72 protein-coding genes and 1 pseudogene are annotated in these 51,751 nt (G+C 69.7%); 9 read left to right on the forward strand and 64 right to left on the reverse strand.

Features of this window, described 5'->3' with window-relative positions; translation table 11 throughout:
• Positions 1-267 precede the first annotated feature (267 nt).
• Genes ABZX10_RS21830 through ABZX10_RS21840 form a run of 3 tightly spaced genes read right to left on the reverse strand, consistent with a single transcriptional unit; the run spans position 268 to position 2,917 of the window.
• Positions 268-1,554 (reverse strand): aspartate aminotransferase family protein, encoded by a 1,287-nt coding sequence (locus ABZX10_RS21830; RefSeq protein WP_355545083.1) that lies wholly within the window; start codon positions 1,552-1,554, stop codon positions 268-270.
• Between the two features lie 5 nt (positions 1,555-1,559).
• Positions 1,560-2,489, reverse strand: coding sequence for a phosphotransferase (locus tag ABZX10_RS21835; RefSeq protein ID WP_355545086.1), 930 nt, complete (start codon positions 2,487-2,489; stop codon positions 1,560-1,562).
• Positions 2,486-2,917 carry an Lrp/AsnC family transcriptional regulator gene (locus tag ABZX10_RS21840; RefSeq protein WP_068574881.1) on the reverse strand — a complete coding sequence of 144 codons (432 nt, stop codon included), beginning with the start codon at positions 2,915-2,917 and terminating at the stop codon, positions 2,486-2,488. Before ABZX10_RS21840 ends, ABZX10_RS21835 begins: the two co-directional genes overlap by 4 nt.
• 81 nt (positions 2,918-2,998) lie before the next feature.
• Between ABZX10_RS21840 and ABZX10_RS21845 the strand changes: the two genes are divergently transcribed.
• On the forward strand, positions 2,999-3,658 hold the full coding sequence (locus ABZX10_RS21845) for an AzlC family ABC transporter permease (protein ID WP_355545090.1): 660 nt from the start codon (positions 2,999-3,001) through the stop codon (positions 3,656-3,658).
• On the forward strand, positions 3,651-3,977 hold the full coding sequence (locus ABZX10_RS21850) for an AzlD domain-containing protein (RefSeq protein ID WP_355545093.1): 327 nt from the start codon (positions 3,651-3,653) through the stop codon (positions 3,975-3,977). The genes ABZX10_RS21845 and ABZX10_RS21850 overlap by 8 nt, the downstream gene beginning before the upstream one ends.
• A 238-nt stretch (positions 3,978-4,215) precedes the next feature.
• Here the strand turns inward: ABZX10_RS21850 and ABZX10_RS21855 are convergent, their stop codons facing one another.
• From ABZX10_RS21855 to ABZX10_RS21870, 4 genes are all read right to left on the reverse strand, one after another.
• Complete coding sequence (locus ABZX10_RS21855; protein WP_355545096.1) at positions 4,216-5,208, reverse strand: hypothetical protein; 993 nt, start codon at positions 5,206-5,208, stop codon at positions 4,216-4,218.
• 73 nt (positions 5,209-5,281) lie between these two features.
• Positions 5,282-6,043, reverse strand: a complete 762-nt coding sequence (locus tag ABZX10_RS21860) for a lysophospholipid acyltransferase family protein (protein WP_355545099.1) — start codon at positions 6,041-6,043, stop codon at positions 5,282-5,284.
• 63 nt (positions 6,044-6,106) lie between these two features.
• The gene (locus tag ABZX10_RS21865; protein ID WP_355545102.1) at positions 6,107-6,748 is read right to left on the reverse strand and encodes an NAD(P)H-binding protein; all 642 of its coding nucleotides are present in this window, start codon (positions 6,746-6,748) and stop codon (positions 6,107-6,109) included.
• Positions 6,745-7,176, reverse strand: a complete 432-nt coding sequence (locus tag ABZX10_RS21870) for a DoxX family protein (protein ID WP_355545105.1) — start codon at positions 7,174-7,176, stop codon at positions 6,745-6,747. Before ABZX10_RS21870 ends, ABZX10_RS21865 begins: the two co-directional genes overlap by 4 nt.
• A gap of 103 nt (positions 7,177-7,279) precedes the next feature.
• On the opposite strand from ABZX10_RS21870, the gene ABZX10_RS21875 reads away from it, so the two are divergent.
• Positions 7,280-7,618 (forward strand): helix-turn-helix domain-containing protein, encoded by a 339-nt coding sequence (locus ABZX10_RS21875; RefSeq protein ID WP_082778204.1) that lies wholly within the window; start codon positions 7,280-7,282, stop codon positions 7,616-7,618.
• Between the two features lie 19 nt (positions 7,619-7,637).
• Here the strand turns inward: ABZX10_RS21875 and ABZX10_RS21880 are convergent, their stop codons facing one another.
• Positions 7,638-7,814, reverse strand: a complete 177-nt coding sequence (locus ABZX10_RS21880) for a hypothetical protein (protein WP_355545109.1) — start codon at positions 7,812-7,814, stop codon at positions 7,638-7,640.
• A gap of 250 nt (positions 7,815-8,064) precedes the next feature.
• Between ABZX10_RS21880 and ABZX10_RS21885 the strand changes: the two genes are divergently transcribed.
• The 4 genes and pseudogenes from ABZX10_RS21885 to ABZX10_RS21900 form a co-directional block, all read left to right on the forward strand.
• Positions 8,065-8,811, forward strand: coding sequence for a hypothetical protein (locus tag ABZX10_RS21885; RefSeq protein ID WP_355545112.1), 747 nt, complete (start codon positions 8,065-8,067; stop codon positions 8,809-8,811).
• The gene (locus tag ABZX10_RS21890) at positions 8,805-9,398 is read left to right on the forward strand and encodes a hypothetical protein (RefSeq protein ID WP_355545115.1); all 594 of its coding nucleotides are present in this window, start codon (positions 8,805-8,807) and stop codon (positions 9,396-9,398) included. The genes ABZX10_RS21885 and ABZX10_RS21890 overlap by 7 nt, the downstream gene beginning before the upstream one ends.
• Before the next feature lie 209 nt (positions 9,399-9,607).
• Positions 9,608-9,841, forward strand: coding sequence for a DUF433 domain-containing protein (locus ABZX10_RS21895; RefSeq protein ID WP_355545118.1), 234 nt, complete (start codon positions 9,608-9,610; stop codon positions 9,839-9,841).
• A gap of 28 nt (positions 9,842-9,869) precedes the next feature.
• Positions 9,870-10,205 (forward strand): annotated as a pseudogene (locus ABZX10_RS21900) (DUF5615 family PIN-like protein); the annotation flags it as partial.
• 324 nt (positions 10,206-10,529) lie between these two features.
• Here ABZX10_RS21900 and ABZX10_RS21905 read toward each other — a convergent pair.
• From ABZX10_RS21905 to ABZX10_RS21945, 9 genes are all read right to left on the reverse strand, one after another.
• Positions 10,530-10,901: a DUF2746 domain-containing protein gene (locus tag ABZX10_RS21905; RefSeq protein ID WP_355545121.1), complete on the reverse strand. Its 372-nt coding sequence runs from the start codon at positions 10,899-10,901 to the stop codon at positions 10,530-10,532.
• Positions 10,898-11,128, reverse strand: a complete 231-nt coding sequence (locus ABZX10_RS21910; RefSeq protein ID WP_355545124.1) for a hypothetical protein — start codon at positions 11,126-11,128, stop codon at positions 10,898-10,900. The genes ABZX10_RS21905 and ABZX10_RS21910 overlap by 4 nt, the downstream gene beginning before the upstream one ends.
• A gap of 2 nt (positions 11,129-11,130) precedes the next feature.
• Entirely contained in the window at positions 11,131-11,880 is a 750-nt protein-coding gene (locus ABZX10_RS21915; protein WP_355545127.1) for an N-acetylmuramoyl-L-alanine amidase, read from the reverse strand.
• Positions 11,873-12,679, reverse strand: a complete 807-nt coding sequence (locus tag ABZX10_RS21920) for a hypothetical protein (RefSeq protein ID WP_355545130.1) — start codon at positions 12,677-12,679, stop codon at positions 11,873-11,875. The genes ABZX10_RS21915 and ABZX10_RS21920 overlap by 8 nt, the downstream gene beginning before the upstream one ends.
• A 71-nt stretch (positions 12,680-12,750) precedes the next feature.
• Entirely contained in the window at positions 12,751-13,032 is a 282-nt protein-coding gene (locus ABZX10_RS21925; protein WP_355545133.1) for a hypothetical protein, read from the reverse strand.
• A gap of 11 nt (positions 13,033-13,043) precedes the next feature.
• Positions 13,044-13,421 carry a hypothetical protein gene (locus ABZX10_RS21930; protein ID WP_355545136.1) on the reverse strand — a complete coding sequence of 126 codons (378 nt, stop codon included), beginning with the start codon at positions 13,419-13,421 and terminating at the stop codon, positions 13,044-13,046.
• A gap of 13 nt (positions 13,422-13,434) precedes the next feature.
• Positions 13,435-14,358, reverse strand: a complete 924-nt coding sequence (locus ABZX10_RS21935; protein ID WP_355545139.1) for a hypothetical protein — start codon at positions 14,356-14,358, stop codon at positions 13,435-13,437.
• The gene (locus ABZX10_RS21940) at positions 14,355-16,913 is read right to left on the reverse strand and encodes a hypothetical protein (RefSeq protein ID WP_355545142.1); all 2,559 of its coding nucleotides are present in this window, start codon (positions 16,911-16,913) and stop codon (positions 14,355-14,357) included. Before ABZX10_RS21940 ends, ABZX10_RS21935 begins: the two co-directional genes overlap by 4 nt.
• Complete coding sequence (locus ABZX10_RS21945) at positions 16,910-17,329, reverse strand: DUF2744 domain-containing protein (protein ID WP_355545145.1); 420 nt, start codon at positions 17,327-17,329, stop codon at positions 16,910-16,912. Before ABZX10_RS21945 ends, ABZX10_RS21940 begins: the two co-directional genes overlap by 4 nt.
• 65 nt (positions 17,330-17,394) lie before the next feature.
• On the opposite strand from ABZX10_RS21945, the gene ABZX10_RS21950 reads away from it, so the two are divergent.
• Positions 17,395-17,922 carry an NUMOD4 motif-containing HNH endonuclease gene (locus ABZX10_RS21950; RefSeq protein WP_355545148.1) on the forward strand — a complete coding sequence of 176 codons (528 nt, stop codon included), beginning with the start codon at positions 17,395-17,397 and terminating at the stop codon, positions 17,920-17,922.
• Here the strand turns inward: ABZX10_RS21950 and ABZX10_RS21955 are convergent.
• From ABZX10_RS21955 to ABZX10_RS22185, 47 genes are all read right to left on the reverse strand, one after another.
• Positions 17,880-19,553, reverse strand: a complete 1,674-nt coding sequence (locus tag ABZX10_RS21955) for a phage tail protein (RefSeq protein ID WP_355545151.1) — start codon at positions 19,551-19,553, stop codon at positions 17,880-17,882. The two genes, ABZX10_RS21950 and ABZX10_RS21955, sit on opposite strands and share 43 nt — an antisense overlap.
• Positions 19,550-20,983, reverse strand: a complete 1,434-nt coding sequence (locus ABZX10_RS21960) for a hypothetical protein (protein ID WP_355545154.1) — start codon at positions 20,981-20,983, stop codon at positions 19,550-19,552. Before ABZX10_RS21960 ends, ABZX10_RS21955 begins: the two co-directional genes overlap by 4 nt.
• Entirely contained in the window at positions 20,983-25,827 is a 4,845-nt protein-coding gene (locus ABZX10_RS21965) for a phage tail tape measure protein (protein ID WP_355545157.1), read from the reverse strand. Before ABZX10_RS21965 ends, ABZX10_RS21960 begins: the two co-directional genes overlap by 1 nt.
• Before the next feature lie 3 nt (positions 25,828-25,830).
• A complete protein-coding gene (locus tag ABZX10_RS21970) occupies positions 25,831-26,262 on the reverse strand; it encodes a hypothetical protein (protein ID WP_355545160.1) in 432 nt (143 codons plus the stop codon).
• A complete protein-coding gene (locus tag ABZX10_RS21975) occupies positions 26,249-26,929 on the reverse strand; it encodes a hypothetical protein (RefSeq protein WP_355545163.1) in 681 nt (226 codons plus the stop codon). The genes ABZX10_RS21970 and ABZX10_RS21975 overlap by 14 nt, the downstream gene beginning before the upstream one ends.
• Before the next feature lie 6 nt (positions 26,930-26,935).
• Positions 26,936-27,691, reverse strand: a complete 756-nt coding sequence (locus ABZX10_RS21980) for a hypothetical protein (protein WP_355545166.1) — start codon at positions 27,689-27,691, stop codon at positions 26,936-26,938.
• 10 nt (positions 27,692-27,701) lie between these two features.
• Positions 27,702-28,142, reverse strand: a complete 441-nt coding sequence (locus ABZX10_RS21985) for a minor capsid protein (RefSeq protein WP_355545169.1) — start codon at positions 28,140-28,142, stop codon at positions 27,702-27,704.
• The gene (locus ABZX10_RS21990) at positions 28,139-28,492 is read right to left on the reverse strand and encodes a hypothetical protein (RefSeq protein ID WP_355545172.1); all 354 of its coding nucleotides are present in this window, start codon (positions 28,490-28,492) and stop codon (positions 28,139-28,141) included. The genes ABZX10_RS21985 and ABZX10_RS21990 overlap by 4 nt, the downstream gene beginning before the upstream one ends.
• A complete protein-coding gene (locus ABZX10_RS21995) occupies positions 28,485-28,682 on the reverse strand; it encodes a hypothetical protein (RefSeq protein WP_355545175.1) in 198 nt (65 codons plus the stop codon). The genes ABZX10_RS21990 and ABZX10_RS21995 overlap by 8 nt, the downstream gene beginning before the upstream one ends.
• An 11-nt stretch (positions 28,683-28,693) precedes the next feature.
• Positions 28,694-29,026, reverse strand: coding sequence for a hypothetical protein (locus ABZX10_RS22000; RefSeq protein WP_355545178.1), 333 nt, complete (start codon positions 29,024-29,026; stop codon positions 28,694-28,696).
• Positions 29,023-29,436: a hypothetical protein gene (locus ABZX10_RS22005; protein ID WP_355545181.1), complete on the reverse strand. Its 414-nt coding sequence runs from the start codon at positions 29,434-29,436 to the stop codon at positions 29,023-29,025. Before ABZX10_RS22005 ends, ABZX10_RS22000 begins: the two co-directional genes overlap by 4 nt.
• A 13-nt stretch (positions 29,437-29,449) precedes the next feature.
• A complete protein-coding gene (locus ABZX10_RS22010) occupies positions 29,450-30,676 on the reverse strand; it encodes a DUF5309 family protein (RefSeq protein WP_355545183.1) in 1,227 nt (408 codons plus the stop codon).
• 16 nt (positions 30,677-30,692) lie between these two features.
• On the reverse strand, positions 30,693-31,418 hold the full coding sequence (locus ABZX10_RS22015; RefSeq protein ID WP_355545187.1) for a hypothetical protein: 726 nt from the start codon (positions 31,416-31,418) through the stop codon (positions 30,693-30,695).
• A 137-nt stretch (positions 31,419-31,555) separates the two neighbouring features.
• Complete coding sequence (locus ABZX10_RS22020; RefSeq protein WP_355545190.1) at positions 31,556-31,702, reverse strand: hypothetical protein; 147 nt, start codon at positions 31,700-31,702, stop codon at positions 31,556-31,558.
• Entirely contained in the window at positions 31,699-33,438 is a 1,740-nt protein-coding gene (locus ABZX10_RS22025; protein WP_355545193.1) for a phage minor capsid protein, read from the reverse strand. Before ABZX10_RS22025 ends, ABZX10_RS22020 begins: the two co-directional genes overlap by 4 nt.
• 9 nt (positions 33,439-33,447) lie before the next feature.
• Complete coding sequence (locus ABZX10_RS22030; protein WP_355545197.1) at positions 33,448-35,037, reverse strand: phage portal protein; 1,590 nt, start codon at positions 35,035-35,037, stop codon at positions 33,448-33,450.
• A complete protein-coding gene (locus ABZX10_RS22035; protein WP_355545200.1) occupies positions 35,038-36,324 on the reverse strand; it encodes a PBSX family phage terminase large subunit in 1,287 nt (428 codons plus the stop codon).
• Positions 36,321-36,839, reverse strand: a complete 519-nt coding sequence (locus ABZX10_RS22040) for a hypothetical protein (protein ID WP_355545203.1) — start codon at positions 36,837-36,839, stop codon at positions 36,321-36,323. Before ABZX10_RS22040 ends, ABZX10_RS22035 begins: the two co-directional genes overlap by 4 nt.
• 273 nt (positions 36,840-37,112) lie before the next feature.
• Complete coding sequence (locus ABZX10_RS22045) at positions 37,113-37,826, reverse strand: hypothetical protein (protein ID WP_355545206.1); 714 nt, start codon at positions 37,824-37,826, stop codon at positions 37,113-37,115.
• Between the two features lie 92 nt (positions 37,827-37,918).
• Positions 37,919-38,155, reverse strand: a complete 237-nt coding sequence (locus tag ABZX10_RS22050) for a hypothetical protein (protein WP_355545209.1) — start codon at positions 38,153-38,155, stop codon at positions 37,919-37,921.
• Positions 38,156-38,158: 3 nt separating this feature from the next.
• The gene (locus ABZX10_RS22055; RefSeq protein ID WP_355545212.1) at positions 38,159-38,875 is read right to left on the reverse strand and encodes a hypothetical protein; all 717 of its coding nucleotides are present in this window, start codon (positions 38,873-38,875) and stop codon (positions 38,159-38,161) included.
• Positions 38,872-39,330 carry a hypothetical protein gene (locus ABZX10_RS22060; protein WP_355545215.1) on the reverse strand — a complete coding sequence of 153 codons (459 nt, stop codon included), beginning with the start codon at positions 39,328-39,330 and terminating at the stop codon, positions 38,872-38,874. The genes ABZX10_RS22055 and ABZX10_RS22060 overlap by 4 nt, the downstream gene beginning before the upstream one ends.
• Positions 39,327-39,719 carry a hypothetical protein gene (locus ABZX10_RS22065; RefSeq protein WP_355545218.1) on the reverse strand — a complete coding sequence of 131 codons (393 nt, stop codon included), beginning with the start codon at positions 39,717-39,719 and terminating at the stop codon, positions 39,327-39,329. Before ABZX10_RS22065 ends, ABZX10_RS22060 begins: the two co-directional genes overlap by 4 nt.
• The gene (locus tag ABZX10_RS22070; protein WP_355545221.1) at positions 39,712-40,476 is read right to left on the reverse strand and encodes a site-specific DNA-methyltransferase; all 765 of its coding nucleotides are present in this window, start codon (positions 40,474-40,476) and stop codon (positions 39,712-39,714) included. Before ABZX10_RS22070 ends, ABZX10_RS22065 begins: the two co-directional genes overlap by 8 nt.
• 64 nt (positions 40,477-40,540) lie before the next feature.
• Complete coding sequence (locus ABZX10_RS22075; RefSeq protein ID WP_355545224.1) at positions 40,541-40,672, reverse strand: hypothetical protein; 132 nt, start codon at positions 40,670-40,672, stop codon at positions 40,541-40,543.
• Between the two features lie 5 nt (positions 40,673-40,677).
• The gene (locus tag ABZX10_RS22080) at positions 40,678-40,878 is read right to left on the reverse strand and encodes a hypothetical protein (protein WP_355545227.1); all 201 of its coding nucleotides are present in this window, start codon (positions 40,876-40,878) and stop codon (positions 40,678-40,680) included.
• Entirely contained in the window at positions 40,875-41,309 is a 435-nt protein-coding gene (locus tag ABZX10_RS22085; protein ID WP_355545230.1) for a hypothetical protein, read from the reverse strand. The genes ABZX10_RS22080 and ABZX10_RS22085 overlap by 4 nt, the downstream gene beginning before the upstream one ends.
• Positions 41,306-41,485: a hypothetical protein gene (locus ABZX10_RS22090; protein ID WP_355545233.1), complete on the reverse strand. Its 180-nt coding sequence runs from the start codon at positions 41,483-41,485 to the stop codon at positions 41,306-41,308. The genes ABZX10_RS22085 and ABZX10_RS22090 overlap by 4 nt, the downstream gene beginning before the upstream one ends.
• A complete protein-coding gene (locus tag ABZX10_RS22095; RefSeq protein ID WP_355545236.1) occupies positions 41,482-42,006 on the reverse strand; it encodes a hypothetical protein in 525 nt (174 codons plus the stop codon). Before ABZX10_RS22095 ends, ABZX10_RS22090 begins: the two co-directional genes overlap by 4 nt.
• A 1-nt stretch (position 42,007) precedes the next feature.
• Positions 42,008-42,319 (reverse strand): hypothetical protein, encoded by a 312-nt coding sequence (locus ABZX10_RS22100; protein WP_355545239.1) that lies wholly within the window; start codon positions 42,317-42,319, stop codon positions 42,008-42,010.
• A gap of 94 nt (positions 42,320-42,413) precedes the next feature.
• Positions 42,414-43,025, reverse strand: a complete 612-nt coding sequence (locus ABZX10_RS22105) for a hypothetical protein (protein ID WP_355545242.1) — start codon at positions 43,023-43,025, stop codon at positions 42,414-42,416.
• Positions 43,026-43,133: 108 nt separating this feature from the next.
• Positions 43,134-43,604, reverse strand: coding sequence for a hypothetical protein (locus ABZX10_RS22110; protein ID WP_355545245.1), 471 nt, complete (start codon positions 43,602-43,604; stop codon positions 43,134-43,136).
• Positions 43,601-44,554 carry a hypothetical protein gene (locus ABZX10_RS22115; protein WP_355545248.1) on the reverse strand — a complete coding sequence of 318 codons (954 nt, stop codon included), beginning with the start codon at positions 44,552-44,554 and terminating at the stop codon, positions 43,601-43,603. The genes ABZX10_RS22110 and ABZX10_RS22115 overlap by 4 nt, the downstream gene beginning before the upstream one ends.
• Positions 44,554-44,955, reverse strand: coding sequence for a hypothetical protein (locus ABZX10_RS22120; RefSeq protein ID WP_355545251.1), 402 nt, complete (start codon positions 44,953-44,955; stop codon positions 44,554-44,556). Before ABZX10_RS22120 ends, ABZX10_RS22115 begins: the two co-directional genes overlap by 1 nt.
• Positions 44,952-45,482: a hypothetical protein gene (locus ABZX10_RS22125; protein WP_355545254.1), complete on the reverse strand. Its 531-nt coding sequence runs from the start codon at positions 45,480-45,482 to the stop codon at positions 44,952-44,954. The genes ABZX10_RS22120 and ABZX10_RS22125 overlap by 4 nt, the downstream gene beginning before the upstream one ends.
• Positions 45,479-46,312, reverse strand: coding sequence for a hypothetical protein (locus tag ABZX10_RS22130; protein ID WP_355545257.1), 834 nt, complete (start codon positions 46,310-46,312; stop codon positions 45,479-45,481). Before ABZX10_RS22130 ends, ABZX10_RS22125 begins: the two co-directional genes overlap by 4 nt.
• Positions 46,309-46,575 (reverse strand): hypothetical protein, encoded by a 267-nt coding sequence (locus tag ABZX10_RS22135; protein WP_355545260.1) that lies wholly within the window; start codon positions 46,573-46,575, stop codon positions 46,309-46,311. Before ABZX10_RS22135 ends, ABZX10_RS22130 begins: the two co-directional genes overlap by 4 nt.
• Positions 46,572-46,910, reverse strand: a complete 339-nt coding sequence (locus tag ABZX10_RS22140) for a hypothetical protein (RefSeq protein ID WP_355545263.1) — start codon at positions 46,908-46,910, stop codon at positions 46,572-46,574. The genes ABZX10_RS22135 and ABZX10_RS22140 overlap by 4 nt, the downstream gene beginning before the upstream one ends.
• On the reverse strand, positions 46,907-47,122 hold the full coding sequence (locus ABZX10_RS22145) for a hypothetical protein (protein WP_355545266.1): 216 nt from the start codon (positions 47,120-47,122) through the stop codon (positions 46,907-46,909). Before ABZX10_RS22145 ends, ABZX10_RS22140 begins: the two co-directional genes overlap by 4 nt.
• A 68-nt stretch (positions 47,123-47,190) precedes the next feature.
• The gene (bet, locus tag ABZX10_RS22150; RefSeq protein ID WP_355545269.1) at positions 47,191-48,093 is read right to left on the reverse strand and encodes a phage recombination protein Bet; all 903 of its coding nucleotides are present in this window, start codon (positions 48,091-48,093) and stop codon (positions 47,191-47,193) included.
• A 2-nt stretch (positions 48,094-48,095) separates the two neighbouring features.
• Positions 48,096-49,040, reverse strand: a complete 945-nt coding sequence (locus tag ABZX10_RS22155; RefSeq protein WP_355545272.1) for a YqaJ viral recombinase family protein — start codon at positions 49,038-49,040, stop codon at positions 48,096-48,098.
• Positions 49,037-49,438 carry a helix-turn-helix transcriptional regulator gene (locus ABZX10_RS22160; RefSeq protein WP_355545275.1) on the reverse strand — a complete coding sequence of 134 codons (402 nt, stop codon included), beginning with the start codon at positions 49,436-49,438 and terminating at the stop codon, positions 49,037-49,039. The genes ABZX10_RS22155 and ABZX10_RS22160 overlap by 4 nt, the downstream gene beginning before the upstream one ends.
• Positions 49,425-49,706 carry a hypothetical protein gene (locus ABZX10_RS22165; protein ID WP_355545278.1) on the reverse strand — a complete coding sequence of 94 codons (282 nt, stop codon included), beginning with the start codon at positions 49,704-49,706 and terminating at the stop codon, positions 49,425-49,427. Before ABZX10_RS22165 ends, ABZX10_RS22160 begins: the two co-directional genes overlap by 14 nt.
• Positions 49,703-49,924 (reverse strand): hypothetical protein, encoded by a 222-nt coding sequence (locus ABZX10_RS22170; RefSeq protein WP_355545281.1) that lies wholly within the window; start codon positions 49,922-49,924, stop codon positions 49,703-49,705. Before ABZX10_RS22170 ends, ABZX10_RS22165 begins: the two co-directional genes overlap by 4 nt.
• Before the next feature lie 121 nt (positions 49,925-50,045).
• Positions 50,046-50,303 (reverse strand): hypothetical protein, encoded by a 258-nt coding sequence (locus ABZX10_RS22175; protein ID WP_355545284.1) that lies wholly within the window; start codon positions 50,301-50,303, stop codon positions 50,046-50,048.
• Positions 50,300-50,572 carry a hypothetical protein gene (locus ABZX10_RS22180; RefSeq protein ID WP_355545287.1) on the reverse strand — a complete coding sequence of 91 codons (273 nt, stop codon included), beginning with the start codon at positions 50,570-50,572 and terminating at the stop codon, positions 50,300-50,302. Before ABZX10_RS22180 ends, ABZX10_RS22175 begins: the two co-directional genes overlap by 4 nt.
• A 76-nt stretch (positions 50,573-50,648) precedes the next feature.
• Complete coding sequence (locus tag ABZX10_RS22185; RefSeq protein ID WP_355545290.1) at positions 50,649-50,858, reverse strand: helix-turn-helix transcriptional regulator; 210 nt, start codon at positions 50,856-50,858, stop codon at positions 50,649-50,651.
• 245 nt (positions 50,859-51,103) lie between these two features.
• Here ABZX10_RS22185 and ABZX10_RS22190 point away from each other — a divergent pair, with 245 nt between their 5' ends.
• Complete coding sequence (locus ABZX10_RS22190) at positions 51,104-51,676, forward strand: helix-turn-helix transcriptional regulator (protein WP_355545293.1); 573 nt, start codon at positions 51,104-51,106, stop codon at positions 51,674-51,676.
• Positions 51,677-51,751 lie beyond the last annotated feature (75 nt).

The following is a 51,751-nucleotide window of genomic DNA, read 5'->3' on the forward strand; positions in this document are numbered from 1 at the left end:
GGCGCATCATCTGGCCACTGACTGATCGCAAGACGGATCCGGGCATCAACAGGCTCATTCCTCGGCACCGATCAATGCGACCACCCCGAGCGCCGTTGCCGGAGCGAGAAGTGTCACCACCAACCACCCCACACTGTCACCGATGTCCTGATGCAGAACCGTCACCGATGTCGTGCGACATAACAGTCGCCGGAAAGTCCTTACTCGCCTCCGGAGAGCACGGCCCTACAGCGCCGCCACCATCGCCGGCCCGAGGACCTCGGTGGGCTACCCGGTCAGGGCACCGTCGAGGATGGCGAGGCCCTCGTCGATCTCGGCGTCGGACGCGGTCAGCGGCGGAGCGATGCGGAAGATCGAACCCATGCCCGGCAGCTGCACCACGTTCATGTGCAGGCCGCGCTCGTAGCAGCGCTCCGTCACCAGCCGCCCCAGCTCGTTCGCGGGCTCCTTGGTCTCGCGGTCGACGACCAGCTCGATGCCCTGCATCAGCCCGCGGCCGCGCACGTCGCCGATCGCCTCGTGTCGCGCGGCCAGCGCGTCCAGGCCCGCGCGCAGCCGGGCACCGCGGGAGGCGACCTGCCCGGCGACGCCGTCGGGCCCACCGTCGCCCAGCACGTCCAGTACCGTCGTGGCCACGGCCGCCACCATCGGGTCGCTGACGTGCGTGGTGAAGAACAGGAATCCGCGCTCGTGGCAGACTCCCTCGATCTCAGCGGAGGTCACGACCGCGGCGATCGGCAGGCCCGCGCCGAGCGTCTTCGAGAGCGTCAGGATGTCCGGCACGATCCCGTCGCGCTCGAAGGCGTAGGCGGCGCCCGTGCGCCAGAGGCCGGTCTGCGCCTCGTCGACGATGAGCAGCATCCCGCGCTCCTCGCACTTGCGCTTGAGGGCGGCGAGGTACCCGATGGGCACGTCGATGATCCCGCCGGAGCTGAGGATCGGCTCCACCAGGCACGCCGCGAGCGAGCCCGTGGACTGCGCGTCGATGAGCTCGAAACCGAGGTCCAGCTCCGACTGCCAGTCGTACTTCCCGGCGGCGTCCACGAACCGGGAGCGGTAGGCGTTCGGCGTGGGCAGCGCGAAATTGCCCGGCGCCGTGGGCCCGTAGCCCTTGTGCCCCGACGAGTAGGTGGCCGCCGCGGCGCCCGCCGTCATCCCGTGCCAGGACTTGGAGAAGCTGACGACCTCGTGTTTCCCGGTGTACAGCTTGGCCATCCGCAGTGCGGCCTCGTTGGACTCCGCGCCGGTGGTCAGCTGCAGGACATGGCTCAGCGGCTCAGGTAGTGTGCCCGCGAGCCGCTCCGCCAGCGTCAGCACCTGCGGGGAGAGCATCCCCGAGAACAGGTGGTCGAGCGTCGCGATCTGCCGCTGCACCGTCTCCACGATCGCCGGATGACTATGCCCCAGAATGGCACTCATCTGCCCCGAGGTGAAGTCGAGCCAGCGCCGCTCGCCGCTGTAGACGTACGTGCCCGCGGCGCGGTCGACGGGCAGGGACGCGAAGGTGCCGCCGTATCGCACGACGTGCGCGGGAGACGATTCCGAGAAGCTCACCCCGCTCACAGTAGTCGTCCGGCCAAGTACCGGGCGGCCACTTCGACGGTGCCGTCCGCGAACGCCGGGTCCGCCTCCAGGGCGTGCCCGTGGGTGCCCAGCCAGCCGAGCAACTGCAGTCGGCGCAGCAGCACGAAGTCCGGCAAGAGCGCCGCGTGCGCGTCCGGCAGGTCCCGACGGTGCCGGTACGCCGCGGTCCACGCCGCCGCCCACTCCGGCAGCCGCAGGTCCGTCTCGACGAACGAGGCCGCGGCCGCGAATTCGAAGAGATGCCAGCCGAATCCGGAGTCGTCGAAGTCGATCACCGTGAACCCGCCGCCGGGCCGCGCGATCAGGTTGGCCGCCCGCAGGTCGCCGTGGATCAGCCCGAACCGGTCGGCCGTGCGGCCGAAGGCCTCGATCCGCCGCGCCGCCCGCTCGGCCGCCGGCGCCAACGCCCGACGGTGCGCCTCAACCACCCCGAGTCCCGCGCGCCAGGAACCCCAGCGCGGGCGCGCGCCGATCGTGTCGTCGAGGTCCCAGCGGAACCGCATGAAACCGGCGGGGCGGGGCCAGGTCTCGGCGTGGTCGTGGAACGCCCCGGCGATCTCGCCGAGGGCCGCGAAGTGCGCCGCGTCGAGCGCCGCGTCGGGCACGGGACCGCCCGGCAGCTCGGCGAACAGGACCGCGCGGCGCCCCGTCGGGCCGTCCACCAGCACCCCACTGAGCGGCTCGACCACCGGGACCGCGGTGTCGCCGCGCAGCGCGGCGATCCACGCCAGCTCGGACTCGATCGCCGCGTCGTCCTGGTAGCCCGGACGATGCACCCGCAGCACCGCCGGTCGCGGTCCGCCGCGCACCCGGAAGGTCGCGTTCTCGCTGACCAGCAACGGCTCGACGCGAGCGCCGGGGAGGGCACCGTCGGCGATGCGCTGCGCGACGGCCAGATCACTCACTTGACCACCTTCATCGTCATCCGGGAATCGACGCGCACGATGGCCGGATCGCCCATCAGGTGCGTGGTGACCCACCGTTCGTAGGCGTCGAGGTCGGCGACGCGGACGCGGATCACGTAGTCGGGCAGGCCGAACATGCGCCGCACCTCGATCACCTCGTCGAAGGAGGCGATGCGCGCCTCGAAGGCCTCGACGGAGGCGCGGTCGTTCGCGGAGAGATCCGCGTGGATGAGCACCTCGAAGCCGCGGCCGAGTGCGGCCGGGTCGAGCACGGCGGTGTAACCGGTGATCACGCCGTCGGCCTCGAGCCGACGCACGCGGCGCAGGCACGGGGCGGGGGTGAGCCCCACGCGCTGGGCGAGTTCCTGGTTGGTGAGACGCCCATCCCGCACCAACTCATCGATGATTGCTCGATCGAGTGCATCCACCTCTCAAGTATTGCTGTGCAGAGGTGCCATATCAAACTTTTCGCAAGCACATTGCGCGGATGACGAAATAGAATTGTCCCCATGGGAGTTCCGTCAAAAGTCGCCGTGGTCCAGCTGGGCCTGTTCGTCCTCGGGCTCGGCCTCGGCGTCGTGGTCACCGGGAACGGCCTGCCGTGGTGGATCGCCCCGGTGCTGTCGATGGCGGTGTACGCGGGCTCGGTCGAGTTCCTGCTCGCCGGCCTCCTCGCGGCATCGACGCCGCTCGCCGCGATCGCGGCCACCACGTTCCTGGTCAACTCGCGACACCTGTTCTACGGCCTGACCTTCCCACTGGCGCGGATCCGCAGCCGGCTCGGCCGGGCGTACGGCGTCTACGCCCTCACGGACGAGGCCTACGCACTGGTGAGCACGGCACTGTCGGCCACGATGACGGGGCCGATGATCCTGCGCACCCAGATGGGCCTGCACGTGGCGTGGGTGAGCGGCTCACTGGTGGGCGGGCTCGCGGGCGGCGCCTTCCTGCGCGACGTGCCGGGTGTCGACTTCGTCCTCACCGCCCTGTTCATCGTGCTGGCCCTCGACGCCCACCCCGACCGCACCACCGCGGCCCTCGCGCTGGGCGCGTGCGCCGTCGCGCTCATCGCGGCGCCGGGCGCGATGTTGCTGGTGGCGATGGGCGGATTCGCGGGCGTGCTCGTGCTGCGGCACGCACTGGCCCGGCGGGAGGCGGCGCATGCCTAGCACCGGATACTTGCTGGCGGGCATCGCCATCGCCGCGGCGGTCACCGTCGCGCTGCGTCTCGCGCCCTTCGGGCTGGCGACGGTGCTGCGCGACTCGCCGCTGCTCGCCGACTTCGGGAAGTGGATGCCCGCGGGGGCGGTGGTGGTGCTGGCCGTGTACTGCATGGCGCAGGTGGACTATTCGGCGCCGGCGCACGGCCTGCCGCAGATCGCGGGCGTCGCGGCGACGGTGCTCACCCACCTCTGGCGCCGCAATGCGGTGCTCAGCATCGTGGCGGGCACCGCGGTGTGCGTGGCGCTGAGCTACGCGCTGGGCTGAGCACGCCGGGCCGCGAGGCGCGGTCGAGGGCGCGGTCCTCGACGTCCTGCGTTAGGTCGCGGGCAGGCCGAGACTGCCGCGGGACTCTCGGATTCTGGCCGGTTCGGACAGCGGGTCCGGAACGGACACAATCCGAGTGCGAACCGGCGGTGACGTCACGCCGCAGCCGCTCGACCGAGACGGCGACGCCCGCCCCACCGTGCGGCGGAGCGGGCGTCGAGGTACGCGTGGCGCGGTGCTACGGGGTGAGCGGAGAAACCTGGCCGCCGGACAGACGACGGTAGGCGTAGACGTTCACGAGGGCGCCGAGCGGGCCCGTGACGAGCATGCCCACGTAGCAGACGATCGCGCCGGCACCGGCCACCAGCCCGGCGAGCAGCGTGGTGAGGATCGACGGCCCGGCGTTGTTCTTGACCGTCTCGAAGCTCGCCTTGAGCGCATCGACGCCGGAGACGTTCTTGTCGACCGCGAAGTACACCGAGTACGCGAGCAGGAACGCCGCGACGATGCCGGGGACGATGCACAGCACGTAGCCGACGCCCACCGCGAGGGAGACGAGGATGGCCGTCACCGCGGCGCCACCGAGGTTGCGCGGCTGGAAGAACGAGCCGATCGCGACCTCCCGGCCGTCGGCGATGTCCAGCAGGCCCGACGAGTACGAGGCCTGGATCACCAGGCCCAAGAACACGAAGACGACGAGACCGATGACGGCCACGACCCAGGTCATCGCCGTGGCGCTGGCGGTCGTCTGGGTCGACGCCCCGTAGGGACCACTACTCGTGACGGTGTCGACGTTCTCGAACGTGCCCGTCAGGAGGAAGCCGAAGAGGCCGCCGAGGACACCCATGACGAGCGCGTAGACGAGCATCGGAACGATCAGCGCGACGGCGTTCTTGCTGAACTTGTTCCACGCCCAGGAGAACGCGTCACCGATATTGAAGGGCTGCTGACCGCCGGGCTGCGGCGCACCGAAACCGCCGGGGGGAGGCGGGAATCCGCCCTGCGGCGGGGGCGGGAAGCCGCCCTGGCCGTAGCCGCCCTGCGGCGGCGGGAAGCCCTGGCCGCCCTGCCCGTACCCCGGGTCCTGCGGCGGCGGGAAACCGCCGGGGGGCGGGGGCGGGTAGCCGCCCTGGCCGTAGCCGGGCTGCGGCTGCTGCGGGTATCCACCCTGGTTCGGGTCCTGCGGGTAACCACCCTGGTTGTCGCCAGGGTTGTTCGGCGGTTGCGTCATGGTTTCCTCCGGTCGCTGACGAACGATCCCGGCAAACCTACCAACCCGGCAGTGCCGGCACCACCGATCGCGTTCAGTCGCCGCGGGCGTCGCGTTTGGCCCTCCGCAGCGCGAACTCCTCCTGCTCGAGGCGCAGCGCCTCGTCGGGCGCGGGCGCCCCGCCGCCGAGGCGGGCCGGAACCCAGTCTTCGCCTGCGGGAGCGGGGAATCCGCGCTGCGCGCGCTCGAGCGCCGCACCCATGGCGGACCGCAGGCGGGCGGTGAGAACGTCGGGGGCGTCACCGTCGGGCAGGACGGGCGCGCCGACCTCCACGACGACCGGGAAGCGGTGGCGGCCGATGCGGCGCTGCGTGCCCTTGGACCAGATGCGCTGCGTGCCCCACACGGCGACCGGGATGATGGGCACGCCGGCCTCGAGGGACATGCGCGCGGCGCCGGACTTGAACTCCTTGAGCTCGAAGCTGCGGCTGATGGTGGCCTCGGGGTAGAGCAGCACGAGCTCGCCGCGTTCGAGCGCGGCCTCGGCCTCGTGGTAACTCTCCGCCCCGTGCTCGCGGTCGACGCCGATCGCGCCGCAGTGCTTGATGATGAAGGCCATGATCTTCACCTTGCGGAGCTCGGCCTTGACCATGTACCGCGGCCAGCGCCCGGCCTTCTTGACGGCGAGCCCGGCCTCCAGGAAGTCGACGTAGGAGGTGTGGTTCACGGCGATCAGTCCACCGCCGGTCCGCGGGATGTGCTCCAGCCCGCGATAATCCACGCGGAGCCCCTGCGCACCGACGATGCTCTTCGCGAGCAGGAAGACCACTTGATACACGGGTTCGCGCCGCGCCATCACACCCCCTGAAGTCGACTCCTTGAGCCGAGGATACGACGACGCGGCGCGAGCCGCCGGGAATCAGTACGCGACCGAGAACCGCTCGCGGTGATGCTCCGGGTTGACGATCTCGTCGACGAAGGCCGTCGCGTAATCGACGCCCGAGATCTCGGAGTTCCCCTCGGCATCGGTGAGCAGCAGGTCGCCGCTCGTGCGGTAGGCGCCGCGCCGCTCCCCCGGGTTGAACGAGCCGTAGCTCGCGGCGGGGCTCAGGTAGAACCAGTCCACGTCCTCGACGGTCCGGAGGTAGTCCAGCGCACGGTCGTGCTCCTGCGCGATGGGCTTCACGGCATCGGGAAACGACGGGGTGTCCACCAGCTTCGGGCCGCCGTCGGCGACCAGCAGGCTGCCCGCGCCGCCCACGACGCCCAGGCGCGCGCCGGACCGCCGCGCCCCCTCGACCAGCTCCTCGAGGGAGGCCGGCAGGTCCACGCCCTCGCCCGACGGTGCCGCGGTCGGCAGGGCCGAGACGATCACGTCCGCGCCCTCGACGGTGCGCGCGACGAACGCCGCGTCGGTGACATCACCTGCGACGGCGGTCGCGCCCGCGGGGATCTTCGCGGTGTCGCGGGCGACGCCGACGACCTCGATGCCGCGGGTCAGCAGGTCGGAGACGATGTTGGAGCCGGAGTACCCGGACGCTCCGAAGACGACGACGTTCATGCGTTCACCTTCGATCGGCTCTTGAGGAGGTGGGTGTCGGCGGCCAGCGGGCCGTGCGAGGCGATGCCCACGGCGATCAGGCCCGCGATGAGGGCCAGCGGCAGCTCGTAGCCGCCACCGGTCGCGAAGAAGCCGTTGTCCCAATGCACGAAGATGATCGCGCCGAGCATGTCGATGATGCCGAGCACCGCGACGATCGGCACGGCGAGACCGATGATGAGGGCGGCGCCCCCGACCAGCTCGACGATGCCGGCGAACCACGCGGACAGGGTGGGCGCGGGAACACCCATGCCGTCGAAGGCCTTGGCGGTGGCGTCCATGCCGTTCGTGACGAACTTCTGCCACCCGTGGGCGAAGAAGATGCCGCCGAGGATCACCCGGGCGATCGTGGAGGCGAGGCCCTGGCCCCGCTCGAGCTGTGCGGTCATGTGGACCACTCCGTTCTGATTGTTGAAGCTTCAAGCTTGCGCTACCATGGAAGCACAGACGATTCGTAAGCGCAATACTTCCGTGAGTGTTAGGTTCCACGACATGCCCGACTTCGACGTTTTCGCGAAGGACTGCCCCTCGCGCGACGTGTTCGCCCACGTCACCGGCCGGTGGGGCGCGCTCGTCCTGGGGCGCCTGCGCCCGGAGCCGCAGCGTTTCGGCGAGATCCGCCGTCAGGTCGAGGGCATCAGCGATCGCATGCTCACCCAGACGCTGCGGACGCTCGTCGACGACGGCCTGGTCAGCCGCTACTCCGCGGGCACGAATCCCCCGCACACCGAGTACCGGCTCACCGAGGTCGGCGCGTCGATCGCGGACGCCGTGCTGCGGCTCGCCGACGCCGTCCAGACCGCGATGCCGCGGGTCGCGCCGGGCGCGTGAGACCCGGACCCGGCCGAGGTCAGCCGGTGACGTCGAGGTGCGCCAGGAGGGCCGGATCGCCGGACTCGAGACGGTCGACGATCTCGCCACCGTCGCACCGCACCAGCGCGACGACGGCACCGTCGCACGACCGGTGCAGCACCGTCCAGGTGCCGCCCGAGTCCTCCCAGCGCTGCAACTGCTCGAGCGGGGTCATGGCCCCGATGATAAGCGGCCCCATCCGGCGCGGCGGGCGTCATCCGAACGGATGAGGTCTGCCGGTTTCGGCCCCGAACACATCCGATTCCGGCGTAGTGTGCTGTTCTCACAGTGGAGTTCACGGTGTAGTCATATCGCCGTGTCAGGGAGGGAACCCGAGCATGCAGCCGCATGGACCAGCACAGAATTACGCAGGAGCGCCCGGCGGGCCACCGCTCGGGAGCCAACCGCCGGGAATGCCCGGCGGAATGCCCTTCGGGCCGCCGTCCGGATCCGGCCCTCGTCCCGCGTTCCCGATCGCTCGCATCGGCGCGGCGGTGACGCTGGCGGCGGGCCTGATCGTGCTGTTCTGTTCGCTTCTCAACCTCTACACGGTCACCGTCACGCCCAGCGCGGCCGACACGTCGAACTACAACGACATCCCCAGCGGCACCGTCGACGTGGGGATCGGCTTCTACAACGTGGCCCCGCTCCCCGCACCGGTGACCGCGCTGGCGATCCCGCTCCTGATGCTCGTCGCGGCGCTCACCGCGCTGCCCGGCGTCCTGGGCCGCGGCGCCCAGGGCGCGCTCGTGTCCGCGGTCGCGGCGATCGCCTCGACGCTGCTCTCGCTCGTGCTGATGATCGCGAACCCGCTGCCCAGCGTCGAGCTGTCCGGCAAGCTCGCCACCGACTTCTCCAAGGAGACGAACTTCTCCTCGATCGACGACCTGGTCTCTCGCGTCGTCGACGTCGGCCCCGGCGCGGGCCTCATCATCGCGCTGATCGTCGGGCTGCTCGCTTCCGTGGGCGCCGTGTTGTCCTACCTCCAGATCGGGACCCGTAAGCCCGACGGTGCGCCCGGCCCCGTCGGGCCCGTACCGCCGGCGCCCGGGGCACCCTACGGTCAGCCCGGCATGGGGTTCACGGGGCAGATGCCGCGCATCGTCGACGGTCCGCTGCAGCCCGGGCAGCCTGGCCCGGGCGGGCCCGGCAACCAGCCGGGGGCGTGGTGAATCCCGCGCGGATCCTGGCGGCCATCACCGGCGTGCTCGGCATCGCCGGGCTCGGACTGACGATGCTGCCACTGCTGACCATCAAGGCGACCGATGTGCAGCTGCAGTTCGTCAATCCCGGGATCGGGCCGTGGAGCTTCTACGGCGGGTACGGCGGCGGCACCGACATGACCAGGTACTGCACCAAGTACCCGGACGAGTGCGTCGTGCGGGGAGCCGCCACCGCCCACATCGGCTTCCTCGACATCGGTCCGATGAGCGTCGCGATGGTCGCGATCATCCCCATCGTGCTGGGACTGGTCGGCGCACTGGGCGCGCTGCAGGCCGTACGAGGCATGCATCCCGGCGGCGCGGCGGGCACGGCCCTGCTCGCCCTCGGCGCGCTCGTCGTCGCGGTGTTCACATGGATCTCGCCCGGCATCGCCGTCAGCGGGACCGGCGAGTTCGCCACCGCCAAGTCGTCCGGATACGACACCGGGATGTCCGTCTCCCCCGGCGCGGGCCTGATCTGCGCCGCGATCGCACTGATCGCGATCCTGGCCGTCGGCGGCTACCAGGCGATCACGGAGATGCTCGCGCGCCGCTGACCCGTTCGCCCGAAGACCTGTGCACCGTTGATCAACTGTCCGTTGATCAACGGTGCACACGTCTTCGGTGCCAGCTCCGCGCCGATCGGGGCAGGGATCAGGCGACGGCCGTGGCGACCAGCTCCGCGATCTCGGCATACGGCGCGGGCACCGTCCGCCCGATCACGGCAAACATCGCAGCCCAATGGGAACGGACCTACACTGAAGACATGGCTGACCAGGAACGGATCGTCGCTGACCACCGGATCATGGGTGGTGTGCCGTGTATCCGCGGCACGCGAATCCCGGCGGCCACTGTAGTGGGACTCATCGCGCAAGGCGCGACCGTCGACGACGTCGTCGCAGACTTCCCCCAGCTCACCGTCGACGACGTGCGTGCCGCACTGGCCTTCGCCGCTTCCGCGATCACTGAGCGTCAGCTGCCTCTCCGAGTCCCTGCGTGAGATTCCTCCTCGATGAGAGTGCCTAAGTGAACGCCTTGCCGACCTCCTTGATCGAGCCGGCCACGATGTCGCGCATGTGAGGAACCTGGGGCTCCTCGGACATGTGGACGACGACGTTCTTGAGGAAGCGCGCCGCTCGAGCCGCATCCTGGTTTCTGCTGACACGGATTTCGGCGAGCTACTCGCGCGATCGGACGCAGTACTCCCGAGCCTGATTCTCTTTCGTCAGACCGATCACAGGGCGCAACACCAAGCCGACACCCTCATCGCCCACCTCCCGGACATCGCGAGCGACGTCGACGTCGGGGCCATCGTGGTCTTCACCGACGATCGATTGCGTATCCGGCGCCTGCCTGTGCGGTGACGGAACAGCTGCCTAGAACGCCCGCCGGGTCGCACCCATGTCGTACCGGAGGCCTCGTAACGACAAATCAGGCCGGGCTCCGATTGCTCGGAAACCCGGCCTGACCTGGTTGTTCTCACGGGTGGAGCTAAGGGGAATCGAACCCCTGAATTTCGAGGTCATTTTTGCTGGTCTACCTGCGCTTTCTCATTCTGGCACTCGTGTTGACGGTAGACCGTTTCCCCAGGTCGGCGTGTCGCCTCGTTGACCGGGTCAACACGGGGTTGAGGCTTCCGGGTGCCGCGCCGGTGCCGCGCAATATGGGCGGCACCGGCACGACTGGGGTCATCGCTCGCCGGGGTGGTGCTGGTCGGCGATACGCTCTTGGGTCTGGATGCGACGCACAAGATCGCGCCGGACCGCTCGGTCCTCTTTGATGTAGCCGCGGAGCTCCTCGGCGAGATCGTCGACCTTGGCGGATACCTCGGCCACGTCGTCCTTATCGGCCTTGCCATCAAGGTCGGCGCGGAGGTTCGTGCTGTGGGTGTTCGCGACGTGGTCCTTGACTTCGGTCACGTCCGCCGCAACTGCCCGCTGCGCCACCGCGTTCTTCTTCGCGACGCGGAGCGCGCCGAGGCTCGCGACGAGCGCGGGTACGCCCACGATGGCGTACGCCGCCACGTCCATCCAGGAGTCGGCGTTGATGGGCCCGGTCACTCGCCGCGGGCCTTCGGGGTGTGCGCGAGCGCGAGCACGCCGGTGCCGCCGAGGAGCGCGGCCTCGGCCACGCTGAGCCAGGCGTCGGCCTCCTCGCGGGAGAGGATGCCGCGGAGCACGAGCACGGCGCCCAGGGCCACGATCACGGCGTAGGCGCGGCGACGGCGTACGGGCGTGAGCCAGGCGAGCGGTTGCGGGGTCCGGTCGGGTGCGCTGTGGTCGCCCATGGTCAGGCCCCCTTGAAGCCGGGGATGCCGAGCTTCTCGCCGATGGCGCCGAGGGCCTCAACGACGGTGCGGCCGCCGAGCTGCGGCCAGCCGGGGAAGTCGGCGCCGCGGGCGGTGCCGGGTCCGGCGAGCTGGTCGAGGGCGAGGCCGGCTGCGGTCTGGGCGTCGAGCGGGGTGTTGGGTGCGGGCATGGTGCCTCCCTTGAGTCGGGTCTGCTCCCGCGCCACGTCAGCGCGGAAGGTGTTCATGTCGATGGCGCCCGGGTCCCACTTCCCCTGAGCCGCGCCGGCCCATTCCTTGTGGCCGATGGCGTGGGAGGCGGGCTGGCCGAGCTTGTTGAGGATCGCGGCCACGCCGGTGACGTACGCCTGGTACTGGGCGTCGGGCCACGAGGATCGGTGCGGGCGGCCCGGGGTGCCGCCGCCGTCGTTGGCCGCCTCGATGCCGATGGTCACGACGTTGGCGTTGTTGGTCTGGATGCCGGGGTAGCTGCCCTGGCCCGCGTGCCAGGCGATTCCGACGCCGCAGAGGGTGAATACGCCGTCGCGCGAGAGGTGGAGTTGGGAGGCGAGGCCGAGGTCGGGGTGCTGGGCGATGCCGCCGGGGCCTGCGTTGTTGCTGCCGGTGTGGTGGCAGACGACGCCCCAGATGCCGCCGAAGTCGCCATGACCGCGGTCCATGGCGCCGGGGTAGATGTCGCATCGGAGCCCGGCGGCGCGCAGCACGTCGGGGAGCCAGGTTGGATCAGACATGGGAGTCTCCTATCGGGTTGATCTGCTTGACGCAGTCGGCGAGCAGGTCGATGGCCGAGCGCGGCTCGCCGCGGTAGTTCCGCCAGTGCGATTCGCTGTAGCGCGTGGTGTGCGCGCCGCCGAACGCGTAGGCCTGCATCTGGTCTGCGGCCGTCTTGAAGCGCAGCCACCAGGTGGGGTCGAGGGCGCGCCACGGGCCGCCAGCCAGCTCGCGGGTGCGGATCGCGGGGAGCTTGCCGAGCACGTCCAACGCCCACTTGGAGGGATTCGCCAGGCTCATCCACTGGATCAAGTCGGAGCCGGAGCGCAGCGGCGAGTCAGCGGGCATCGCGCAGATGGGGTCGCTCTCGTGCGCGAACTCGGCCCAGCCGATGCGGTGGCGCTGGTCGGCGGCGAAGATCCCCTCGCCGACGACGGTGCGCCCGTACGACCGTCCGCGGGCACGGCGCGGATTCGCGAGGAACCCGGCCAGCCGGACCTTCGCGTACAGGTCGGGTCGGGCGCGTTGCCGGGTGTTCAGCCACTCGGTCAGCGCGACGCCGCCGAGCGAGTATGCGAGGAGCACGACGTCGCCGCCGGCCGCCGCGATCAGCTCGTCGAGGAGTTCGCAGCCGACGCGCACGGACTCCATCTCGGACGGCAGGAACGGTGCACCGCCGGCGGGCCCGAGTGATGCGGGGTAGGCGACCTCGACGTGCCGGAAGCGGTCGGCGGGGAGCTGCCGGATCACGCCGGTCAGCATGTTGGTGTGCGTGTTCTCGGCGTTACCGCGGAGTGTGAGCACGGTGATCTGGGGCATGGGTAGACCTCCGGGTACGCGAGAGCCCCGCGCCGTGGTGCACTGCGCGGGGCTCGAAGGGGGTAACGGTTCTAGGTCTGCGCGAGCACGTAGACGCGGGTGCCGTAGTAGCTCGCCTCGTGCAACAGGTACGCGCACGTCGAACCGCTGTCGGTCCAACGCGTCACGAGCCCACCAGGGACGCGCTGCACGTCCATCGGGTGCGGCATGTTCGGCACCGCCTCCCACTCGGCGCCGACGCTGTCGGCCCACGTGGCATCGCACATGAACGCCGCCGGCCACGGCTCGGCGGGGTCGACGGGAATCTGATCCACGCGCCCGAACTCGGCGGTGCCGATGAAGATTTCGATCACGAGACTGCTCCTCAGCTCTGGGTGTAGCTCACGCCGGACAGGGTGCCGACGCCGCCCTGCGGGCCCACGGGGATCGGGTCGTCGAGGTACTCCCAGTCGACGACCGTCGCCCCGGATGCGCTGCTGCACAGCAGCAAAACCGTCACCGAGTAGGCGGTGCCGGTGGCGGGCAGGTGCAGGGTGCCGTTGGCCCAGTTCCGCACGCCGCCCGTCCCGGCCGTGCTGGACACGGCGACGCGGGCGTACGTGCCTTCGGGGCCGGCGCCGGTGAGCTCGTTGCCGTTCGCGGGGCTCGTGCCGGGCGCGCCGGTGGCGAGCCCGAAGTGAGTGATGTCGGACGCGTAGTTGTTCGCGAGCGACTGCCGCTTCGCGGGGTTCTTGATCGCCACGGGGGCCTCCTGCTTAGTTCTGTCGGAATCGGATCCACGAGTACGCGGCGGCGCCGGGGCGGCCAGCTTTCGCGGCGGGGATCGGGAAGTAGCCGCCGGAGCCACCGCCGCCACCACCGCCGTTTGGGGCGCCATTGGTGTCCTTGTCGACGTCCCCGCCGCCGGGGTGGGTGACCCCGAACGCGTCGTAGTTGCCGGGGCCGGTGCCGCGGTAGTCGGTGCCGAAGGCCGGGTTGACGCCGGTTCCGCCCGGGCCGCCCGCAGCTGACCGGTTCCCGAAGGGGCTGGTGAGGGTGGTCGCGGTGCCGGTGCCGCCGTTCTGGTTGCTGATCGCGCCGCCCGGGCCGGGTGTGCCGTGGGCGACGGTGACGGTTCCGGCGGTCCAGGTGGCGCCGAGGTCGATGGTTCCGGAGATCCACGTGCCCGGCCCGCCGCCTCGGCCGTCGCCACCGATCGACGAGCGGCCGCCCGCGCCGCCGCCACCGGGGCCGAGGAGTGTGTAGTCGAGCCAGCGAGCCCACCACGGCCGCGCCCACGCACCGGGCCCGGTGTAGATCTGCGGGCCGCGGACGGCGACCGCCCCGGTGGCCGCGAGATGGCCCGCGCCGAGGGTGTCGCTGTCGCCGTAGATCTCGGCCCACCCGCCCGGCACCGTCGCGGCGCCCACACCGCTCAGGTGCCCGGCACCGTGGACCCGCCCGTACCCGTCCACCGCGGTGAGCGCGCCCGCACCGGCGAGCTGCGCGGCGGCGTGCACATCCGCCCAACCACGGGCGACGAGCAGCCCCTCTCCGGCGAGGGCGAGCGGCCCGGCCCAATGCTCCGGAGTCCAGCCGAGGATCGGTTCGGGGGCGGGGTCAGTGGGGCCGTCATCGGACCAGCCGAACGCGCGACCGAGAGTGAGCGGCGGCCCATCGTCAGACCAGCCCAGGCTCATACGTCCGCCAGGAGCCAGTTGTCGATCGGGTTGGCGCCGTACCACAGCGCGCCGAACCAGCCGGTGCGCACCGCCTGCAGGCCGACGCCACCCGCGCGCCCGGACGGCGCGACCGCACCCGAGTCGGTCCACGATCCGATCTGCGCGCCGTTGCGCCACACCGAGTACGCGGTGCCCGACACGCGGATCTCGTAGCTGGCGGCGACGGTGCCGATGGCGACCTGCGCGCGGTTCGTGCGCGAGCCGGACGACATCGTGTAGAGCGTTGCGTACGTGCTGGTGATCGCGAGGCCAACATGGTTGTCGCGGTCGCGGCCGTGGAACCACACGATCTGCTCCCGGTCCGTCGGCGACGAGACGGAGAACCCGACCTTCATGTTGTCCGTCGAGACGCGCTGCCGGAACGTGCCCCAGCTGTAGCCGTCGCTGTTCCCGTCGACGATGCCGAGCTGATTGCTCGTGATGCCGAGGGTGTTCGGGCCCTGCATCAGCCACAGAGTGGAGAGGGTGCCGTCGAAGTTGTCGGTGATCGTGATCGGCGCGTTCGCGAGCCCGGTGTCGATCCCCGCCTCGATGAACGGGATCGCCGTGCTGGTGTGACTCGCGTTCGCGGTGGCCGCCGCGATGGTCGCCGGGGCCGGGGTGGACGGGTTGCGCACCGCGGACTCACGCAGCGGGAGCCAGCCGGGCGGGTTCAGCGGCAGCGGGGTGGTGATGCCACCGAGGAGCACCGATCCGCTGCCGGTCATGCGGAGCTGGACGGCGATGATGTCGCCGGGTTGCACCGCCACCGAGGCTGTTCCGGAGGGGATGGTGTGCTGCACCCAGCCGAGGCTGCCGCCGATCGCACCCGCGAAACTCGCGGAGCTATACGCCAACGTCAGTCCACCGTCGGACGCCATGCGGTACACGTCGAGGTTGAAGGTGGACACGGTGCCGGACGCCTGCGCGAGGAACGTGAACAACCGCTTGTCCTGCACCGACCCGCAGCGGATGTAGCCGAGGAACGCCTGCGACGACGTGACCGATGCCGGGGTGAGCGACGGCCCCGCCGAGTTGACGGACACAGTGGTGGTGACGCCGTGGGAGTGCGGTGACGCCGAGATGTTGACTGAGTGGCTGTGGTAGTCGCCGCCCGCAGTCGTGTTTCCGGTCTCACCTGCCGTGGTGACAGTCGCATTGTTTGAAGAACTCGATGCGCTGGCGCTGTGCGAATGCTGCAGCGACAGCATCAGATTCTTGGCGAACGTCGCGTCCGCGGTGAAGTCCATTGACGCCCACAGCGGGCGTGCGGTCCAGCCCGCATCGGCGCGGTCCACCAGCCCCGACACCTGCGCCTGAATCGACACGGTGTTCGCCAGCGCGTTCCCGCCGACCCCGTTCGCCTCATCCGCGGTGGTAGCCGTCGCGTTCGTCGACCCCGTGAACAGGCCGAGCGCGTCCCGCACCCAATCCAGGATCGGATCCGCCGGTGTCCCCGTCGTCGGCGTCCCCTGCCCGCGGAGGAACCCGTTGAGCGCGTTGCCGATTCCCAGGAACCGGCCCACCAGATCCTCGAGGTCATCGGGCAGGTCCTTGATGCGGTCCTGCGGCATGAACCCGCCCTTCCGGGTGTCGAGGTTCGACCACCGCACCACCGTCCCGACCGGCACCGTGTTCTCGACGGCGATCCGCGTGCGCACCCACGCCGCACCCGCCGGCCACGGCAGGTCCGCAGTGATCGTCTGGAACACGCCGCTCGAGGAGGCCGCCGGGCTGGTGATGCCGACGACATCGACCGGCGGCAACTCGACGCCGGCCGCCGTGAAGGGGCGGACCTCGACGGTGAACGCGCGCCCCACCGTCGCAGCGGGACCGCTCCACTCGACCTGGCCGCCAGCACGGAGCATCTGCCCCGGTGAGCCCTTGACGATCTTGTTCGACAGCGTCTTCCGCGTGCCGTCGGCGACGACCTTGCCGGAGCCCTTCGCACCAGCCGGGAACACCGTGCCGTCGTGCTCCCACCCGGCCTCCGACAGCAGCGAGACCACGCCATCGAAAATCGGATTCGTCAGCAGGTTGTCGGACCAGCCTGAGCCGACCTGCCCGGGCACGATGTTCGCGAGCCACGATGGATCGAAGACCGCCGTGGCGAGGGTGCGGATCATGTTCTCGACGACCTCGAGCGCCTGCTCCGGCAGCTTCGTGATGTCGGAGTAGTCGCCGCCCGCGGCCTTGATGACCGCGATGAACGCGTTGGTGAGCAGCTCGACCGCGTCGCCGATGTTGTCGACGAGGTCCCACTTCGATTCCAGGAACTCCGTCACCTGCTGCAGGTCGGGGATGCCGTCGTTATTGAGGTCCACCTCGCCCACGCCGGTGATGGCCTCCGTGAGGTCGTCGACCAGGGGCACCTTGAGTGCCCACATGCCCAGCGAGAGCAGGCTCTTGGTGGCGGATTCGAGGATCCGGGCCTTCCACTCGGCCTCGCCCTGCGTGGCGTAGTGCGCGAGCCCGCCGTCGCCGGGGTCGACGTTCGCGGCCTGCCACGGTGTCGGGCGCGACGGTGTCGTCACTGCATCCCGCCCTCAGCCTCGGCGCGCTCCTCCGCGGCCTGCAGCTCAGCGAGCCACGCCTGGCGCTCCACGCGCGTCATTCGGCCGGCGATCTGCGAGCGCGTCGTGCGCGGCTGCTCCGGCGGTGCACCCTCGCGCCACACCCCGGGGTTGAGGAGCGCGTGCGCGTCGTCGGGAAGGTCGAGCCACTTCTTGGGTGTCTCGTGGTGGCCGCACCGCGGGCACTCGTCCATCATGCCGAGGTCGACGAAGTGTTCGGACAGCTTGCGCAGGTACGGGACCGGGAACGGCATGGCTCCGCCGGTGACCTGCGGCAGGCCGACGAACATCCACAGGAACCGTTCGCCGGGTATCTCACGGTTGCAGTTCTCCCGCGTCGGGAAGATGTCGGGGCTGTTGACCGACCGCTCACTCATCAGAACACCTCGCAATACGTTGAGGCGCGCCGAGACTTGTCGGTGGCGCGCAGTAAATTTGGAGCATGACCGCGACGGAGATTTGGAAGCCGATCCCGCGATTTAATGGCGCCTACGAGGTGAGTAACCTCGGACGCCTGCGCAGCCTCCGGCATGGCGCCCCGAGAGTGATGAAGTTGCACACGAAACAGGGCACCTTGCCCTACTTCGCAGCCACGATCGCGATCGGCGGCGACCATCGCCCGTGGCTCATCCACCGCCTGGTCCTCGAAGCGTTCGTCGGCGACCCGACCGAGGCTGGGATGCACGGCTGTCACCGCAACGGCGATCCGCAGGACAATCGCCCCGAGAACCTCTACTGGGGAACGGTCTCTGAGAACATCCGGGATACCGTCCGGCACGGGCGGCACAACCACGCGTCTAAGACGCACTGCAAGCGCAGCCACGAGTTCACGCCTGAGAACACGCACATCACGAAGCAGCGAGGGACTCGCCTGTGTCGCAAGTGCGCCGTGATTCGGCGGGTGGCCCGACAGAATCGATTGGCGCATCAAAATACCCCCAAGTCCCGCAGGTCCGACGCGATGACTTGAATGTGGCGCATGGCTCGTTCCATGGGCCGCTCGAGCTGCTTGTCGCGGCCGACGGTGATTCCCCACTGCGCCGACTTCTGCCGGTCCCACGCGAGGGTGAGGGTGTTGACTTGGTCGACGTAGATCCGGCCGACGGTGGCGCCGAGGATCGTGGCGCCGATGCGGTCGCCGAGCCAGAAGTGGCCTTGACCGTTGTCGCCCACCAGGAATGGAGCGCCGTCGACGACCTCGATGCGGTACGTGGTCTGCTGGTCGGTCGCGAGGAAGCCGGCGCGCATGACCATCAGCGCGGAGATGGTGAACGCCTTGTCGGCGCCGGTCTGGAAGTACTCGTGGTAGTGGGACCAGCCGAGGGACTGGGCGCGCAGGATGGACTTCCAGCTCATCCATGCGAGCACCACGTCGCTGTAGATCGGGCGGAGCACGGCGTCGATCGCGCCGCCCTGCGCGCCGATGCCGTAGCCCTGATACTGGATGTTGCTCGTGATGATGTCGCCGAGGCCCTGGACGAGCGCCGAGAATGCCTCGTTGACACCGGGCATGGAGTGGCCGCCGGTGTTGATCTGGACTGCGGTCGCCGCGCTGTGCGTGAACTCCGACGACTGGATGCCGGTGAGCGTGCCCTCGCGGAACGTCACCCACGGGGCCTGCGGCCGGGTGCCGAGCCAGAACGGTGCCTTGTACTCCCCCGGGTCATTGGGGTCGTCGACGGTGTTGACGTACTCCTCGACGTAGTTGGGCTGGAACGTCAGGAAGGTCTTGACCAGACCCTCCCACGCCCAGCCGTGCGTCGAGGTGCCGGATGCGCTGTTGCGGAGGTAGCTCTTGTCGACGATGTCCACCACAAGGGTGCCGTTGCGCAGCTCCGGCGCGCCCGGCCACGGTGGCGGATCGCCCGTGATCCAGCGGCGGCACTCGACCATGAGCTGCGCGTCTTCGAGGATCGCCCGGGACATGTCGTGCCACGTCTTGAACCTCGCGCCGCACAGCGTCCACGTGGAGTCGTCGTCGAGGAACCCCGACGGCTTGACCACGATGTTCCACTGCGACATATCCAGCGCCGCGAACCAGCTCGACGGCTGCAGCGGATCGTCAGGCAGCCGCCACAGGTTGCCCTCAAGGCGAAGCACATTGAGGAACAGGAACAGCTTGAGCACCCAGCGCGCCGGGCCGGCCAGGATGAAGATCTTCGGGAACTGGAACACCGCGGGCAGGAACGGATTCGCCCACAGGTCGATGTACTTGAGTTCCTCGTAGTCGTGCATGAAGGTCAGCTCAAGCACCTTCTTGCCGTCGGTGCTCTTGCGGACGGTGAACGGCTTCATCCGGCCGCCCCACCGCGCGCCATCCTTGTCGACAGTGATGTGGACGTTGCCCTTGCGGTCGTGGAAGTCGATGACCCACCGGGAGATGTAGTGGTCGATCGGCAGGACGAGCTTCCCGACGCCGGTCTCGTTGAGCTTCCACTCGAACGACGCGGAGATCTCGGCCTCGACGCGGCCGATGAGGTTCCAGTCGCCATCCCAGATGCGGATCAGCGGGCGCCGTCGGCGCGCATCCTTCCGTTCTTGGCGTGCGTCATCCGCCCGCTCTGCGCACTGGTGCAGGCGGGTCATGAGGGCCGAGGTCACGGCGTGGGCACCTCGGGGATGCCGGCGCGCTGCAGGCCGTACGGCATGGACCACTTGCGGTCCTGGAAGATGATGAGCCCGACGGGCTTCGAGGTGTCGACCACCGTGGCCTTGAACGTGAGCGTGGTGGGCGGCGTGTACGCGGGGACCGGGTAGAGCCAGTCCACCGCGTTCTGCCGGGCCCACTGCAGGGTGGCGTCGTCGGCGACGATGCGCTCCTCGAGCGGGTAGGTGTTGATGTTCAGCTCCTGCCCGTTCTGGATCTCCTTGAGCCGGATGGTGCGGGCGGCGTCGACGACGGGGCGGCCCTGCGACTTCGAGCCGAAGCTGTAGTCGGGCATCTCCCAGATGGTCTCGACCTCGGCAGACAGCTCGTAGCGCAAGTACATGTCGCGGTCGCACGGGTTCCATACGGGCGCGGTCATCGTCGCCGTGTAGGTCAGCACCGACGTGGCGATGAAGTCGTCCGCCCAGACGGTGCCGAGGAGCACGCGGGACTCGACGGCGAGCTGGATGCGGATGTTCGTGGTGTTCGGCGGGGTTACGAAGCTGGTGGTCTTGAGCTGCGCCCAGGTGCCGCCGGTGCCGGGGTCGACGATGTTGCCGACGGTGGTCACGCCGAGACTGTCGCCGCCGTTGAAGGCCTCGACTTCGAGAGTGATCGCCGCGCCGGAGCCCGTGATGGTGAGGGACTGCCAGCGGACCCACGCGGACAGCTCGGTCCAGAGCTGACCGCCGCGGGCGGGGATCGACTTCGCGCGCAGGATGCGGCGGGTGCCGTTCGCGGTGGTGCGCGCCGAGCCGGGCGCGGTGTGGCCGACGCCGGTGTCCTTGGTCCAGCCGCCGCCGGTCCACCACAGAGTGAGCAGGTCGTCGAAGCCCGGATCCCAGACGCGATTCGGTGACGGGTCGGGCACGAACGTGGTCGTCTCCAGCTCCGTCTCGTGCGTGCCGGAGTGCCACCACGGATCCAGTGCCAGCACCGTCATGATCATGTCGTGGTGCGGAAACAGGTTCCGGTCCTTGCCGCGGGAGGTCTCGGGCTTGAGCCGCTCCTTGAGCTGCACGAACAGCCACCGCGTGGTGCCCTCGTCGGGCCGGTGGATCTTGAGCATGCACGTCTCATCCGGAGACCAGCCCTGCCGCCACTCCGACTCGACGACGCTCTTCGGTCGTCCGGTGCGGTGGTAGAGGCGGACCTTGAAGACGCCCTCGATGTAGTCCCAGCGGGTGCCGCCGTCCGTGCCGCCCTCCTGGCCCGCGTGCTGCTGGATGATCTTCGTGAACACCGGCCCGTCGAAGCCCTTGGGGTCGTCGCACAGCTTGACCCCCTCGACGCCCCACAGCTCGGGGTCGTTGTGCTGCAGGTGCCACTCCTGGCCCTGGGTGTCGATGAGAGTCCACTCGTCGATCGGTGCGACTGCCGCCATCAGACGAACCTCCCGTCGTAGCCGAGTGCGTCCTGGCCTTCCTTCGTGCGCTGGGCGCGCACGACCTCGTCGGCCGAGGACACGTAGAAGTTGTTGGTGGTCTGGGAGACTCGCGAGCCGTCCTGGGACTTGGCGGTCGTTGTGGTGGTGCGCTTCTTCTCGGCGCTCGAGCTGATGCCCTGCCCCACGGACTTGATGAGCGATACGACGTTGCCGGCCTGGCTCGACTCCAGCCCCGACGGGAGGAGGATCTCCTTGAGGGCCTGGACGCCGATCTTCGCGAGGTCGCCGCCCATCTGGAGCGTGCGCTGCATGGCGTACTGCTGCGGGGTGACGGTCTCACCGGTTCCCGCCACCGATCCCTGCTGCGCGCCGGCGCCGAGGCCGAGGGCCGCGAGCGGGTCGAACGCCTTGGCGCCCGCCCCGACTGCGGCACCCACGCCTACAGGGGCGGTGGCTGCTGCGGGGATCGGGAGCGCCATGCCCGGTCCGAGCGTGGGCGCGATCTTCGGGGCCTCGACCTTGGGGAGGCTGATGCCGCCGCCCGCGTAGCCGGTGACGCCGAGGCGCCGGCCGGTCTCGTGCCAGAGCGCGATGGAGCGCGGGCGCTTCGCCGGGCTCAGTGGGATGTAGGCCTCGCCGCCCGTCTCGGGCTCGGCCCAGACGCGCATGTCGCCCGCTCGGGCGATCTGGGGCGCGTGGTCCTCGATGCCACCGTTGGCGAAGAGGCTGAACTTGAACTGCGACCCGCCGCCGGTGCCGATGCTGTCGAGCTTGCCGCCGGTGACGTACACGTTCTGCCCGACGCCCGTACCGGTGGTCGTCTTCGTGTCGGTGCCGGTCGGAGTCGCGCCGGTGGCCGTCGTCGACATCGGGACGCTCGCCTGCACGCGGTCGAAGATCGCGTCAGCCTCGGCCTGCCGGTTAGTGATCGTGTTCTCGGCGTACGTGGCGTCGCCCGCGGACACGCCCAGGTAGTCGGCGTCGTGGTGCTGCTGGACGCCGACGATCCGCTGCTCGATCGTGTGGTCCTTGCTGCCCTTGTCCAGCTCGTCGAAGAAGCCCCGGATGTTGGTGTTCGGGTCGTCGCGGCCCTTGTAGCTGGCGTCCTGCTGGAAGATCCCGTTCCACGGTCCGTCCTTGGAGTTCTGCATGACCAGGCCGGACTCGCCGAACGCGGTCGCGAGGATCTTGCGGATGTCCTCGTCGCTGTACCCACGCTTGCGGCCCTCGCCGATGATCGCCTTGGCCACGTCGTCGGGTGTCGAGCTGGCGGTGAGGCCGACGGCGCCGAGGGGGATCGCCTTGCCGTCGGCGGCGACCACCGCGGCGCCGCCACCGAACGTGTACCCGCTCGGCGGCGTCCAGTGCACGTGGTCGTCGTGGCGACCGGCACCCGCGTAGTAGCCGTAGCTGCCGCCACCGTCGCCGACGATCTTCCCGTTCTTGATCTGCTTGGCGAAGCCGGGGCCGTGGATGAGCTCGCGGCTGTTCGGGTAGGTGGTCGCGATCCACTCGGCGATCTGCATCATGAGCGCCGGGGATCCGCCGATGTCGATGGCCTCGCCCGCCATGTGGAAGTCGAAGCCGGAGCCGACGTCCTGGGTGCGCGTCGCGCTGTTCAGCGATGCCGCCGGGAACTGCTGGCGGATCGTGTCCCAGGCGTCCTGTTGCTCCTGGGTGGTGATGCCAGCCGAGGACACGTCGCCGAGCTGAATGGTGCCGCCGGTGACGCCTGCATTGGGCACGATGCCGCCGTTGTCGAACGCGGTGAGGCGTTGTCCGAAGCGTGCGGCGACCTGACGGAGGATGCCCATCGACCGGCCGCGCTTGCTCCGCGCCAGCGGGATGTACGCCTCGCCCTCGGTTTCCGGCTCCGCCCACACCCGCATGTCACCACCGCGGGCGATCTGCGCCCGGTGATCCTCCACGCCGCCGTTCGCGAACAGCGACAGCTTGATCCCGCCGCCGACACCGCCCGCGGGCATGTTCGTGACGAACACCCGCATGCCGTCGCCCTGCGCGCTGTTGGCGGGCTCGACCTGCAGCGGGTTGCTGCCGGTGCCGACCTGGACGGTGCCGCCCTTGCCGTCGCCGGTGACCGTGACCGGCTTACCGTCGGACGTCGTGGTGGTGGTGGTGCCCTTCGCGTCGGTGCGGGCCTTCTCCAGCGCCTCGCGGGCCTTGGTGACGGAGTCCTGCGCAGACATCCGAGACGATGTGGAGGCGTTCGGCTTCAACTCGCGGTACCGCTGCTCGGCCAGGGCGAGCGCGCGCTCGAGCCCGGGGATCTTCGCCTGCGCGTCGGAGGCCTTTTTCGCGGCGGCGGCCTGCTCCTTCTCGGTCTTCTTCCGCGCCGCCTCAGCCTTCGCGGCTGCGGCCGCCTCGGCCTTGAGTCGCTTATCGCGCTCCTCGCTCGTCTCCTGGACTACGGTCTCAGGCTTCGGGTTCGAGGTGGCTGGCGGACGTGTCTTGCCTGCCACTTGCGAGGTGATCGACCCGCCGTTCTGCGCGAACGTCAACGCGGTGCGGGCGGACGCGGCGGCCACCGCCCACGGAGAGCCTGTGATCGCCGACAACGCCGATGCCACAGCCTGGTCCGCCGCGACGGCCTGGATCGTCACGACCTTCGTCCCCGGCTTCAACAGCTCCGCGATCTTCGTCTTCGCGTCCTCGTCCTGCGCGTCGATGTAAACCGTGCCGTCGGGGAGGGTCTGGACCTTGATCCCCAGGTCGGCGAGCTTCTTCATCGTCGCCGGGCTGTTATCCTCGATGACGATCTGCTTCTTGTCCGGCACCTCGCGGACCTTGATCCCGAGGTTGCCGAACGCATCGGTGGCGGTCTTGGCGCGCTTCTCGCTGGTGAACAGCTCTGCCGACGCGCCCGCGATCGAGTACGAGCCCTTGAGAACCTCGGCCGCGAAATCGGACGCGGCGTCGGCGCCCTTCTTCCAGCCCTCGACCATCTTCAACTGCGAGTCGATCAGGGCGATGTTGCCCTTCGCCAGGTCTCCCATACCGGGGATGTGCGACATGGCCTCCAGCGCGTACTTGGCCACCTTGAGGAAGCCTTCGGCGACACGCGAGAGCGCCTGCTGCACGACCGCTGCGCCACCGAGTGCGATGCCGAACATGCCGCCCACGGCCGCCGCAGCGATGCCTGCGACACCGCCCAGGATCTCGAGCCCCTTGGAGATCTCGTCGACGTGATCAGACACCCACTGGGCGGCCTCTGAGATCGACGGGGCGAACGCCTCGGCCAGCCGTCCGCGAACCTCGTCGGCCGCGATCGACAGCTTGTTCTTTGCAGCCTGGATGTCGTCGCTCGCGCCACTGATGCCGTCGCCTGCGCGCTGTGCGGCCCCAGCCACGTCGCCAAGCTGCTGCGAGGCAGTTGAGAGGTCCATGCCGTTGATGGCGCCGCCGAGATCGATCCACTTCTCGCCGAACAGGGCGATGCCAATCTCGTTGCGCTTGACGTTGTCGCGAACACCGGAGAGCTTGTCCCAGACCTGCTGTAGCGTGTCGCGAGCGGTTTGGCCACCACCGGCCAACTTCGCCATGGTGTCATCGGCGTTGAGACCCATCGCCTCGTATGCGGCGATGGTCGTCTTGCTGCCGTCGATCGACTTGTCCGCAAACTCCTTGAGCGCGTCGGCGGCCACATCGGTGTCCCGGGCGCCGGCCTTCCACATCTGCGAGATGACCCCCAGAGTGGTGACGCCATCAAGCCCCACCTTGCGGAACTGCGTTCCATACTCAGTGAGGGTGTCCATCAGATCGCCCGACACGTTCAGGCCGTTTTGCTGAGCCACGGTCAGCAGGTCCAGCGCCTCGGTGGCGTCCTTGGCCATACCTGTGCGGATCATCTGGCCGGCAGCACGTGCGGTCTCTGGAATATCGGTTCCGAGAATCGACGTGACCGTGTCGAGCTTCTCGATGACGGGCTGGATCTGCTCGGCGGTCGCGTTCCCGTCGAGGAGGCCCGACTGAATCGCGAGGCCCGCCGTTTGGCGGTTGGCCTGCACGGACTCGCCGTACGCGTTGCCGAACGCGTCCGCCGCGGCCTTGCCTGCTTCGGCGGCCTGCTGTTCGGTCCAGCCGAACTTGACGGTGTCGAACGCCTTGGCCGCGTTGACTTCGAGGCCCTTGGAGATGTTCTCGGCCAGCGCCTTGCCTGCCATGAGTCCGACCGCTGCGACAGCCATGATCGCCGTTCCGACGGGGCCGGTTGCGGCCACGGCGCGCGCGATCGGAGCGGGTAGGCCGCCGGCGAGGTTCTCGCCCGCCTCCTGGCCCGACTCGCGCGCGGAGTTCGCGAGTGCGGCGAACGGGTTCGACCGGCCGACTTCCTCGCTGGCCTGGTTCATCCCCTGCGCCGCAGACTGGCCCATCTGCCGGAAGGCGGTATCCGCGCGCTGGGCCGCGGTCACGGCGCGCTCGATGGCGTCGGTGGCGCGTTCGGTAGCGGTGGCCTCGCGACCGGCGGCGATCTCCACCTTGCGGCGGGCAGACTCGAGGTTCGCCTCGGCGCGGGCGATCTTCTCGGTGTCGCCTGAGGTGCGGGCGCGCTGGAGGTCGACCTCCTTGCGGCGCAGCGCCTCAACGGCATCTAGGGAGGCGGCGCGCGCGGTGTTCGCGGTCTGGGCGGCGGTCTTCGCTGCGTCGCCCGACTTCTTCGCCTCGGTCGCCGCCTGCTGATAGGCCTTCGCGACTTCGGAACCAGCCTGCTGTGCTACGGCGCCGAGCTGCTGAAAGCTGCTCTGCGACTGCGAGAGATCACGCTGGAAGTCCTCGCGATCGAGTTGCAGGGTGGCGCGGAGCTCGCCGACATCAATCGCCACGGATTACTCGGCAGCCTCGGTCTCGGGCACGCCTTCGGCGGCAGCGGCGACCGCCGATGCCGTGAGGTCGCCGACCAGCTCCCGCGCCCAGAAACCGATCGCGTGAGACTCGCCGAACGACCAGTTCAGCGCCGCGGTCTCCGCAACGCGGAGAATCGTCGGCCACGGTGCACCCGCAGACTCCAGACGCGCGAACACGCTGTCCTTGGCGCCGCGAAACACGTCGCGCTTCGCGTCGTGCTCGCCACCGATCAGCCCGAACACGATCTTCAGGTAGTCCAGATCCGTGCGCTTCTTTGACACCTTCGGGTCGAGCATGACGCGGCGGAGCTGGACACCATCCTTGATGCTCGGTGCCTCGATGCGGTACTCGACGCCGTCGACAGGCAGCGTGAGGGCGGGGTCATAGAAGTCGCGCAGGTCAGGGAAGTTCACGGGGCGCCTCCTTGGCGTTGGTGAGAATGCGAATGCGGGAGTCGGGGATCTCCTGCAGCCCGGCGAGACGGGTCTCAAGCCAGGTGATCGAGCGGGTATCGGCGAGCTCGTCGAGGTCGACGCCGTAGTGCTGCTGGAAGTCGCAGACGACGGCGTCCCAGCGTTCGAAGAGCTCGGACCAGGTGAGGGCCATGGCGGGCTTGTCCGGCGTGTCGGCGGGGTCGTTGCACCACTGGCGGTAGCCGGTGTGCGGGTTGTATGGGCCGCCGCCGGGGTCGTCGTCGCCGTAGGCGCGAGGTGCGGGGTCGTACCAGCCCCAGGGGCCGAGAAGCTGCACGGGTTCGGTTGGCGCAGTGGGCTCGTCGCGGTTCGGGTCGAGGCTGCGCCACACGTGCTCGGAGAGCGCTGGGCCGCCGCCGAAGTGCGCGGCCGCGGTGCGCGCGATGTGCTGCACCTCGAACGCGGTGAGTCTGTCAGGGAGCTGCGCGCCGTCGAGGAGGAGTGCGGGAAGGTCTGGGATGTCGGCGGATTCACCGGCCAGGAGGTCGGCGTACATCGCCTTGAGTTGGAGGCCGACGCGGATGGTCGGTGGGGGGATGGTGATGCCGACCCCGCCCACAGTGAGTGTGAGGGCGGGGTCGGACCACCGCGCGAATGTCTCGCGCACGGGCCGCTACAGGGCGGTGATCGCGACGGACGGCGACGTGCCGCCGGTCAGCGTGTTGGTGCCCGACGTGAGCGTGCCGCCGTTGGCGAACGTCACGGTCATCACGCCGGTGCCGGTCACGGTGACGTTGCCTGCGCCGACGGTGGACAGGCCCGCGAGGCCGGACTGGATCGCAGCGTCGTTCGCGGAGAACAGCGCCGAGTACGTCTGTCCGCCCACGGTCAGCGGGTAGTTGCCGCCCGTCGGGGAGCCCTTCACCTCAAGGGTGAACGACGACGGTGCCGCAGGCTTGGCGATCGTGTCCGGGCGGCCGCGGCCGTGCAGGGTGCCGGACCACTTCTGCGTCTCGTTCGGCTTACCGCCGCTGAGGCTGATGTCGACGGTGAACGTCGCCTCCTTCGCCTCCGGCAGGTCGTCGTGACGCCAGTACCGCAGCTTCACCAGGTTGTCGGTGCCGGTCTCCTCGCGGGCGGCGAGAAGGATCGCCAGGCCGGGGTCGGTGGTGAAGGTGCCGATGTCCTCACCCTTGACCATGCCCTCGATGCCGATTTCGAGGCCGTTACCCATGGCGATCTGGGATTCCCAGTTGTTGCCGTAGATGTCGGAGTCGTCCTCGAGCTTCGCCTTGTTCTTGGGCTCGAACTTGCTGATGCCGTTGAGCCACAGCCACGAGCTGGACAGTGCGTCCCAGATCTGAACGGCGTACTGGCCGGCGGCGACGGTGGTGAGGTTGTTGCTGTTGGGGGGCTTGAGAACTGCCATTGTGTGCCTCCTAGGCGGGGTTGAGGATGAGCTCGAAGGAATCCGCCCGCTCCCAGTTCCCGTTGGCGTCGGGTTCGGAGGGCGCGGAGATCACGCGCGCGCACGACTGCACGCGCACGCCGCCGGGCCACATCTGCGGCTCGGAAGTCAGGTCGGGCGATTCGTTGAAGCGGATCGCGCGGTGGGCGTCGTCGGCGATGCGCTCGACGGCGAGGAGTTTCGATGCGCGCCAACGGAGCTGGATGCGCATGGTGGGGTTCGCACTGTCGGCCGACGTGTCGGTGTGGTACCGGTTCAGGGCGACGGCGAGGGTGGGCGACTGCGGGAGGCGGCCGAAGGTGACCGCCGGCAGCGGAACCGACGCTGGGTAGGTCGGCGTGTAGACCGCCACGCCGAGGTCCGCGAGGTGCTGCGCGAGCGCGCGGAGCACCTCAGCCGAGGATGCCGTCACCCGCCGAGGCCCTCGCGGATCGTGTCAGCGATCGTCTCCATGATCGCGTCCTTGTTCCGCAGCAGCGCGTTCTCCAGATACTTCGCCTCGCGGCCGTCGTCGTGCTGGTAGCCCAGTTCCTCGTGTTGCCGGACGGCGTAGGGGGTGTTGTAGCCGACCGCCGCCTCGCCGCCCTCGGCGCGGGCGACGCCGGAGCGGATGAGCGCGCCGGTCTCGATGGGGGCAATGCGGTTCGACTCCTCGAGGAGGTGCTCAGCGCCGGCCTGCAGGGCGCGGGTGAGCAGCTCGTCGGGGACTAAGTCGTCGCCGTCCCAGGTGAACGAGACGCCGCCTGCGGAGAAGTCAGCCATCGACCACCGCGACAGCGAGGGTGACGATCGGGAACCGCGAGCCGGACACCTCGTGCGAGATGTACGTGAGCTCGATCGACTCGCCGTCCATCTCGACGGACTTGAGGCCGTCGGTCGGGATGCCGAGAGTGCGCACGGCGTCGATCATCTTGGCTCGGTCCACGCTGGCGGGGAGCTGCGGGAGCTGCATCGGATCGCCTCCTAGGCGCAGTCAAAGGAGTAGAAGTCGGGAGTGACGCCGGGGATCGCGCGGTGGCGCTCCTGGGCGATCACGATGCGCGGCTGCGGGTCTCCAGGGAACGTGGCGAGGCTGCCGACCGGGACTGTTGGGGTGTCCGCGTCGGTGGAGGCGCGGGACTGCGACACAACCTCCTGGCCGGTGCTGTCGCGGATGAGCCGCGGCGCGTGCTTCACCCGGCACAGCGCGGTCTCGGCGGGCGCATACACGTCGCCGTCGGGGCCGCTGCCGAGGTACCGCTCGACGGCGACCGGCTGCGTCCAGAACGCGGCGATGGCGTCCTCGGCGGCGCTCATGCGCTCGCGAGCCCCACGTTGCGGAGGAGCGCGTAGGCCGGGCCGATGAGGCTGGTGATGCTCGCGGCGCGGGCCGCGGACGCCGCGGTCTCGCCGGGGTCGGCGGAGTACTGCACCTTGGCGCCGTCGATCTCGACGTTCGCGACCGAGGAGCTGCCGCCGGGGTTCCCGGCAACGGGGTCGACGCCCGCGGCGATCCAGTACTCGACCTGCGCGCAGGTGGCGTCACGCATCGCCTCGCGGAGGTCGTCATCGGATGGGAGCCCTGATGGCTGCACGTCGTACAGGTCGTTGCGGGTGGCGAACCGGACGAGCGCCGCGGCCTCCCGAAGGAGACGCGCGGCGCCCGCCGGCGCGACCTCACCCGTGTACTGGGCGAGATCGTCGACGTCCGCGTAGGCGAGAGCCACAGGCGGGGCCTAGCTAGGCCACCGCGAGGCCGCGGAGCACGCCGTGAGCGCGCTCGTTGCCCCACTTGAGGCCGATCTCGCCGTAGATCTGCGTCTTGTCCACGGCGCCGGTCTTCGCCAGCTCCTCCTCGAACAGGACACCCTTGCCGGGGATCGATAGGAAGACCGGGTCGACCTGCTCCATCGACAGGGCGACGATCGCGTCCTTCGGGAGGGCGCGGTCGACGACGATGTTCAGGTCGCCGAAGTCCGTGGTGATCCGGTCCACCGCGACACCGCCGAGGACGTGACCCGAGTTGCCTGACACGACGCCGGGGATCTTCTGGCCGGCCTCGATGAAGGCCTTCGTGATGAGGGTCTTCTGGATCGACGGGACGAACAGGGTGCGGGTCTCGCCCTGCACCAGGCCGCCGTTGTCGAAGATGCCCTGTACGAACGCGTTGACCCGGTCGACGGTCGCCTTGTTGCCGGTGACGGTGGAGCCGGACACTGCCACGTACTTCGGGGTGCCGGTGCCGAGGGTGATGGCCGGGCCGCCCGCGGTCGTGGCGACCTTGAAGGTGCCCGCCGCGGAGCTGACCACGAAGTACGTGCGGTCCACGCGGACCGCGGCGCCGCCGGGGTCGGTGAACGACACCTGGTCTCCGTTGGCCAGGCCGTGCGAGGCCGCGGTGACGGTGTCCGTCGCCGACGCTGCCGTGACCACCGCGCCGACGCTCGAAGCGTTCGTGGTGATCACGGACAGCATGCCCGCGGTCTGCCGCGCCGTGGTGTTGTCCACCGGCACGTTCTTCTTGCCGTGCCAGAACGCGAAGTTCGTGTCGCGCGCGATCTGCGTGAGGGCCTGCTGAACCTGCCAGGCGTGCTCGTTGACGACGGGGTTGCCGACGCCGAGCCCGTCCGCGGTGTTCACGGCGCCGCCAGTGGCGAGCTGCTGCGCCGTCGCCGACTTCGTGTACGTAGTTCCCACGGCCTCGTGGAAGATCTGCACCACGCCCTTGACGTTCGCTCGGACGCGAGCCTCCGGGTTCGGGGCGTCGGCACCCTCAAGGCGGGGCCGGAGCTCCGGCTCGCGCAGGTCGTAGGTCTGCCACTCGAACTCGGTGGAGGTGGCCTGCTTGCCGCCGCCGATACCGCCTGCCATCGATAGGAGCGGGGTGTCGGTCGGGGTGAGGGCGAACAGCTCACCGTGGTAGTTCGGGGCGTTGAACGTGTTGGAGATTCCGGTGATACCGGCCATGGTGAGCCTCCTCGGGCTACTTGGTGGGGGTCAGGTACTTGCGCTGCTTGAGCGCGATCACCTCGCCCAGTGCGCCACGCTTCTGTGCGTCGGCGATCAGGGTGTCGATGTCCGCGGGCGCGCCGGCGCCGTGAATTTCGGCCCCGGATGCCTGCGGCATGGTGGGGGTTGCGGCGAGTCCGGGGTGTGCCTTAACGGCGTCGGTGATCGCCTTCGCCACGTCCTTGTCGAAGGTGGCGCTGGTGGGATCGAGCTTCGCGACGGTGGTCATGAAGCTGCGGGAGTCGGTGAGGGCGTCGGGGTTGGCGCCGTTCGCCGCTGCGGCACGCAGTACGGCGTTCTCGACGCGAAGGCTGGTGGTCTCGCTGCGGCTCGCGGTGAGGTCGGCTGCGAGCTTGTCGGGGTCGAGCTTCTCCCCTGCGTTGAGACCGAGGGCGGCGAGGACGCCGTCGAGCTGGGTCTTGGTGCTCTTGGCGCGCCCCTCGTGCTTGCGAGACTCGGCGACCGTGGCCTCGTACTTGGCCTTCCAGTCGGTGTCGTCCGTGGGCTCAGAGGCGGGCGACCCGGGGGCGGGCGCGGCCGGGGTCTGTGCAGCCGGATCGGCGGGGGGCGTCGCGCCTTCTCGGCCGGTCGGCGCGCCCTCGTCGACGGACCCGCCAATGGCGGGCCAGATCGGGCCGCGCTTAGTCATGCCGAGCGCGCGAAGGCCGGTGGTCGGGTGGATGGGGAGGTCGGGCGTCATGAGCGATTCATCTCCGTGCGGTGATGCCGGTCGGCCCGTGCGGGCCTCGCGGGATGTTCGCGCCCGGATTCGGGCACGAGAAAACCCCGCCCCACCATGCGGTGGAACGGGGTTTCGTCTAGGTGCGCGCCGTGGCGCTACTTGGAGCCGGTGGCCTTACGTTCGGCAGCCTTCGCGTCGATGTCGCGGAAGAGCTGCTCGATATACCGGTTGTCCCGCTCGACCTGCTCAGGCGTGCGTTCGACGATCCGAGGGTGGATGTCCTCGTCCAGCAGGCGGCTCATGACGGCTCCTTCGGGATGATCGCGGCGAGTATGCGCCACATCCTACTCCCGCGCTGCTCGCCCTTGGGGAGCTTGTAGGCCGCGAGAATCACGTAGGTAACGCCGTCCATGACGAGCGCCTCAGACTCGCCGGCGTCGAAGTCGTTGAGCATGCCGAGCCTCAGCGCTGGAGTGCCGGGCGGGACGAGCAGCTCGAGCTCGATCGGTTCAGGTCGTGACGCGCGCCGCGGCGCGACACCGCGAGTGCTGGTGGACATGAAGCCGTCTTCGACGATCTGCGCCCCGATGAGATGATCGAGGCTCGCCGCGTTGGCGGTGAGATTCAGCGTCGTGCCGTCGAGCTCGCGGGTGACGCGCATGGCCTCGGCGGTCGGGTACTTGGCGAGCGCGCCGCGGATCGTCTCGACCCGCTCCCGAATCTCGGGCGTCATCGGGATCTGTCCGCGGAGCGCCTTGTTGGTCTGCTCGGATGTCAGGCCGGCGTAGCTCTCCAACGTGCCTTTCTCATGCTCGGTCAGGCGGTCGCTCTGCTGGCCGCGAAGCACATCTCCTGCAAGCGGCACCTCGTCGAACTTCGCACGGACTGCCGCGGTGGGCGTCTGCAGCTTGGCGACAGAACGTGAGACCGGCGGAGGCGTGAGCGCAGGCGGCCGGAACTGCGCGGTGATCCGCTCACGTTCGGGCTGGCGCTTCGCCGACGTGCTCGCCACGTGCTGGCGGATCCGGGCTTGCCACGCGGCGGCCTTCCGGCGCGCCGCCTTACGGGCCTCGTCGTCGAGCGCCACCAGCTCCTCGCGGCGCGCGGCGCGCACCTGCCGCTCGAGGTACCGGAGCCGCTGGCGATCCTTGTCGCCCTGCGGGTCCGCGGTCTCGCCGAAGCTGCGCATGTTCCGGCGCCACGGCGCGATCGAATGCCGGCACCCGGGATGGAACAGGCCCTCGGACCGTGCCTCGGCGAGCGTGCCGAACACCTGCACTCGCTGCCCGTCGGCGATCGTGTCCATGTTGGCATCGTCGAGCGCGAGCACCTTCCCCTCGAAGGGGCGGCACTTCGCGCACTCCTGCGGCACATCCGAGACGACGACGAGGCGCGTGCCCATGTCCCGCAGGCGGTCGATGTGCCCCTGCGCCGTCGCGTTCATCAGCGCCGTCCGGGTCGCCATCTCGACGTAGTGCTCGATCCGCATCCGGCGGCCGGTCCGGCCGACGAACGACGTGATGCCGCGACGGGCGAACTCATTGAGGGCGTCCTGCGCGGCCTGCTGCTGCGTGGCCTCGCCGAGGATCGTGCGGTGCGCCACGTCAGCGATCACCTTGCGGTAGGCGTCGTCGGTGACACGCAGGATCGGCAGCGCTGCCGAGTCCAGTGTGCGAGTCAGCTCGCCTGCGAGGCGCATCACGGCCTCGGTGTCGACGGTGCGTCCCGCGGCGGCCGCATCGGGCGTGAGAGCTTTGCCGAGGGTCGCGAGCGCGGATGCCTGGCCGCGTGCTGCCGCGGTGAACGCGCTGTCGCCCGATGCGGCATTGAGGCCGCGGCGGAGCTGCTGCAACGTCTGCTCGCTCTGGCGCCGGTATCGGGCGAGGCGGAGCTGTTGTTCCTCGGCCCAGCGCGGCGAGTCGATACCCTTGGCGACGCTCTCGGCCATCCGCGCGAGAAGGCGCGCCTCAGCGTTGCGGAACAGGTCGGCGACCTTCGCGACGAGGGTCTCGACCTGGTCGGCCGGCACGAACGCCATGCGCGGAAGCTACGCGGTGGGACCGTCAGGTTCGGTCGCATCGACACCGTCGACGCCAGGGTCCGCCGCGGGGTCGACTGCCGGACCGGCGAACGGGTCGCCTTGATTGCCCTCGTCGGGCATCGGCGGCAGCACTGACCCAGACTCGTCCTGGATCCGCTGCACCTCGGCCGCCACCTCGCCATCGTCCCAGTCGGGGTTGACGCGCCGTACCCGCATCTCCGTCGAGATCGCTGACGCCCGATGCAGGAGTTCCGTGGTCTCGGCGACCTGCTTCTGGGACTGCTGATGCATCGGCGGAAAGTCGACGTTCAGTAGCTCTTCGGGCGCCACGGTGCCGAACACGCGGGCGTTGACCCGGAGCGCCGTGGTGCCCAGCTCGGCCAGACTGGGTGTCCACAGCCGCACGCGGGTTGCGCGCGTGCTGTTGGTGTCCCGCTCCTTCGCGTCGACCTCCGTGGCAGTCTGTGCAGCCTCGTCGGCGAGCCCGAACGTGAGCGGGCTGTAGCCGCACGCCGCTATGATCTGCCGCAACAGGGCCTCGAACGTCTGCTGATGCTCCTGCACGCGAATGTCGAACTGGTGCCCCTCGAGCAGCGTCGTCATATCACCCGCCGTCATCGCGGCGCCGACCGGGGAGAAGATCGCACGGTCGAGGTCGAACTCCGATCCCGAGCCCGCCTTGCCGATGTTCATGAGTTGCTCGGACACGATCAGGCGTCCGCGACCGAGGTCGAGGTCACGCATCCATGACGACCAGGTGCGATCGCACGCGTCGAGCAGATGGATCACGGGGCGGGTTAGGTCGGGGCGGCCGAGTGGTGCGAGCTCCGGCACGTCCCTCCATGCCGCATTTGGCCGGTGGTGCGGGAAGTACGCGGCGGTCAGCTCCGTGACACCTGTCGGCACTTGCTCCTTCATGCCCGCGGTGGCGGGATGTTCCGTGAGGGGCCGGCGCGACCCGACGGCGGTGGCCGATCCGGAGTAGAGGGCGTTCTCGACTACGCCGGGCGCGTGCCGCTCGAGGTGCCGCCACACGATCCGACCGTCGTCGGACGGGAGGAGGCTGGCGAACGTGACCTCGGTGAGGATGCCCCACTGGAAGGTGGGGATGGCCCGGTCGGCATCGACGAAGTCGATCCAGACGTTCTTGCGCAGGAGCCCGTTCCACACGATGCGGCCGTAGGTGCCGGACAGCATCGCTGCGGACTCGGCCGCGACTAGCAGGCGTGACGCGAGGTCGTCGGTGTTGAGGATCAGGTCGGCGGCATCTTGGACGGCCTGGTTGCCGTCGGCGGCGCGCCAGGTGGGCGGTTCACCGAATAGGACGCCGGCGGCGATGCGGCCGAGATCCGCGGCGACGGGGACGTGCAGCCGCTTCGGGTCGTTGGTCGCCTGCGGCTTCGCCCAGAACGCCTGCCATGCGCGGGCCAGGCGGCCAGCGGAAGCGTTGACGGTTGCGGCGGCGTGCTGGCCGCCGTAGAACTGGGCGAGCTTGTCGGGGTCGCCTTCCCACCACACCTGCTGTTCACGGGCGGCATTGAACACCAGCTCGTGCGGCCGCGGGGGCCACGCGATATCGGAGGCGGGGAAGGGCATCTACGCCTCCAGTCGTTGGTCGGGTTGTCGGTGGGTCTCGTTGAGCGGAATGATGTCTTGCCACAGCATGCGGCTGGTGTAGATCGCGTAGCGCAGGGCATCCGAGAAGTGGTCGTTGAGCTTGACCGGGGCATCCTCGCCCTTCTCCACCTGTTTCGAGTCCCACACGTACCCGGGGAGCTCTCCGATCAGCTCCGTGCACGACTCGTGGATGCGCAAACGGTCGGCTGCGAGGAGGCTCGCGACGACGCCGATGCCGTCGAGTACGGCGTTCGAGGCCTTGAAAACCGTCTTCCAGCCGTCGGCGACGAGTTGCCGCCGGAAGCCGGCCGCTGCGGGGTCGATGAATACGTACTCGGGTTCGCCCGCGGTGCGCACGAACTCGCTGAGGTTTGCGGAGCGCTCTGCCTCCGTGCCTGGCCCCGGGGCCCATTCTGCGGAAACATACAGCCGTCTGTCGGTGCCGAGACTGACGAGCAGGCCCGCGGTCGCGTTCGTGACGCCGTAGTCGATGCCGAGCGCCAGGCGTCGGCGCATCTCCGGCAGGTCGCCGACGACGTGCCGGTCGGGGTCGAACATGTCGTAGATGACGCCGTCGGCCAGCGACCATTCGCCGTCGATCATGCGCTTCTTCCAGAGGCCCGTGTACTGGGCCTCGTACGCGGCGATGAGCCCGTCGGGCAGGTAGGCGGCGTTGTCGCGCAGCGAGAAGTGGAAGATCCGGTGTCCGCGCTCGGCGGCGCGGTCGATCCAGTTGAGCTTGAGCCAGTGCCGCGGCCCGTCCGGGTTGGTCGTGGCGAACACCTGCGCGCCGTCGACGGAGCAGCGGCCCATGAGCTGGTTGAAGAACTCCTCCGACACGAGGCTGACCTCGTCGACGTAGGCGACGCAGACGGTGAGGCCGCGGATCACGTTCTCCGCTCGGGCATCGCTCGCGCCGATGACGTGCACGGTGCGGCCGAACACCTGAGCTGTGGGTGCGCCGCGGTTGTACAGCACGTGCTCAGCGAGCGGCCCGAACATCGAGCCGGTCTGCATCGGGGCGATGACGTTGCGGTACAGGGTGTCGCGGGTGCGGCCGATGAGGACGATCTCGCCGTGGTCGGGTGCGGCGGCGATCGCCATGAGGAACTTGACCAGGCTGCCGATGGTCTTGCCGGAGCGGATGGCGCCGTGCCACAGGTTGATCTGCTGCTTCGAGGCGAGGGCGTCTGCCTGGGCTATGGAGCGGAGCTGCTTCCAGCTCAGGCCGAAGTCGACGAGGCTGGCCTCGTTCGCGATAGTCACTCGGTCTCCTCGAAGTCGATCGACTCGATGCCGCGCTGCAGCTTGGCGATCATGCTCTTCGCGGTGTCGGCGGTGCGGTTGCCGCCGAGGTTCTCGATTTTCGCCACGGCGCCGATGAGCTTGTCGACGGCGCCGACGAAGCTCTCGGCGGCCTTCGCGTCCGGGATGTCCAGGGTCACCGTGCGCGGCCCGTCCATGCCGGGCACGATCACCTCGTACTCGTCCCAGATCCGCTCGCGCATGTGCAGGGCGTCGGCGAGCAGTTCCTCGGCGAGCTGCTCGCGGAATGCGAGGATCCGCTCGCGGCGTTCGTCGTTCGCGGTGTCCCGGCGGACCAGGTTCGGGAGGAGCCCGAGCTGCTTGCAGCGGTGCGCGACCTGCTGATGGGTCACGTCGATGCCGTGGTCGGCGTCGAGGATGTCGGCAGTGCCGCGGTAGCTGTGGCCCTGGGCGTGGATCTCGCGGAGGCGGGAGTCCTCGTCGGGGGTCCAGTCGCGTCGGAATGCTCGTGCCATGGTGGCCTCCCGTTCCTTGCCGGGGAAGCCGTGCGGCGGCCGGTGTGCCCGTGCGGGCTCGGGGTGGTCTGGTGGGGCGCGCCGGGACGGGCTGCCTGCCTGGCGTCCCGGCGCGCGGTTGCGCCCCCGTTGGGCGCGTGGTCGACGCTCGGCGCCGATGGTGGGCGGGTGTGAGCCCGAAGCTCTGCCCGTCAACGCGAAAGACCGGCCACCCGAAGGGTGTACCGGTCTCACCCGCGAAGCCTACCACGGAGGGTCGGACTAAGGCCGCGCTCATGCGCCGATCTTTCCACGTTGGCCGATGCTGTGGTGCGCGTCGAGCACGTGCCCGAGGCGATAGAACAGCTTCCCCGTGTCGGGGTCGCGCGAGACGGGCTCGAGGTGGTGCGCGGCGCAGGCCTCGACGGTGCAGCGCTGGGCGTGCTTCCGTAGCGATCGGACCCGGGCGGCGGTGAGGCCCTTGCCGAGGTCGCCGAGGCGGCGGGCCATGACCTCGACGCCGTGCTCGTCGAGGACGGAGCGGTTGGCGGCGGCGATGCGGTCCCGGTCGATCACCACGCTGCGTTCGGTTGGCAGGTCCACCACCTCCATGCACCGGTCGATCGCCCGCACGATGCCGTCGCGCAGCTCCTCCGCGGCCGGCATGAGCGCCAGCGCGATCACGTTGATGCGGAGCCAGCGGGCGACGCCGAGGAGGTGCTCGTCGCCGTCGTAGGTGATGCCGCGGGTCTCGCACATGTCGCGGGCGACGGTGCCGAGTTCGTTGGCGAGCCGGTCGAGGCGGTCGCGGGCCTCGACGTTGAGTGGGCACATCTCCTCGAGCTTCGCCTTGCCGGTCTTGCCGCCGAGGGCGGGCGGGCGGACGCGGTCCTGGCTGGTGAGGGTGATCGCGTAGTTGTCGACGATGGTGGCGACCTTGGTGAGGTGCCGGCGCAGCTCTTCGATGTCGGGGTCGGCGAGGTAGAAGCCGTCGCGGAGGTGGGGCACGATGCGCTCCTAGTCGAAGATGGCGGACAGGATGGCGATCGGCAGGCCGGTGAGCCAGACGAGCGCGAGAAGGAGCCAGAACTCGACCTCGGTCACTGGGCTACCGCCTGGCCGGTGAGCTCGCGGAACAGCCTGCGCCGCTCCGAGTGAGTGCGCGCAGTCGCGATCACGTTCCAGTCGGCGTCGAACAGGCGCACGGTGGGGCCGTCGTCGATCACCGTCGACAGGCCGGCGACGAAGCCGGACCAGCGCGGGCGGCTGTAGCCGGTGCGCAGGCGGGCGCGGTGCTTTATCCGCGGGAAGTGGGCGGGCGTGCGGGGCAGGCTCATCGGTCAGTCCTCCGGGTGCATGAGCAGGTAGGCGGCGATCTTGAGGAAGTCCACCGGGCCGTGGACGCCGAGGTAGTCGCCACTTGGGCCGTCGCCGTCGTCGCCGCGGTACAGCTCGCCGATGTAGGCGTCCCCGTCGTTGGTGGCGCGTAGCGCTTCGACGATGCGGGCGGCCGTCCGCCGCACCTGCTCGGGCGTGATGGTGATCGGGCCGCGCTGGGCGGGCAGGTCATGCAGCGGCGGCAGCTTTGGGAGCATGAGCCGGGTGTACGTCGCGGTGAGGTCCATCGCCTCGACGTAGAAGCCTCCCGGCTTGTTCACGCACCATCCGATGATCCGTCCGCAGAGGCGCCCGGTGGGGGTGTCGACGGAGAGGTGCGCACCGTCGAGGGAGTCCGCTGCGTCGGTGAGGGCTTGTGCGATGTCGGAGTTGATCGCGAGGTGGATGCGGAAGGTGTTGTCGCCGGATCGCTCCGGCGGGCGGGTCGGTTCGGCGCCCACGATGTAGTGGAAGTGGTGGCTCCACAGGCGGACGGTCGGGCGCTTGGTGATCGCGAGGGCCTCGGTCATGGGTGCCTCCTTGGTGCAGTGGGCGCCGCAGCCGCGGGCCTGCCGGTCGTCGCGCTCGGTGCTGGCGAGCATGCGGGTGCAGACCCAACACCAGTAGTGGGTTTCGCCACCGAGGGTCGGGTTGCGGGGCGCGTGATCCGGGGCGGTCACCAGCGACCCTCTCCGTAGATGGCGTCCATGACCGCATCCACGTCCTCGTCGCACCGCTCGTACTCGGGCATGACGTCGCCGAGGCGCTGCCACATCGGGTTCGCGCTCCGGCGGGCCTTGAGCGCGAGCTCGGCGATGTGCGCGGCGTGCCGGCGCTCAGCCTCGTCGTGCTCGCGGGCCTCGTGCTCGGCGTGCAGCAGCGCGGTGAGCGGGCCGTGCCAGCCGGGTTGCGCGTGAGCCCGGGTGTGGCCGTGGCCGAGGCGGGCGAGCCGGTCGCACTCGCGGCACGGATCGTTGTCGAACATCGAGTGGTAGTGGTACGGCGGCAGGCTGTTCCGCAGCGCCTCGCGCATGGCTTCGAGGTCGGCGAGCGTGTACGCGCTGGTGTATTGCTCGCCGCGTCGGGGCGCGTGCGGGTCGCGGTACTGCAGGTGCTCGACCGTCGGCGCGCTCACGACTTCGGCCCCTCGATGGCTCGGCGGATGGCCCTCGCGAACTCCGGATACGGCCCCCCGCGGTAGTCGTCGGCCAGCCGTTGCAGGCGCACGATCATGGCCCGCAGGCTGTCGCGTTCGTCGATCGCGTTCTGCCGCTGCTCGATCACCCGCTCGATGGTCGCGTTCGCCTCAGCCAGGGCGGCCTCCGTGTTCGCCTGGTCGATGAGCGCGAGACGGAGCTGTTCGCGATCGCCCACGAGCGCGTCCCGCAGGCGGCGCACCTCACACGGCCACGCCGACTGGCAGTGCTTGCAGAACTTCTCGGCAGGGCCACCGTTGGGCGGGTGGCCGTAACCAACGACGTGGACGAGGTCGACGGCGCGGATGAGGTCGGTCGGGTCAGACATCATCGGTTCCGGTCACAGGTAGGTCGAGCATCAAGTCCGCTGCGGCGAGGCGTTTCGCGGTGGTCTCGCACTGCTCCTCGCGAGCCTCGATCAACACGGCACGACGGCCGAGGTTCCGGGCGGCGATACCGGTGGAGCCGGACCCGGCAAACGGATCGAGCACCACCCCCCCTGCCGGGACGCTGTACTGGATCAGCGGTTCGATCACGCCGAGCGGCTTCTGCGTGGCGTTGATCCGGCCTCGATGCTTCGCCTTCGCCACATCGAGCACGCTGGTCGCCCAGCGCGTGCCGTCATCCGTCCACGGCGTGTCCATCGGCTTGAAGTGGTTGTCGAACACGCCACCACCCGATGCGTGGTTCGTGTGCTTCGCGGAGCCATCAAGTCCGTCGCGTCGACGAGTTCCTGATGGCCGCCCATGGTGCTCGATCTTCGGGAGATCGCGGTGCTGGTCCGGCCATGCGCCGCGGTAGAAGTGCAGCGCCTGCTCGTGCTGGCGCCGGAACCGATCGAGCTGCATCGACGTGGCGGTGTTCTTGCGCCACACGATGTCCTGTCCGAAGCGCCAGCCGGAGAACTCGGCGGCGTGGTCGAGGATCGAGCGCATGGTGCCGAAGCACCATAGCGTGTCCGTGTGTTCCGCAACCGTTTCAAGCCAGCCCTCGGGCCACCTATCCCACGACAGGTTCGTTGTCCCGTACGGCGGGTCGGCGATGCACGCATCGAACCGGCCCAGCGTCGGTAGCACGTCGAACATCGACCCGTGGTACAGCGTGACGTGCTCGTCGGCGTAGTACGCCTCGCGGATGAGGTCGGTCGGTTCACTCGCCATCGCGCGTCACCGCCTCGCCGACCGCGTCAATCCCGCAGACCGAGCAGTCGTAGACGCCATCCTCAGCGAGCATGAAGCGGTGCGGCTTGCTGTCGAAGCAGATGTCGGGCAGCTCATTCATCCGTGTCATCGGTCGCTGACCTCTTCCCACTCGGTTACCCGCCGCTTGCAGACCACCACGTCCGGGTTTGGGTGCCGGTCCGCCGCGTTCCGCGCATTGCTCTCGAGGCGGAAGGTGCGGTCAACCACTTGTAGATACACGGTGCTGCCGTCCATGTTTGGGCGGGCAGAGCGGGCCATGACGGCGTACTCGTAGCGCTCGCTCATCGGTCGCTCACCGCCTCAGCAGCCTTCGCTGCGGCCAGGAGCGCGGCAGCGAACTCCTGCGTCCACGCGGGAGTCACCGGCTCCTCAGGCTCACCGTGCACCGACCACCCGACCTCGCCGTATCGCGGGTAGGTGCGCACCGTCGTGCTGTCGCTGAACGGCCAGAAGGTGACCGTCTCGCCCTCGTCGTCCTCCGTCTGCGGCTCGGGCAGGGAGATGACGGCGAGGTCGTCGGAGGAGGCGATCACGGCAGCCTGGTGCGCGCTGTGCTGCATGGTCACGTGCTCATGCGCCGGGATCGCAGCACCAGCGGTGAAGTCGACCACCTCGTAGTCGGGTTCCCACCCGCAGTTGCACACATCGCGCTCCTCGTCGGCGTACAGCGGGTGCTTCGCCAGCGTGGCGGCGAGACGGGACTCGACGGCGGTCACGAGGCACGCTCCCGGATCTCGAACCATCCACCCTTCGGCACGGTCATGTCGTACTCGTAGTGCCCGTTGTCCACGAGGTACAGGCGCGGCCCGGTCTCGATGTGGCCCACGTACGGGTCGACCCAGTCGATCTCGCGGCCGTCGGCGTTGAACACCACGAACTCCTGCGCGCTCACTGTCCCGCCTCCTGACGTGCGCGCTCAGCACGGAGACCGGCGAGGAACGCCTCTGCTGCGAACTCGCGCTCGGTGGGATACATCTCGTGGCCGTTCTCATCAACGAAATCCGTTGCCCGCTTGCGGTCGGAGGCATCCTGCTCGGCCTCGGCGGCAGCGGCTTCGAGGCGGGCAGCCTTGGAGTGCATGTCGATCACGACGGGCTGGTACGCCGTCCCCATCGCTTCCAGCACGAACTCCGCGACCTGCCGCAGGTGTTCGGGGTTGCCCGGGTCCAGCGGGGCGGGAGCGGCGACCTCCGCGCGCACCCAGCCGATCGACTCGAACTCCGGGAAGGAGTACAGCGGCACCAGGCCCGCGGCCTCGGCCTCCTCCTGCGAGCGGAAGACCAGCTCACCGGCGGCGGTGAAGTGCGCCCAACGGCCGGGCTTACCGTGCGGCTGCCGCACCCACGTTCCGCCGTCGGGGTCGGTGCCACGCCAACCCGGGCGGGCGCCGACGGCGGGGTTCGGGGAGGTCATGTCAGCGCCCCCTCTTCTGCTGCTTCTTCGGATCCGTGAGCGCATCCAGCGCCTTCCACAGGTCCGCGTGCTCCTGGCACAGGTACATGCGCGTCTTGTCGGGCATGGTCCGCGTGGCGGCGACCTTCCGCCGCGGCCCGAACCGGCCACCCGACTCGTGCTGCGAGGCGAAGCATTCGTCGCAGGTGGTGACCTGCTTCGTGTTGGTGTACTTGGGCCGCCAGGTCTTGGTTGCCTGGTAGGGGGGGCGTTGGAACTGCTTGGAGAGGCCGCGCTCGAGGTGGCCGGGCTGCATGGGGCCGGAGACGATCACGACGCCACCTCCGCCGTCTCGGCCCACGACACGACGAGCCAGGCGGCGCGTGGCTGACCCTTGATGGGCGGGTGCTGCACCGGATCGGCGGGCATCAGCGGGCCTCCTCGATGTCGCCGAGGACCGACACCCAGGGGCTGCGGAGGGTGTCGATGTGCTGCTGGGTGAGGCCGTGCTGGCCGACGAGGTCTTCGACGACGCACGCGAGTGCGGCGGCCCGAGCGGCGGCCCGAGCGGCGGCCCGAGCGGCGGCCCGAGCGGCGGCCCGAGCGGCGTCCCAAGCGGCGGCCCGAGCGGCGGCCCGAGCGGCGGCCCGAGCGGCGGCCATCCGATCCGCCTCGTCAGCCGTGAGGGTCGCGGCTCGCCGGGTGAGCCACACGATCTTTCGCCAGTTCGGGCCGAACGTCGCCTCCAACGCCTCGTCGGTGACCTCGACGGCGGCGAACCGCTCAGCGACCGCGGCCTTGTCGGTCTGGTCGTCGTTCCAGGGCTCGCTCAGCCCGAAGTGGCGCATGACGGCACGGATGATGTGCTCGTCGCCAGGACGAAGGCCTTGGCAGGTCTGGACGGCGCCGTGGGCGCAGACCGCGCCCGACTCGGCGATGTACTCGCCGGTGATCCAGTCGCGCTGGGCGAAGTTGGCGCGGACCAGGTCGAGTTCGGCGGCGAGCGGCGGGAAGTCGGCGGGGGTGGTGCTGGCGGTCATGGGATTCCTTCCGGTTCGGAAATCGAGGTGCAACTCGATGTTGCGTCGATGCTACCACGCAACGACCTCGCAGCGCGGCAACCTCACACAATACGCAATAAGCCAAGGTCAGAGCATGTTTCCACCCTCCTCGGTGGTGGTCTTTCGACTTCGGCACGGCTTGCGCGCCTCCCGCAGCTGGCCCGTCGGGCTGTCGATGACGCAGCGGTCGCCGGGCGGGACGAGGCACTCCGGGCAGCGGATCGCGAGTACCTCGGGCGTGAACGGATCCGGCTGCGCCGCAGTGGAAGCGATCGACCTGGCGTCGATGTCGGCGTTGGCGCGCTTCGAGCGGATCGCCAGCGCTGCGGCGATGACCTCGGCCAGCTCCGGGGCGTGGAGCTTCGGGTCCGCCATGGCTCGCGCTTCGACGCCTGCGAGCGCATCGGCCAAGGTCACACCGTGTGCGGTCATGGCGCGGGCCCAGCCCTCGGCGACGAACATCGCGGCTTCCTCGTCGTCGGCCCGGAGCGCGGTCCTGGTGTGCCACACGGTGATCAACATCTGGACGCGAGCTGCGTCGGCGGCTGTGACGGTCACGATTCGATCTCCTGCTGTTGTGCGGCTTGGGTTTCGAGCTTGGCGATGAGGTTTGCGTACGTGCGCTGCTTCGCTTCGGGTCGGGCGCCGGGTGGTCCGGACGCTCCCCCGGCTCGCGCCTTGGCGGCGTCGAGGACCAGGCCGCGGAGCAGGCCGACGCCGATGCCGGGCCGGCGCCACCACGCGGCGATCGCGGCTTCGAGGTCCGGCCGGTGCACGTCCGGGTCGTCGATGAGCGCCTGGATCGCGCCGGCGAGGTCGTCGATGGCGGCGCGGGGCGTGCCGTCGGGGGCTCCGAGGCGGGCGAGGGTCCGGGCGGCGTCGGTGGCTCGCGCCGGTCGACGGATCGGGACGACCGCGGCGGACGCCTCGCCGGGGATCGGTGTGCCGTCGGCGAAGTGCGTGGAGACCTCGGGCTGCTGCGTGCTCGCGCTCGGTACGTTTCTGGCTGCAGTACCTACGTAAGTAGGTACTTCTACTTCTACTTCTATTTCAGGTTCGGTCTGGGTTCCTGTGGCGAACCCAGCTGGGTTTTTCTTCGACCCCTTCGGACGCCCGCCCTTTCTGCCGTTTGACCTGCTGATACGTGCCTTTTCCTCCTGCTCTGCACGGCTCATTTGGTGCGCCAGATAGTCATGCATTTCGTATGCATTCTGCGTGCAGATTTCGTGCTGGATGACGTCATCCTGCACGTTTTCTGCACGCGCCGGAAACCCAGCTGGGTTCTCGATCCGGCGCATGAACCCCGCCTCGATCAGCGCCGCACGCTGCCGCGCGTTCGCGATCCGATGGGCCGCCGAGGCGTCGATGATCCCGTCAGTCCGGTACGTCGCGCAGTGCGTCCACAACTCAAGGAGCACCCATCGGACGCCCGGGGCGAGCTTGAGCACCTTCGGGTGATTAACGAAGTCGAGCGAGAGCTTGAGGTACGGCCGAGAGTCCTTCGCCATCAGAACAACACCTCCTGGCCCGGCAGCTCGCCCGGGATGTGGCGGGTGCCGTCGGCGTCCGTGAACTCGACATCGACGGCGGCGTGTCGAGCGTGCAGCTCGATCACCCACGGGAGGGCAGCGAAGTGCGCGACGTGGCGCTGGCCGCCGAGCCCGCACTCCCGCGTGGCGGCCCGCAACATGACCTTGGGGTGAAACCGGGCCTGCATCCAGAGGGTGCAGTGCTCGTCGTGGAGCGCGGAGGCGAAGCCTGTGAGGTCGAGGGTGCACATCGCGGCCCAGCGGGCGCGGGCGGCCTTCACGTGGTCGGGGTGGGTGCAGGTGGTGGAGTCGTAGCAGACCATGGCGACGCGCCACGGCTCGTCGTCCATCCAGTCGCGCCAGCCGGGAATCGGGGTCACCACAGCGCCTCCTGGCCGACGATTTGGCCGGCGTAGTGGGTGAGCTCGGCAGGTGCACCGCAGTGCGCGTCTAGGGCCTCGCGGACGATGCGCGCGAGCTCGTCGAGGTCTCGGGTGTTCTCCGGCCATGTCCGCCATGCCACGAGCGCGCGAGCCCGCAGCTCTGCGGGCAGGCTTTCGGCCCACCTTTGGACGCGCGGCAGAGTGATCGAACCCTCGAACAGCACGTCGCCTCGGCGCCATCGGTTGATGTGCTTGCCGTCCGGGGTGTGCCAGAACTCGGGGTCGTTGCACCAGTCCGGGCAGGTGTCCGCCAGCACGTCAGGGAGCCACTCGTGGTGCTCAATGTGGATGCGGTTGCCTTGGATCCACCGCTGCCACCCTCCCCCTCCGCTGTGTGCACAGGAGTTGCGCAGGGACTGGATGCCGTCGGCGGGATTGGCGATGATGTGCCCCAGGGTGAGCGGCCAGACCTCGCGGAGCACCCGCGCCTCGTCGTCGGTGAGCATGACGGGGCGCGGGGTCATGCCGCCTCCTGCGCGCGCTCGCGGCGGATGCGGGCCTTGTCGCGCTCGACGGTGCGCTTCGTGCAGCCGAGCTCGTACGCGAGGGCCTCGACGCTGCCGCGCGCCGCCTCCGGTAGGTCCAGCCAGGCAGCGATGGCCTCGCGGCGCTCCTCGGCGGCGTCGCGCTGGCCGGCCCCGGTGCGCCGAGAGCGCACCGGATCCGTTGCGGGGTCGTCGATGTCATCCCACTCCATCGGCAGAGCCCAACCCTCGCGTGCGGCCCTGTTGAGCACCTGCACGCCGTCGGGGCGCGGCTGGTCCCATAGCTGCGAGTAGACGGCGGCGACCTCGTCGGCGATGCCCTTGAGGCATGTGGCGTGCTCGCCGCTGCGGATGGTGCCGAGCCCCATGGCGGTGCAGGTGATCTCGGGTTGGCGGGCGAGCGCGGTGGTCGACCAGCCGATGGCGCCGAGCGCCTGCAGGCGGCGCATGGTGCCGATCGACGGGACGGTCTGGGTCGGACGTCGCGCGGGCGCGGTCCAGCGGGCGGCGAGGATCTTCTCGACGGTGTCGCTGAGCACGGTGGTCCGCTTGCCACTGGCGATCTCGTGCGCGGTGCGCGGCGCGATACCGGCGGCCGAGGCCGCCTGGACGTACGTCGCGCCGGCCGCGACGAGCGCGAGCAGGTGGGCCCGGGCGGGTGCGGCGTCGACGCGGCGTGCGAGGCGTCCGGCCGCCCCCCACTTCGCGTGGTGGGCGCGGCAGAGCCCGCGGGCGTAGTGGGGGGCGGTGCAGCCTGGGCGGGTGCAGTGGGTGTGGCGGCTGCGTGGGCGGCCGTCGGGGTTGCTCATCGCCTGCGCCTCCCGGCTCCGTTGAGGTGCGCGCGCGACCGTGGACGGAGGCCGTGCGGGTCGCGTTGCTCGGTTGCACCGACGGCGAGGAGCGCCTGAGCCGCGGCGATGTCCGAGTCGGTCATGAAGTACCGACGGCCGATCTTGTGGTGCGGGAATGCCCCTGCCTTGCAACGGTTCAGGAGCCACTCGTAGTGGTGGCCGAACAGTGGTGCGACTTCGGCGAGCGGCTTGAACAGCTCGGGCTGATGGGTGGCGGTCATGCGGGCCTCCAGACAGGGTTGTACGCGGCGTTGCGCGCCGGGTGGGTGGAGCGGCGTCGGGCGCCGGTTCGGCGGATCCGGCCGCACTTGGCGGCGCGGCCGAGCACGGACCCGATGAGGTTCGGGCTGTGCGGGCCCGTCGCGAGGCACGGGCATCCTTCGGCGTCGTTCTCGGCGCGCTGCTCCACGTCGTCGGCGGTGAACGGCTTGCCGAGTGCGATGAGTTCGATGAGCGCCTGTTCGTAGTGCGGGCGGTACTCGCGGTTGACAGCGGCGTCGGCGGCCTGGACCGCGGACCAGCCGTCGTCGCGCCGCGCGAGTCCTTCGGTGCTCATGCGGGCCGCCTGAGGGTTCCGCGGCGGATGTCGTCGCGGGCGTACTGGCCGGCGATCACGCCGTCGGGGAGGTGGCCGAGGTGGATCGCGCCAGGGTTGCGACCGCACTCGTAGGTGGTCATCCCTCGCAGGTTCTCGGCCCTGGCGTACCGGTTGGCCTTCTTGCGTGAGGCGAAGGAGCGCTTGCCGCACTCGGGGCACTGAGTCCACATGGTGCGGCTGATGGGCGGGTCGTCTTGGTGGCGGCGCTCGCGCCGGTATCGGCGCCCGTGGCCGCCGCTCATGACGGGTCTCCGTCACGCTCGACCTCGACATCGAGCGGCTGGTCGTCGAGAGTGCCCTGGCTCGCCTCGTCAGCCTCGCTGGACTGCGTCACTTCGCCGCGCTCGATCTGCCCGCGGCGCTCGGCGTAGGTCGCGCGGATCCGGTCGCCGTGCTCGCCGGGAGCGGTCTGGCGCAGCACCTCCCAGATGGCGGCGAGATCCTCGGCGTTGTCAGCCTCGCGGATCGCGGCCACGAACGAATCGGCCTCGTCGTCCGTGAGTGGCTTCGCCTCCGGCGCGGGCTCATGTGCGGGCGCGACCTGCTGGCGCGCCGCGCCGCCGTCGTCCGCCTGGGCCATCTCGTCCGACGTGTAGATGCCGGAGAGATCCTGCGGGAATGCCTTGCGCAGCGCGAGCGCCTCGGCGCACTTCGCGAGCATGAGCGCGGGCTTGGTGGCCCACATCTGCGTGAGTCCGCCGGCCCTCTTCGTCGCCGCGTACTCGGTGAACAGTGCGACCGCCGGGTAGCGCTGGCCGCCGCGGAGTACCGTCACGCGGGCCGCGGCGGGGGCGTCGCTGGCGAGCCAGATGTCGACCCAGTGTCCATCCTGCCCGCACCATTGGGTGTCCTCGTAGCCGAGGGGCTCGCCGGAGCGATCGACAGCGCGGCGGGCGATGAGACGGAACCCGTCGATGCCGGTCTGGATGGTCTGCTTGCCCTGGCGCTCAATCATGTAGATCTGCCGCGCGAACGGGTCGAGGCCCGTTCGGGTGCACTGATGGAAGAACACGGCGAGGTCGGCGGGTGCAGCGTCGGTGACGCCGAGCTGGTTGAGCACGGCGATCTGGTTGTCGGTCCAGAAGGTCTGGCCGCCCGCGAGAACGAGGTCGGACTGGGCGGTGGTGGCGAGGGTGGTCATGGTCAGGCTGCTTCCTGGTCGGTGCTGCGGTGGTCGGTGAGTAGGGCGGCGGGGTCGAGCCCCTTGGCCTTGGAAAAGCTGGGCGGTGTGGTGCGGCGTCGGGTGCCGAGGAGCGCGCCGCCCCACTGGGCGGCCTTCGCCCCGCCCATGAACTCGACGAGCTGGCCGCGGGCCCGCTGCTCGGCGGCCTCGGCCTGGTCGAAGGCGAGGAGCGCCTCGAGCCACGGGATCGCGATCTCGTCGGGTATGTCGAGCCCGGCCGACGACACCTCGGGGAACTTCCACTTGAGGACGCGGCGGTCCTCCTCGCGGGCGTAGTCGGCGCGCGGCTCGCGGCCGAGCTTGAGTGCCATGCGAGCGGCGTTCATCCGCGCGCGCAGCTCGGTCGCTTCGTTGGCGTCGTACTCGACGACGTACTCAGCGGGCTTGCGCTCCATGAGTTCTCGGAATCCGCAGACCGCGAAGACGACACGGTCGAGGCCGAGGGTGTCCATCTGCCAGACGGCCTGGACGCGATAGTAGGGCGGCACCTGGTCGGTGCCCGCCTTGCCCCATCCGGCGCTGCCGAGGTAGTCGTGCACGCACTTGATCTCGACGCCGGCCAGTGCGCTCGCGTTGAGGTCGGCGTCGGCCGGGTAGATGAGCCCGTCGGGATCGGCGGTCTGCCAGGGGCGTTCGTCGTTGCGCCACGTCGAGGTCTCGCGCACCTCCCACTCGGGGTGGGCCGCGGCGAACCACTCGCGGATCGACGGCTCCCAGAACGTGCCGTCGCTCTGGACCTGCGTCTCCTTCTCGGGCGGCGTGGTTCCGGCCATGGCGTGGTGCATCGAGTGCGGGGTGTCCCACTTGGACAGGCCGAGGAAGGCGGCGACCTTCGAGGCGCTGATGTTGGCGAGCCACTCGGGCGAGCCGGGCTCGAGAGGCTCGGGGAGCAGGGTGGCGGTCATCGTGCGCCGCCTTCAAGGCGAGCGACCAGCATGTCCCGCTCACCCTGGAGGGCGGCGATCTGGTCGTCAATCTCGTTCAGGCGACGCCCTGCCGCGATCGCCTCGTAGTTCGCCCCCGTAATGAATTGGTCCAGCGTGCATCGGAACAGGGTGGCGAGAGCTACCCCCTCGTGAAGTTGAACAATGCGCTGGTTCAGCTCAATCTTCGAGACCGTCGCCTGTGACCACTGAACGCCCAAGCGGCACATGGAGGCCGCGACTCCAGCCTGGCTCATGTTCGCCGCCCTGCGGACGTTGGCGATCGCCGGTCCGATGCCTTCGAGGATGTTCTGTGTGGTGTAGGTGGCAATCGTGGGAATCGATTCGCTGGGGCCAGCGAAGCATTCAGGTCCGGTCATTCTCGTTCTCCTTGCGAGGCTTGAGACCGGCGGCACGGACGAGTACCCACAGGTCGCGGAGGATGGATCGGTTCGGGGGCGCGGTGTGCGCCGGGTCGGGCGCGGGTGTCCACGCGGCGGGCTCTCGCGGGCCGCCGGGCGTCCACGGGCGGTTCGCCTGCCGCTCGAGCTCGACGAGGCCGCGCTCGATCCACGCGACGATCGTCGGGTGCTCGGCAGCAGCCAGGACGGCGCGGACGCGGGCCTCCTGCTGCTCGCGGCGCGTCATGCTGCAGCCTCCGTCGCCTGCGGGTGGCGGGCGGCGTTGTGCCGGGCGCACTCGGCCTCGGCCTCGTCGCGCCGATCGGCGGGCCACGTTGGGCCGAACACGAGGTGCCCGTCGCTGAGCGGCCAGCAGGCCATGCACGCGATCACGAGGTCATCGCCGGGCTGAGGGAGTCCGAGCATGAAGGTGCGGGCGGACACTACGGAGGCGGGGGCGGTCATCGCTGGGCTCCTCGGCAGAGGCCGGCGCCATGGCCGCGGTGGACCATGAGTGCGCCGTTGGGATGGACGGGAATGCGGGTGCGGCAGGTCGGGCAGATCACCTGCACGCGGGACGGGCGGGTCATCGACGGACCTCCCGGCGGTCGTGGCGCTCGGCGATGAACTCGCGGCCCAGGACGCGGCCGGCGGCTTCGTCGCTGGCGTCGTCGAGCTCGCGGTAGGCGTCGACCTGCGCCTGGTAGGCGCGAAGGATCCAGAGGCCGACGGTCAGCGCGGCGATCACGCCGAGCGGGAACGCCAAGCCCGGCTCCCAGCGGGCGACCTGCACGCCGAGGAACAGCGCGGACCCGACGACCGCGAGGCGCGCAACGGCGTTCACTGGGCCACCGCCTCGGCGAGCTGGTCGGCGCGGGCGGCGATGAGCGCGACGATGTCCTCGAATTCCGCGATGTGTGCGGGGTCGATGGCGTCGTGCGCCCACGAGAGCGTGCGTAGGCGGCGCGCGGCGCCGCGCATGTCGGCGGCGGTGTCTCGGCCTGCGCGGGCAAGGCGGCGAGCGCGCTGCTGCGCCGCGATCATGCGCTCGGTCGTCGACGGCAGGTCGATGACCTGGCCCTCGCTGGCAGGGGTGATATTCTGGGGATGCATCTGGATCGTGTTTCCTTCCGGTTCCGGTCTTGGGTGCGATGGGCGGCTCCGGTGCAACGGGGCCGCCCCTTTTCGTTCAGTCGAAGAGGTCGGGGATCTCGAGCCCCCACGCCTTCGTCAGTCCGCGCGCGAACTTGACGCCGGGTTGCGAGGTGCCGTTGAGCACTCGGCACGCGGTGGCCTTGTCGACTCCGGCCGCCTCGGCGAGGGCGGTAGGGCCCGCGATCTTGCGGCGCTTCATCTCGCGGTTGAGCCGGGCCCGCTTGACGGCGTATCCGCTCGTCATGCGCGTCTCCTGTCTGTCCTGGTTGAAGCAACCCCGTCTCGAAGTTGCTGCGCTTCAATCTACACAGAAGGTTGCGGCGGCGCAACCCAGCGACGCAAAGAAATCTCGACCGAATCGTGGCGCCTCGGCTGCACACGGGAACCGAGGCCGGAGGTGCTGAAAGACAGACGTGTGATTCACCACGACACGCTGTTGCGTTGCCGCAACGTCGAAAGCGCAGGTGGCAACCGATATACGCTCCCAACATGGCAGATGAACCGAATGCGTGGGCCGCGTGGCTGCGCCGCGAGATCGAACGCCGTGGCATCACCAACATGGCGCTTGCCGAGGAGGCTGGCGTCGACAAAGCAACCGTCGGAAAGTGGCTGTCCGGCAAGAGCCCAGTCCGCAGCCACGAGATCGTCCGCGCAGTAGCGATCGCGCTCGACGTCGACGTAAAGGACGCCTACCTCGCAGCCGGCGTCCTCCTTCCGGGCGACCTGGAGGTGCACGTCGTCCAGAAGCCGCTCGCGGAGGTGCCGAGTGGCGACCTGGTCGCTGAGCTCGGCGCGCGGCTGGAGCGCCTGGAGCACCCCTCGCGACGTACGCGCGCCGATATGGCGCCACCGTCGCGTCGCGGCCCCCTCGCGTCGCCCGACCCGGACCCGAAGGTTCCGAGCCTTGCGGATCGCCGCCGCAAGGCGCCGAGTCTCCCCGCCGAGGATGAGCGCTGGGCCGCGCGCACCGTGCCCGGGCCAACCGACCGGGAGCGGTTCGACGCCGCGCAGGACGCCGACGCGGAAGCTCCCGACGACGAGGGGCCGGAGGGTGGGGCGTGAGCGCCCACGCGTAGCGCAAATGACAACGGTGTAGTTCCTGGTCAGAGCGTTTTCTTGTCAGTCGCCGCGTGTAGA

It is taken from the genome of Tsukamurella sp. NPDC003166, assembly GCF_040611135.1.
Taxonomy (GTDB): Bacteria; Actinomycetota; Actinomycetes; order Mycobacteriales; family Mycobacteriaceae; genus Tsukamurella.

What these genes read in the sequence shown, in the direction of transcription:
- ABZX10_RS21845 (WP_355545090.1), top strand. Translation starts at nt 2,999, where the DNA reads ATGGGAGTTCCGTCAAAAGTCGCCGTGGTCCAGCTGGGCCTGTTCGTC.
- ABZX10_RS21850 (WP_355545093.1), top strand. Translation starts at nt 3,651, where the DNA reads ATGCCTAGCACCGGATACTTGCTGGCGGGCATCGCCATCGCCGCGGCG.
- ABZX10_RS21855 (WP_355545096.1), bottom strand. Translation starts at nt 5,208, where the DNA reads ATGACGCAACCGCCGAACAACCCTGGCGACAACCAGGGTGGTTACCCG.
- ABZX10_RS21860 (WP_355545099.1), bottom strand. Translation starts at nt 6,043, where the DNA reads ATGGCGCGGCGCGAACCCGTGTATCAAGTGGTCTTCCTGCTCGCGAAG.
- ABZX10_RS21865 (WP_355545102.1), bottom strand. Translation starts at nt 6,748, where the DNA reads ATGAACGTCGTCGTCTTCGGAGCGTCCGGGTACTCCGGCTCCAACATC.
- ABZX10_RS21870 (WP_355545105.1), bottom strand. Translation starts at nt 7,176, where the DNA reads ATGACCGCACAGCTCGAGCGGGGCCAGGGCCTCGCCTCCACGATCGCC.
- ABZX10_RS21875 (WP_082778204.1), top strand. Translation starts at nt 7,280, where the DNA reads ATGCCCGACTTCGACGTTTTCGCGAAGGACTGCCCCTCGCGCGACGTG.
- ABZX10_RS21880 (WP_355545109.1), bottom strand. Translation starts at nt 7,814, where the DNA reads ATGACCCCGCTCGAGCAGTTGCAGCGCTGGGAGGACTCGGGCGGCACC.
- ABZX10_RS21885 (WP_355545112.1), top strand. Translation starts at nt 8,065, where the DNA reads ATGCCCTTCGGGCCGCCGTCCGGATCCGGCCCTCGTCCCGCGTTCCCG.
- ABZX10_RS21895 (WP_355545118.1), top strand. Translation starts at nt 9,608, where the DNA reads ATGGCTGACCAGGAACGGATCGTCGCTGACCACCGGATCATGGGTGGT.
- ABZX10_RS21910 (WP_355545124.1), bottom strand. Translation starts at nt 11,128, where the DNA reads ATGGGCGACCACAGCGCACCCGACCGGACCCCGCAACCGCTCGCCTGG.
- ABZX10_RS21915 (WP_355545127.1), bottom strand. Translation starts at nt 11,880, where the DNA reads ATGTCTGATCCAACCTGGCTCCCCGACGTGCTGCGCGCCGCCGGGCTC.
- ABZX10_RS21920 (WP_355545130.1), bottom strand. Translation starts at nt 12,679, where the DNA reads ATGCCCCAGATCACCGTGCTCACACTCCGCGGTAACGCCGAGAACACG.
- ABZX10_RS21935 (WP_355545139.1), bottom strand. Translation starts at nt 14,358, where the DNA reads ATGAGCCTGGGCTGGTCTGACGATGGGCCGCCGCTCACTCTCGGTCGC.
- ABZX10_RS21945 (WP_355545145.1), bottom strand. Translation starts at nt 17,329, where the DNA reads ATGAGTGAGCGGTCGGTCAACAGCCCCGACATCTTCCCGACGCGGGAG.
- ABZX10_RS21950 (WP_355545148.1), top strand. Translation starts at nt 17,395, where the DNA reads ATGACCGCGACGGAGATTTGGAAGCCGATCCCGCGATTTAATGGCGCC.
- ABZX10_RS21960 (WP_355545154.1), bottom strand. Translation starts at nt 20,983, where the DNA reads ATGGCGGCAGTCGCACCGATCGACGAGTGGACTCTCATCGACACCCAG.
- ABZX10_RS21980 (WP_355545166.1), bottom strand. Translation starts at nt 27,691, where the DNA reads ATGGCAGTTCTCAAGCCCCCCAACAGCAACAACCTCACCACCGTCGCC.
- ABZX10_RS21990 (WP_355545172.1), bottom strand. Translation starts at nt 28,492, where the DNA reads ATGGCTGACTTCTCCGCAGGCGGCGTCTCGTTCACCTGGGACGGCGAC.
- ABZX10_RS21995 (WP_355545175.1), bottom strand. Translation starts at nt 28,682, where the DNA reads ATGCAGCTCCCGCAGCTCCCCGCCAGCGTGGACCGAGCCAAGATGATC.
- ABZX10_RS22000 (WP_355545178.1), bottom strand. Translation starts at nt 29,026, where the DNA reads ATGAGCGCCGCCGAGGACGCCATCGCCGCGTTCTGGACGCAGCCGGTC.
- ABZX10_RS22010 (WP_355545183.1), bottom strand. Translation starts at nt 30,676, where the DNA reads ATGGCCGGTATCACCGGAATCTCCAACACGTTCAACGCCCCGAACTAC.
- ABZX10_RS22015 (WP_355545187.1), bottom strand. Translation starts at nt 31,418, where the DNA reads ATGACGCCCGACCTCCCCATCCACCCGACCACCGGCCTTCGCGCGCTC.
- ABZX10_RS22020 (WP_355545190.1), bottom strand. Translation starts at nt 31,702, where the DNA reads ATGAGCCGCCTGCTGGACGAGGACATCCACCCTCGGATCGTCGAACGC.
- ABZX10_RS22025 (WP_355545193.1), bottom strand. Translation starts at nt 33,438, where the DNA reads ATGGCGTTCGTGCCGGCCGACCAGGTCGAGACCCTCGTCGCGAAGGTC.
- ABZX10_RS22030 (WP_355545197.1), bottom strand. Translation starts at nt 35,037, where the DNA reads ATGCCCTTCCCCGCCTCCGATATCGCGTGGCCCCCGCGGCCGCACGAG.
- ABZX10_RS22040 (WP_355545203.1), bottom strand. Translation starts at nt 36,839, where the DNA reads ATGGCACGAGCATTCCGACGCGACTGGACCCCCGACGAGGACTCCCGC.
- ABZX10_RS22050 (WP_355545209.1), bottom strand. Translation starts at nt 38,155, where the DNA reads ATGAGCCTGCCCCGCACGCCCGCCCACTTCCCGCGGATAAAGCACCGC.
- ABZX10_RS22065 (WP_355545218.1), bottom strand. Translation starts at nt 39,719, where the DNA reads ATGTCTGACCCGACCGACCTCATCCGCGCCGTCGACCTCGTCCACGTC.
- ABZX10_RS22070 (WP_355545221.1), bottom strand. Translation starts at nt 40,476, where the DNA reads ATGTTCGACGTGCTACCGACGCTGGGCCGGTTCGATGCGTGCATCGCC.
- ABZX10_RS22075 (WP_355545224.1), bottom strand. Translation starts at nt 40,672, where the DNA reads ATGAATGAGCTGCCCGACATCTGCTTCGACAGCAAGCCGCACCGCTTC.
- ABZX10_RS22080 (WP_355545227.1), bottom strand. Translation starts at nt 40,878, where the DNA reads ATGAGCGAGCGCTACGAGTACGCCGTCATGGCCCGCTCTGCCCGCCCA.
- ABZX10_RS22095 (WP_355545236.1), bottom strand. Translation starts at nt 42,006, where the DNA reads ATGACCTCCCCGAACCCCGCCGTCGGCGCCCGCCCGGGTTGGCGTGGC.
- ABZX10_RS22105 (WP_355545242.1), bottom strand. Translation starts at nt 43,025, where the DNA reads ATGACCGCCAGCACCACCCCCGCCGACTTCCCGCCGCTCGCCGCCGAA.
- ABZX10_RS22115 (WP_355545248.1), bottom strand. Translation starts at nt 44,554, where the DNA reads ATGGCGAAGGACTCTCGGCCGTACCTCAAGCTCTCGCTCGACTTCGTT.
- ABZX10_RS22125 (WP_355545254.1), bottom strand. Translation starts at nt 45,482, where the DNA reads ATGACCCCGCGCCCCGTCATGCTCACCGACGACGAGGCGCGGGTGCTC.
- ABZX10_RS22130 (WP_355545257.1), bottom strand. Translation starts at nt 46,312, where the DNA reads ATGAGCAACCCCGACGGCCGCCCACGCAGCCGCCACACCCACTGCACC.
- ABZX10_RS22135 (WP_355545260.1), bottom strand. Translation starts at nt 46,575, where the DNA reads ATGACCGCCACCCATCAGCCCGAGCTGTTCAAGCCGCTCGCCGAAGTC.
- ABZX10_RS22140 (WP_355545263.1), bottom strand. Translation starts at nt 46,910, where the DNA reads ATGAGCACCGAAGGACTCGCGCGGCGCGACGACGGCTGGTCCGCGGTC.
- ABZX10_RS22145 (WP_355545266.1), bottom strand. Translation starts at nt 47,122, where the DNA reads ATGTGGACTCAGTGCCCCGAGTGCGGCAAGCGCTCCTTCGCCTCACGC.
- bet (WP_355545269.1), bottom strand. Translation starts at nt 48,093, where the DNA reads ATGACCACCCTCGCCACCACCGCCCAGTCCGACCTCGTTCTCGCGGGC.
- ABZX10_RS22155 (WP_355545272.1), bottom strand. Translation starts at nt 49,040, where the DNA reads ATGACCGCCACCCTGCTCCCCGAGCCTCTCGAGCCCGGCTCGCCCGAG.
- ABZX10_RS22160 (WP_355545275.1), bottom strand. Translation starts at nt 49,438, where the DNA reads ATGACCGGACCTGAATGCTTCGCTGGCCCCAGCGAATCGATTCCCACG.
- ABZX10_RS22165 (WP_355545278.1), bottom strand. Translation starts at nt 49,706, where the DNA reads ATGACGCGCCGCGAGCAGCAGGAGGCCCGCGTCCGCGCCGTCCTGGCT.
- ABZX10_RS22170 (WP_355545281.1), bottom strand. Translation starts at nt 49,924, where the DNA reads ATGACCGCCCCCGCCTCCGTAGTGTCCGCCCGCACCTTCATGCTCGGA.
- ABZX10_RS22180 (WP_355545287.1), bottom strand. Translation starts at nt 50,572, where the DNA reads ATGCATCCCCAGAATATCACCCCTGCCAGCGAGGGCCAGGTCATCGAC.
- ABZX10_RS22185 (WP_355545290.1), bottom strand. Translation starts at nt 50,858, where the DNA reads ATGACGAGCGGATACGCCGTCAAGCGGGCCCGGCTCAACCGCGAGATG.
- ABZX10_RS22190 (WP_355545293.1), top strand. Translation starts at nt 51,104, where the DNA reads ATGGCAGATGAACCGAATGCGTGGGCCGCGTGGCTGCGCCGCGAGATC.